This window comes from Stutzerimonas stutzeri (genome assembly GCF_002890915.1).
GTDB classification, from domain to species: Bacteria; Pseudomonadota; Gammaproteobacteria; order Pseudomonadales; family Pseudomonadaceae; genus Stutzerimonas; species Stutzerimonas stutzeri_AF.
The window spans coordinates 226888-281228 of sequence record NZ_POUT01000005.1 but is presented as its reverse complement, the minus strand read 5'-3'; the positions used below and the strand labels follow the sequence as shown (position 1 = coordinate 281228).

At 67.2% G+C, this 54341-nt stretch carries 54 protein-coding genes and 1 other RNA gene (2 of these 55 only partly in view); 30 read left to right on the top strand and 25 right to left on the bottom strand.

The window, feature by feature from the left end:
* The 6 genes from CXK94_RS11670 to CXK94_RS11645 all read right to left on the bottom strand — a co-directional run.
* On the bottom strand, positions 1–1796 hold the 5' portion of the coding sequence (locus CXK94_RS11670) for an AsmA family protein (RefSeq protein ID WP_102894466.1). 433 nt of this gene lie to the left of the window's left edge; only the first 1796 of its 2229 coding nucleotides appear in the window; the start codon lies at positions 1794–1796; the stop codon falls past the left edge of the window.
* A 144-nt stretch (positions 1797–1940) separates the two neighbouring features.
* Entirely contained in the window at positions 1941–2339 is a 399-nt protein-coding gene (locus CXK94_RS11665; protein ID WP_102894465.1) for an acetyl-CoA sensor PanZ family protein, read from the bottom strand.
* A gap of 87 nt (positions 2340–2426) precedes the next feature.
* Positions 2427–3209 carry an ABC transporter ATP-binding protein gene (locus tag CXK94_RS11660; protein WP_102894464.1) on the bottom strand — a complete coding sequence of 261 codons (783 nt, stop codon included), beginning with the start codon at positions 3207–3209 and terminating at the stop codon, positions 2427–2429.
* Positions 3210–3220: 11 nt separating this feature from the next.
* Complete coding sequence (gene ntrB / locus CXK94_RS11655) at positions 3221–4090, bottom strand: nitrate ABC transporter permease (RefSeq protein ID WP_102894463.1); 870 nt, start codon at positions 4088–4090, stop codon at positions 3221–3223.
* 26 nt (positions 4091–4116) lie between these two features.
* Positions 4117–5448 (bottom strand): CmpA/NrtA family ABC transporter substrate-binding protein, encoded by a 1332-nt coding sequence (locus CXK94_RS11650; RefSeq protein WP_102894462.1) that lies wholly within the window; start codon positions 5446–5448, stop codon positions 4117–4119.
* Positions 5449–5804: 356 nt separating this feature from the next.
* Positions 5805–7112 carry a nitrate regulatory protein gene (locus CXK94_RS11645; protein WP_102894474.1) on the bottom strand — a complete coding sequence of 436 codons (1308 nt, stop codon included), beginning with the start codon at positions 7110–7112 and terminating at the stop codon, positions 5805–5807.
* Between the two features lie 129 nt (positions 7113–7241).
* Between CXK94_RS11645 and hisB the strand changes: the two genes are divergently transcribed.
* The 5 genes from hisB (at position 7242) to CXK94_RS11620 (ending at position 11128) form a co-directional block, all read left to right on the top strand.
* Positions 7242–7835, top strand: a complete 594-nt coding sequence (hisB, locus tag CXK94_RS11640; protein WP_037042875.1) for an imidazoleglycerol-phosphate dehydratase HisB — start codon at positions 7242–7244, stop codon at positions 7833–7835.
* Positions 7835–8473, top strand: coding sequence for an imidazole glycerol phosphate synthase subunit HisH (gene hisH / locus CXK94_RS11635; protein ID WP_037042878.1), 639 nt, complete (start codon positions 7835–7837; stop codon positions 8471–8473). Before hisB ends, hisH begins: the two co-directional genes overlap by 1 nt.
* 98 nt (positions 8474–8571) lie before the next feature.
* The gene (gene hisA, locus CXK94_RS11630) at positions 8572–9315 is read left to right on the top strand and encodes a 1-(5-phosphoribosyl)-5-[(5-phosphoribosylamino)methylideneamino]imidazole-4-carboxamide isomerase (RefSeq protein ID WP_102894461.1); all 744 of its coding nucleotides are present in this window, start codon (positions 8572–8574) and stop codon (positions 9313–9315) included.
* Positions 9316–9410: 95 nt separating this feature from the next.
* Complete coding sequence (hisF, locus tag CXK94_RS11625; RefSeq protein ID WP_037042883.1) at positions 9411–10181, top strand: imidazole glycerol phosphate synthase subunit HisF; 771 nt, start codon at positions 9411–9413, stop codon at positions 10179–10181.
* A gap of 197 nt (positions 10182–10378) precedes the next feature.
* A complete protein-coding gene (locus CXK94_RS11620; RefSeq protein ID WP_037042886.1) occupies positions 10379–11128 on the top strand; it encodes a substrate-binding periplasmic protein in 750 nt (249 codons plus the stop codon).
* Between the two features lie 278 nt (positions 11129–11406).
* Here CXK94_RS11620 and CXK94_RS11615 read toward each other — a convergent pair whose 3' ends face one another.
* The 4 genes from CXK94_RS11615 to gpmI all read right to left on the bottom strand — a co-directional run bounded on the left by CXK94_RS11615 (position 11407) and on the right by gpmI (position 16542).
* Positions 11407–12204 (bottom strand): divergent polysaccharide deacetylase family protein, encoded by a 798-nt coding sequence (locus CXK94_RS11615; RefSeq protein ID WP_102894460.1) that lies wholly within the window; start codon positions 12202–12204, stop codon positions 11407–11409.
* Entirely contained in the window at positions 12201–13535 is a 1335-nt protein-coding gene (locus CXK94_RS11610) for a S41 family peptidase (RefSeq protein ID WP_102894459.1), read from the bottom strand. The genes CXK94_RS11615 and CXK94_RS11610 overlap by 4 nt, the downstream gene beginning before the upstream one ends.
* A gap of 69 nt (positions 13536–13604) precedes the next feature.
* Positions 13605–14846 carry a murein hydrolase activator EnvC family protein gene (locus CXK94_RS11605; RefSeq protein ID WP_102894458.1) on the bottom strand — a complete coding sequence of 414 codons (1242 nt, stop codon included), beginning with the start codon at positions 14844–14846 and terminating at the stop codon, positions 13605–13607.
* Between the two features lie 145 nt (positions 14847–14991).
* Positions 14992–16542, bottom strand: coding sequence for a 2,3-bisphosphoglycerate-independent phosphoglycerate mutase (gene gpmI, locus CXK94_RS11600; protein ID WP_102894457.1), 1551 nt, complete (start codon positions 16540–16542; stop codon positions 14992–14994).
* Between the two features lie 137 nt (positions 16543–16679).
* Here gpmI and CXK94_RS11595 point away from each other — a divergent pair, with 137 nt between their 5' ends.
* Genes CXK94_RS11595 through secB form a run of 3 tightly spaced genes read left to right on the top strand, consistent with a single transcriptional unit; the run spans position 16680 to position 17899 of the window.
* Complete coding sequence (locus tag CXK94_RS11595; protein WP_014818641.1) at positions 16680–17093, top strand: rhodanese-like domain-containing protein; 414 nt, start codon at positions 16680–16682, stop codon at positions 17091–17093.
* A 2-nt stretch (positions 17094–17095) separates the two neighbouring features.
* Positions 17096–17350, top strand: a complete 255-nt coding sequence (gene grxC, locus CXK94_RS11590) for a glutaredoxin 3 (protein ID WP_037042899.1) — start codon at positions 17096–17098, stop codon at positions 17348–17350.
* Between the two features lie 57 nt (positions 17351–17407).
* Positions 17408–17899, top strand: coding sequence for a protein-export chaperone SecB (gene secB, locus CXK94_RS11585; protein ID WP_037042901.1), 492 nt, complete (start codon positions 17408–17410; stop codon positions 17897–17899).
* A gap of 57 nt (positions 17900–17956) precedes the next feature.
* Here the strand turns inward: secB and CXK94_RS11580 are convergent, their stop codons facing one another.
* Complete coding sequence (locus tag CXK94_RS11580) at positions 17957–18937, bottom strand: NADPH:quinone oxidoreductase family protein (protein ID WP_102894456.1); 981 nt, start codon at positions 18935–18937, stop codon at positions 17957–17959.
* A 200-nt stretch (positions 18938–19137) separates the two neighbouring features.
* Between CXK94_RS11580 and CXK94_RS11575 the strand changes: the two genes are divergently transcribed.
* Positions 19138–19539, top strand: coding sequence for a flagellar basal body-associated protein FliL (locus CXK94_RS11575; RefSeq protein WP_037042903.1), 402 nt, complete (start codon positions 19138–19140; stop codon positions 19537–19539).
* Between the two features lie 15 nt (positions 19540–19554).
* On the opposite strand, the gene CXK94_RS11570 is transcribed toward CXK94_RS11575, so the two are convergent.
* A complete protein-coding gene (locus CXK94_RS11570) occupies positions 19555–20004 on the bottom strand; it encodes an EVE domain-containing protein (RefSeq protein WP_037042904.1) in 450 nt (149 codons plus the stop codon).
* A 195-nt stretch (positions 20005–20199) separates the two neighbouring features.
* Here CXK94_RS11570 and CXK94_RS22425 point away from each other — a divergent pair, with 195 nt between their 5' ends.
* On the top strand, positions 20200–20352 hold the full coding sequence (locus CXK94_RS22425; RefSeq protein WP_164838466.1) for a hypothetical protein: 153 nt from the start codon (positions 20200–20202) through the stop codon (positions 20350–20352).
* Positions 20353–20378: 26 nt separating this feature from the next.
* Here CXK94_RS22425 and CXK94_RS11565 read toward each other — a convergent pair whose 3' ends face one another.
* The 4 genes from CXK94_RS11565 to CXK94_RS11550 form a co-directional block, all read right to left on the bottom strand.
* Positions 20379–20984 (bottom strand): 5-formyltetrahydrofolate cyclo-ligase, encoded by a 606-nt coding sequence (locus tag CXK94_RS11565; protein WP_037042913.1) that lies wholly within the window; start codon positions 20982–20984, stop codon positions 20379–20381.
* Between the two features lie 6 nt (positions 20985–20990).
* A non-coding RNA gene (ssrS, locus tag CXK94_RS11560) (6S RNA) lies at positions 20991–21169 on the bottom strand.
* Between the two features lie 80 nt (positions 21170–21249).
* On the bottom strand, positions 21250–21564 hold the full coding sequence (locus CXK94_RS11555) for a cell division protein ZapA (RefSeq protein WP_003303305.1): 315 nt from the start codon (positions 21562–21564) through the stop codon (positions 21250–21252).
* Positions 21561–21770: a TIGR02449 family protein gene (locus tag CXK94_RS11550; protein ID WP_037042916.1), complete on the bottom strand. Its 210-nt coding sequence runs from the start codon at positions 21768–21770 to the stop codon at positions 21561–21563. Before CXK94_RS11550 ends, CXK94_RS11555 begins: the two co-directional genes overlap by 4 nt.
* Before the next feature lie 130 nt (positions 21771–21900).
* Between CXK94_RS11550 and CXK94_RS11545 the strand changes: the two genes are divergently transcribed.
* From CXK94_RS11545 to gcvP, 9 genes are all read left to right on the top strand, one after another.
* A complete protein-coding gene (locus tag CXK94_RS11545; RefSeq protein ID WP_037042918.1) occupies positions 21901–22455 on the top strand; it encodes a YecA family protein in 555 nt (184 codons plus the stop codon).
* Positions 22456–22471: 16 nt separating this feature from the next.
* Complete coding sequence (gene pepP / locus CXK94_RS11540) at positions 22472–23806, top strand: Xaa-Pro aminopeptidase (RefSeq protein ID WP_102894455.1); 1335 nt, start codon at positions 22472–22474, stop codon at positions 23804–23806.
* 1 nt (position 23807) lies between these two features.
* On the top strand, positions 23808–24986 hold the full coding sequence (ubiH, locus tag CXK94_RS11535) for a 2-octaprenyl-6-methoxyphenyl hydroxylase (RefSeq protein WP_102894454.1): 1179 nt from the start codon (positions 23808–23810) through the stop codon (positions 24984–24986).
* 66 nt (positions 24987–25052) lie between these two features.
* Positions 25053–26273, top strand: a complete 1221-nt coding sequence (locus tag CXK94_RS11530) for a 2-octaprenyl-3-methyl-6-methoxy-1,4-benzoquinol hydroxylase (protein WP_102894453.1) — start codon at positions 25053–25055, stop codon at positions 26271–26273.
* A gap of 112 nt (positions 26274–26385) precedes the next feature.
* A complete protein-coding gene (locus CXK94_RS11525; protein ID WP_037042924.1) occupies positions 26386–27387 on the top strand; it encodes an extracellular solute-binding protein in 1002 nt (333 codons plus the stop codon).
* Positions 27388–27496: 109 nt separating this feature from the next.
* The gene (locus CXK94_RS11520; protein WP_102894452.1) at positions 27497–29113 is read left to right on the top strand and encodes an ABC transporter permease; all 1617 of its coding nucleotides are present in this window, start codon (positions 27497–27499) and stop codon (positions 29111–29113) included.
* A gap of 156 nt (positions 29114–29269) precedes the next feature.
* A complete protein-coding gene (gcvT, locus tag CXK94_RS11515; protein WP_102894451.1) occupies positions 29270–30352 on the top strand; it encodes a glycine cleavage system aminomethyltransferase GcvT in 1083 nt (360 codons plus the stop codon).
* Between the two features lie 52 nt (positions 30353–30404).
* Entirely contained in the window at positions 30405–30794 is a 390-nt protein-coding gene (gene gcvH / locus CXK94_RS11510; RefSeq protein WP_102894450.1) for a glycine cleavage system protein GcvH, read from the top strand.
* Between the two features lie 58 nt (positions 30795–30852).
* Positions 30853–33729 (top strand): aminomethyl-transferring glycine dehydrogenase, encoded by a 2877-nt coding sequence (gcvP, locus tag CXK94_RS11505; RefSeq protein ID WP_102894449.1) that lies wholly within the window; start codon positions 30853–30855, stop codon positions 33727–33729.
* A 234-nt stretch (positions 33730–33963) separates the two neighbouring features.
* Here gcvP and yihA read toward each other — a convergent pair whose 3' ends face one another.
* Positions 33964–34590, bottom strand: coding sequence for a ribosome biogenesis GTP-binding protein YihA/YsxC (gene yihA / locus CXK94_RS11500; protein ID WP_102894473.1), 627 nt, complete (start codon positions 34588–34590; stop codon positions 33964–33966).
* Between the two features lie 258 nt (positions 34591–34848).
* Between yihA and CXK94_RS11495 the strand changes: the two genes are divergently transcribed.
* The 5 genes from CXK94_RS11495 to CXK94_RS11475 all read left to right on the top strand — a co-directional run bounded on the left by CXK94_RS11495 (position 34849) and on the right by CXK94_RS11475 (position 40005).
* Positions 34849–35481, top strand: a complete 633-nt coding sequence (locus CXK94_RS11495) for a c-type cytochrome (protein ID WP_102894448.1) — start codon at positions 34849–34851, stop codon at positions 35479–35481.
* A 191-nt stretch (positions 35482–35672) separates the two neighbouring features.
* Positions 35673–36302, top strand: a complete 630-nt coding sequence (locus CXK94_RS11490; protein ID WP_037042996.1) for a thiol:disulfide interchange protein DsbA/DsbL — start codon at positions 35673–35675, stop codon at positions 36300–36302.
* A 6-nt stretch (positions 36303–36308) separates the two neighbouring features.
* Positions 36309–37178: an endonuclease/exonuclease/phosphatase family protein gene (locus CXK94_RS11485; RefSeq protein WP_102894447.1), complete on the top strand. Its 870-nt coding sequence runs from the start codon at positions 36309–36311 to the stop codon at positions 37176–37178.
* Entirely contained in the window at positions 37175–39022 is a 1848-nt protein-coding gene (locus tag CXK94_RS11480; RefSeq protein ID WP_102894446.1) for a diguanylate cyclase, read from the top strand. Before CXK94_RS11485 ends, CXK94_RS11480 begins: the two co-directional genes overlap by 4 nt.
* A 200-nt stretch (positions 39023–39222) precedes the next feature.
* Positions 39223–40005: an N-acetylmuramoyl-L-alanine amidase gene (locus tag CXK94_RS11475; protein ID WP_102894445.1), complete on the top strand. Its 783-nt coding sequence runs from the start codon at positions 39223–39225 to the stop codon at positions 40003–40005.
* 208 nt (positions 40006–40213) lie between these two features.
* On the opposite strand, the gene CXK94_RS11470 is transcribed toward CXK94_RS11475, so the two are convergent.
* Positions 40214–42001: a KinB sensor domain-containing domain gene (locus CXK94_RS11470; RefSeq protein WP_102894444.1), complete on the bottom strand. Its 1788-nt coding sequence runs from the start codon at positions 41999–42001 to the stop codon at positions 40214–40216.
* The gene (gene algB, locus CXK94_RS11465) at positions 41998–43344 is read right to left on the bottom strand and encodes a sigma-54-dependent response regulator transcription factor AlgB (protein ID WP_102894443.1); all 1347 of its coding nucleotides are present in this window, start codon (positions 43342–43344) and stop codon (positions 41998–42000) included. Before algB ends, CXK94_RS11470 begins: the two co-directional genes overlap by 4 nt.
* A 321-nt stretch (positions 43345–43665) precedes the next feature.
* On the opposite strand from algB, the gene CXK94_RS11460 reads away from it, so the two are divergent.
* From CXK94_RS11460 to CXK94_RS11445, 4 genes are all read left to right on the top strand, one after another.
* Positions 43666–44097, top strand: a complete 432-nt coding sequence (locus tag CXK94_RS11460; RefSeq protein ID WP_037042991.1) for a ferritin-like domain-containing protein — start codon at positions 43666–43668, stop codon at positions 44095–44097.
* A gap of 173 nt (positions 44098–44270) precedes the next feature.
* Positions 44271–44507, top strand: coding sequence for a hypothetical protein (locus tag CXK94_RS11455; RefSeq protein ID WP_037042989.1), 237 nt, complete (start codon positions 44271–44273; stop codon positions 44505–44507).
* Between the two features lie 109 nt (positions 44508–44616).
* Positions 44617–44787 (top strand): DUF1328 domain-containing protein, encoded by a 171-nt coding sequence (locus CXK94_RS11450; RefSeq protein WP_014854442.1) that lies wholly within the window; start codon positions 44617–44619, stop codon positions 44785–44787.
* 365 nt (positions 44788–45152) lie between these two features.
* A complete protein-coding gene (locus tag CXK94_RS11445) occupies positions 45153–46382 on the top strand; it encodes a nucleoside recognition domain-containing protein (RefSeq protein WP_102894442.1) in 1230 nt (409 codons plus the stop codon).
* A gap of 19 nt (positions 46383–46401) precedes the next feature.
* Here CXK94_RS11445 and CXK94_RS11440 read toward each other — a convergent pair whose 3' ends face one another.
* Genes CXK94_RS11440 through CXK94_RS11420 form a run of 5 tightly spaced genes read right to left on the bottom strand, consistent with a single transcriptional unit; the run spans position 46402 to position 51710 of the window.
* Positions 46402–47424, bottom strand: a complete 1023-nt coding sequence (locus tag CXK94_RS11440; protein WP_102894441.1) for an AbrB family transcriptional regulator — start codon at positions 47422–47424, stop codon at positions 46402–46404.
* A 1-nt stretch (position 47425) separates the two neighbouring features.
* Positions 47426–48940 carry a tripartite tricarboxylate transporter permease gene (locus tag CXK94_RS11435; RefSeq protein WP_102894440.1) on the bottom strand — a complete coding sequence of 505 codons (1515 nt, stop codon included), beginning with the start codon at positions 48938–48940 and terminating at the stop codon, positions 47426–47428.
* A 1-nt stretch (position 48941) separates the two neighbouring features.
* The gene (locus CXK94_RS11430) at positions 48942–49385 is read right to left on the bottom strand and encodes a tripartite tricarboxylate transporter TctB family protein (RefSeq protein ID WP_037042984.1); all 444 of its coding nucleotides are present in this window, start codon (positions 49383–49385) and stop codon (positions 48942–48944) included.
* Positions 49386–49445: 60 nt separating this feature from the next.
* Entirely contained in the window at positions 49446–50420 is a 975-nt protein-coding gene (locus CXK94_RS11425) for a tripartite tricarboxylate transporter substrate binding protein (RefSeq protein ID WP_102894439.1), read from the bottom strand.
* A 27-nt stretch (positions 50421–50447) separates the two neighbouring features.
* Positions 50448–51710 (bottom strand): OprD family porin, encoded by a 1263-nt coding sequence (locus CXK94_RS11420; RefSeq protein WP_102894438.1) that lies wholly within the window; start codon positions 51708–51710, stop codon positions 50448–50450.
* A 181-nt stretch (positions 51711–51891) separates the two neighbouring features.
* On the opposite strand from CXK94_RS11420, the gene CXK94_RS11415 reads away from it, so the two are divergent.
* Complete coding sequence (locus CXK94_RS11415; protein ID WP_102894437.1) at positions 51892–52563, top strand: response regulator; 672 nt, start codon at positions 51892–51894, stop codon at positions 52561–52563.
* Positions 52556–53956 (top strand): sensor histidine kinase, encoded by a 1401-nt coding sequence (locus tag CXK94_RS11410; protein WP_102894436.1) that lies wholly within the window; start codon positions 52556–52558, stop codon positions 53954–53956. Before CXK94_RS11415 ends, CXK94_RS11410 begins: the two co-directional genes overlap by 8 nt.
* Before the next feature lie 11 nt (positions 53957–53967).
* Here CXK94_RS11410 and CXK94_RS11405 read toward each other — a convergent pair whose 3' ends face one another.
* Positions 53968–54341, bottom strand: the 3' end of a protein-coding gene (locus CXK94_RS11405; protein WP_102894435.1) for a methyl-accepting chemotaxis protein. The gene runs 1213 nt beyond the window's last position; only the last 374 of its 1587 coding nucleotides appear in the window; the start codon falls outside the window, past its right edge — the gene reads right to left on this strand; its stop codon occupies positions 53968–53970.

The following is a 54341-nucleotide window of genomic DNA, read 5'->3' as shown; positions in this document are numbered from 1 at the left end:
AGCGGCTTGCGGTTGAGCGTGGCGATGGCGCGGCAGAGCTGCTGCTCGAGGTTGGCGTCGACCAGCACGCCGTTGTCGACGATGAAGCCGACCTTGCCGTTGAGGTTGTCGACCCAGGCCTTCTGGCTGTTGCCCTGGGTGCGCAGGTCGCCGTCCAGGTTGAGCAGGCCCTTGACCACCACTTCCTCGCCCTGGCTCTCCAGCAGGCGTTCGGCCGGCACGCCGGTGAGGCGGTTCTGCACGCTGAGCTGCGCTAGCGCCGGACGTGCGTCGAGGCTGGCGGAGGTATCCAGGCGGCCGCCGTACAGACCGCCACGCAGCTCCTGCAGGCTGAGCAGGCCATCGCGGGCGCGGGCCTTGAGGTTGAAGCCATCGAACGGCAGTTTCATCGCGGTCAGGCTGCCGACGGCGAGGCCGATCTCGGCGTCGAGCGTGCGCAGGCGGTCCAGCGGCAGCACGGGGGCATCGCTCCAGGCCTGCTGGGTCGGGCTGCTCGGCAGCGGCGTGGTGCCGCTGCCAACGGCGCTGGCCTGGGTGCTCTTGACCTCGCTCTTGCGCGCTGCACCGGCGGCTTCGTCCTTGGCCGGCGGCGGCAGGTAGCGGTCGAGGTCGAGGCGGTCGCCCTTGAGGTTGACGCGCAGTGCCTGGCGGGTGAAGTCGCTGACGGCGATCTGCCCGGTAAAGGTGCTGTCGTCGAGCTTCAGCGTCAGTTCTTCCAGCGCCAGGCTGTTCTGCGTGCCGCTCAGGCGGCTGACCAGCTCGGCCTTGCCCAGCGCGTTGCCGTCGGCCATCGCCGGCAGCTCCTGGCCGGCGCTCTGGAGGAATTCGCGCAGGTTGAACTGTGCCACGGTCAGCGCACCGCTGAGCTTGGGTTCGCTGTCGAGGTCGCGTGCCTTCAGTTCGCCGAGGCCGCGCAACTGGTTGGCGGTGAACTTGAGGCTGTTCCACTCGGCGATCTGCGCGGCGAGGTCGACCAGCAGCTGGCCCTGGGCGCTGAAGCTCAGGGTCTTGCCCTGCAGCGGCTCGCCCGAGGCTTCGCCGGACAGGCGCATGTCCTCGAACTGGTAGCGCTTGAGCTGGTTGTCGAAACGCAGCGCGCCCTGCAGTTCGGTACGCGCGCGCATCACCGGCTGGTTGCTGCCGAAGAAGGCGCTGAGCTTGAGCGGGATGGCGCTGCCTTCGCGGATCGCGCCGGTGCTCAGCTCGATGCCTTCGGCGCTGAATTGCTGGCCGCTCTGGGCGTCCTGGTAGGTCACCCGGGCATCGCTGACGGTGAGGCTGTCGATGTCCAGCTTGAGCGGCCGGCCGCGTGATGCCGGCGCCCGTGCGCCTTCGTCGGCCTGCGATTCGGCCGGCGCCTGCGGGGCTTCGGCGGGCTGCCCGGCGGGGCTGGTCGGCTGGCCGACGCCTTCCCAGTTGCCGCGGCCCTGCTCATTGCGGCTCAGGGTCAGGTTGAGGCCGTTGACGGTGATGTCGCTCATCTGCACTTCGCGGTGCAGCAGCGGCATCACCCGCACGGAGAGGCCGAGCATGCGCAGGTCGGCGAACGGCTGGTCCGGCGTCTGCACGCTGGCCAGGGTGGTTTCGTGCAGTTCCAGGCCGAGCCAGGGGAACAGGCTCCAGCCGATGTCGCCGCCGATGTTCAGTTCGAGACCGGCCTTGCTGCGGGCGAGGTCGCGGATCTCGTCCTTGTAGTCGTTGGGATCGAAGAGGTGGGTCAGGGCGAAGCCCGCTGCCACGACGATCAGCAACAGCCCGAGAATGACCAGACCCAGGATTTTGCCGAGCGATTTCATGGACGAATCCTTGTAGATGAGCGATCTGAAAAGTGCCGAGTATAGCCCTGTGCCATTGGCATGTTCGATGGACGGTCGGCTTTGGAGTGGCGGCGTGGGTGCCGGTTCCGCAAGCGCGGCCGCCGGGGCGACGGGCTGGCGGGCTCAGAGCGGGTCGAGCGGCAGGTGCGTGCGCGCGGCCAGGGCACGGGCTTCCAGATGGTCCGGCGGCGCGGCCAGGTGCAACGGCTTGCCGGCCGCGCCCGCCAGGCGCTGGCTTTCCTCCAGCAGGCGGCGGCCGACGCCGCGCTTGCGGGTGAGCTTGCGCACGCACAGGTGCGACAGATGCCAGGTGCCGTCGCCGCGCCGCAGCAGGGCGGCGCCGAGCAGGCGGTCGTTGAAGCGTCCGGCGATCAGGCTGCCATCGGTCAGCGCCGCTTCGATCAGCGCCTCGGCACTGGCATGGGGTTCCAGCAGCCAGGCGGGGGCATCGGCGTAGATCTTCGCCAGGTCGCTGCGATCCTGCGCACTGGGCTGGGTGATGGATTCGACGTAGACGGGCATGGTGACCTTGCGGCGGCTGGGCGGAATGCCGCAAGGATACCCGCGAACATCCGCCGCCGCACGGGGGCGATGGCGGGGCCCGGCCGTTCACTGCAGGCGATGACGCTCGTGGAGGAAGCTCAGCACCGCGCGGCGGTAGTGGTTGTACTTCGGGTCGTCGGCCAGGGCGATGCGCTCGCGCGGGCGCGGCAGTTTCACGTCGAGAATCTCGCCGATGGTCGCCGAGGGGCCATTGGTCATCATCACGATGCGGTCGGAGAGCAGCACCGCTTCGTCGACGTCGTGGGTGATCATCATCATGGTGTTGCCCAGCTCCTTCTGGATCTTCATCACCTCGTCCTGCAGGTGCGCGCGGGTCAGCGCATCCAGCGCGCCGAACGGCTCGTCGAGCAGCAGCACCTTGGGCTTCATCGCCAGCGCGCGGGCGATGCCGACGCGCTGCTTCATGCCGCCGGAGATTTCCTGCGGGTACTTGTTCAGCGCATGGCCCATGTTCACCAGGCCGAGGTTGTGCTCGATCCACTCGCGGCGCTCGGTGCGGTTCATGCTGCGCTTGAACAGCTTGTTCACCGCCACCTCGACGTTCTCGTAGACGGTCAGCCAGGGCAGCAGCGAATGGTTCTGGAACACCATGCTGCGGTCCGGGCCCGGCCCGCGCACTTCCTTGCCGTCGAGAATCACCCCGCCGAGGCTGGGCTCCAGCAGCCCGGCGATGATGTTCAGCACCGTCGACTTGCCACAGCCGGAGTGGCCGATGATGGAGATGAACTCGCCCTTGGCGATGTTCAGGTTGATGTCCTTGAGCACCTGCGAGGCGAGGTTGCCGCGCACGAAACTCTTGTCCAGGTGTTCGATGGAGAGATAGCTCATGGCGTTGCTCCTCAGTTGGCCGGAATGCCGCGAGTGATGCGCTGGCCGACGAAGGCCACCAGGCGATCGAGCACGAAGCCGACCACGCCGATGTAGACGAGCGCGAGGATGATGTCGCTGATGCGCGAGGCGTTCCACGCATCCCAGATGAAGAAGCCGATGCCGACGCCGCCGATGAGCATCTCCGCGGCAATGATCGCCAGCCACGACAGCCCGACGCCGATGCGCAGGCCCGTGAAGATGTAGGGTGCGGCAGCCGGCAGCATGATGGTCTTGAAGTATTCGAAGCCATTGAGCTGCAGCACCTGGGCGACGTTGCGGTAGTCCTGCGGGATGTTGCGGATGCCCACCGCGGTATTGATGATGATCGGCCAGATCGCAGTGATGAAGATGACGAACAGCGCCGAGGGATGGCTGTCCTGGAAGCCCGCCAGCGACAGCGGCAGCCAGGCCAGTGGCGGCACCGTGCGCAGCACCTGGAAGATCGGATCGAGGCCGCGCATGGCCCAGTCCGACTGGCCGATCAGCACGCCGAGGCCGACCCCGGCGACCACCGCCAGCAGATAGCCGACCGCGACCCGCTCGAGGCTGGCCAGCAGTTGCCAGGCCAGGCCCACGTCATTGCCACCGTTGTCGTAGAACGGATCGACGATCAGCTCCCAGGTTTCCGCGATCACCTGCGAAGGCGGTGGCAGCGCGGCATCGGCACCGGAGCAGAGCATCTCCCAGATCACCCCGAGCACCAGCAGGATGACCAGGGATGGCACCAGCTGCTGCACCGCGTAGCGGCCGCTACGCTGCATCAGTGCAGCGGCTCTGGATGGGCGGACAATGGACACCGGCTCGGTGCTGGCGGGCTGCAGTTTGACGTTGGCATTCATGGGCTTTTCCTCGCGGGTTGCGGCTATCAGGCCATGGCCTTGATGGTCAGGCTGTCCAGGTAGGCTTGCGGGTTCTCGGGGTCGAACAGCTTGCCGTCGAAGAACTTCTCCACGCCGCGGGAGGTGGAGGTCGGGATCAGCTCGGCGGGCAGGTTCAGCTCGCCGGCGGCGGCGCGCCAGATGTCCTCGCGGTTGACCTTGGCGATCAGCGCCTGGCTGTCGAAGTCGGCCGGCAGGTAGCCCCAGCGCTTGTTCTCGGTGAGGAACCAGAGGTCGTGGCTCTGGAATGGATAGGAGGCGTGGTCGTCCCAGTAGCGCATCTGCTCGGGATGGTTCTCGATGACCTTGCCGGTGCCGTAGGCGAAGTTGCCCTTCATGCGGTCGACGATGTCCTTGTAGGGCGCGCCGATCCACTTGCGTTGCGAGCAGATCTTCGCCACTTCTTCCTTGTTCTCGGCCCTCTCGCAGAACTGTTGGGCTTCCATGATCGCCATGGTCAGCGCCTTGGCCGCGTTGGGGTTGGCCGCCACGTAGTCGCTGCGCAGGGCGAAGGCCTTCTCCGGATGGTTGTGCCACAGCTCGCCGGTGGTGTTGGCGGTGTAGCCGATCTTCTGGTTGATCAGCTGGGCGTTCCACGGCTCGCAGACGCAGAAGGTGTCCATGCTGCCGACCTTCATGTTGGCGACCATCTGCGCCGGCGGCACGACGATGGTGTTGATGTCGGCGTTCGGGTCGATGCCTCCGGCGGCCAGCCAGTAGCGCATCCACAGGTCATGGGTGCCGCCGGGGAAGGTCATCGCTGCGCTGACCTTCTTGCCGCTGGCCTTCTTCGCTTCCAGCGCGGCCTTGAACGGCGTGCTGTCGAGGCCGATCTTCAGGTCGCGATACTCCTCGCCGACCGAGATGCACTGGCCGGCCAGGTTCAGCCGCGCGAGGATCGACATGGCCACCGGCTGGTTGTTCGGCGTGACGGTGCCGGCACTGATCAGGTAGGGCATGGGCGTGAGGATGTGCGCACCGTCGATGCCATTCTTCGCCGCGCCGAGCACCAGGTTGTCGCGGGTGGTGCCCCAGGAAGACTGCTTGAGCACCTCGACCTCGGTCATCCCGTACTTGGCGAAGAAGCCTTTCTCGGCGGCGACGAACAGCGGTGCGGCGTCGGTGAGGGCGATGAAGCCGAGCTTGGCCCTGGTGGTTTCCACGTCACCGCCGGCGGCCCAGGCGGCCGAGCGCATACCCAGGGACATGCCGCCGAACAGGGCGACGCCGCTGGCGGCGAGGATCGAGTGCTTGAGGAAGTTGCGGCGCGAGGCCAGCAGTGGGCTGTTTTGCGCGTCGTTGCTCGGCTTGTCGGTCATGATCGGTTTCCTTGAGGCGAAAAAAAACGGTGTCACGCCGACCGGCTGAGCCGGCAGGCGTGGACACCGTTGTCCTGATGAGGAGTTGTGGAGACCGGCAGAACCAGTCCTGATCAGGCATTAGCGAAAGCTGTGCCAGGATGCCCCGCCCGCTTCGGGCGATTCGCCGCTGGCCGCCGCCCGGAGCGGTCGAGCCCTGAGGAATCAATGACTTGCCCGCGCACCCGGATGGCCTTGCCGCAACGTCACGACAAGGCAGCGGAATGCTTCGCAAGCCTCGCGCAGGGACGGCGGCGGTAGGTGCGATGCACATCCGCGGGGCAGGCGCTGCGCAATAACGGCTGGCGTGCCTGTTTTCAGTGCTTGCTTCGGGGGCGGCGGGGCGCCGGGCTGCCGGGCTGCGCGCTGTCGAGCGCCAGCAGGCGCTGGGCGACCTCTTCCAGGCGCAGGCCCTGGTTCATCGCCGCCTGGCGCAACCAGGCGTAGGCCTCGCTTTCGGTGAAACCCTGCTGGCGCATCAGCTGCTGCTTGGCGCGCTCCACCAGCCGGCGCTCCTCCAGGGCCTGCCGCGCTTCCTGCAGTTCCTCGTGCAGGCCCTGCAGGCGCAAGGTCTGGGTCTGCAGCAGCTCGAGGATGGAGCGCGTGACCATGGCGGTCATGCCGTCCTGCGGTGGTGCGTCGAGGTCGCTGGCCTGCACGCTGAACAGCTTCGCCTGTTCGGCCGCGGCGTGCATGTCGGCGATGCCGTCGAGCAGCCGGCGGTGGCTGTGCAGGTCGCTGCGAATGCGCTCGATGCTCTGCCGGCAGCACTGCAGCAGGTCCTGTTCGAGGCGCGTCTCGACCTCCTTCATCGCGTCGATGCGGCGGGTGTGCAGCTCGAACCAGAGCTCGCCCAGCTGCGGATCGACCCCGGCATCCTCCCGGGTCCGCCGGGCGACATCGCGTAGGCGGCAGGCCTGGGCATCGATGTCGCTGCCGCGCAGCGCCAGCCAGAGCGCCTGCGCCGCCGGGCTGGCGAAGCGCTCGAAGGTGGCGAAGCAGCGCTGCTGGCCTTCGAGCAACTGCTCCAGGCGTTCGAGCATGTCGTCGCGAAAATAGCCGCTGGCGAACCCGGCGACGCCTAGCGCGCGCTCCTGGCCGGCCAGTTCCTTGCCCTGCATGAAGTTGAACAGCGCCACCAGGCAGCGGGTGATGTCCGGGTCGGCGGCGGTATCGGCGGCCTCGAATACCACGGCCAGCAGCCCGCCGATCAGGCGTACCAGGGTGGCGGTGGCGTCCTGCATGCCGATGGCGTGCTCGCGGATACGCCGACGCAGGGCCGGCAGTTCGTCCAGGCTGTGCAGGGCATAGGCGATGCGGGTGAACAGCCGGGTCCTGTCCGCCGAGCCGACGGCCTCCAGGTCGATGCGTTCGAGGTCCTGGCGCACCTCGCGTTCCAGCGCCTGGGCCTCCAGCGTCAGGCGGTCGAGCTGCTGGCGCTGGTGCGCGGCGTTGCCGCCCAGGTAGATGTTCGAATAGCCGCGTTCCTTCTGCAGCGCGTGCACCAGCTGGCTGATGCGGGTGACCAGCTCGCAGGTGCGCGCCAGGTCTTCCAGGCCCAGCAGTTCGCTGCGCCGGGCCGCCAGCATGAAGCGCAGGGTGGCGGGCATCTTTCGTCCGGGCATGCGCTGCACCTTGGTTGGCAAATGCGAGGGCGCCTGCAAGATGCAGTCCAGCCGTCCGGCGCGTATCCCCGCTGCGGCGTTTGCGCCTATAATGAGCCCCTTTTCGCCCCACGATAAGCGGAGCTGTTGATGTCCGAACGTACGGCTTGCGTAGAGCGCAACACCCTGGAAACCCAGGTCAAGGCCACCATCAATCTGGATGGCACCGGCAAGGCGCGCTTCGCCATCGGCGTGCCCTTCCTCGAGCACATGCTCGACCAGATCGCCCGCCACGGCCTGATCGACCTGGATATCGAGTGCAACGGCGACCTGCACATCGACGACCACCACACCGTCGAGGACGTCGGCATCACCCTCGGCCAGGCCTTCGCCAAGGCCCTGGGCGACAAGAAGGGCATCGTCCGCTACGGCCACTCCTACGTGCCGCTGGACGAGGCGCTGTCGCGTGTGGTGATCGACTTCTCCGGGCGTCCCGGGCTGACCATGAACGTGCCCTACACCCGCGCGGTGGTCGGCAAGTTCGACGTCGACCTGTTCCAGGAATTCTTCCAGGGCTTCGTCAACCACGCGCTGGTGACCCTGCACATCGACAACCTGCGCGGCATCAACACCCACCACCAGATCGAGACGGTGTTCAAGGCCTTCGGCCGCGCGCTGCGCATGGCGGTCGAGCGCGACCCGCGCATGGCCGGGCAGATGCCGTCGACCAAAGGGTGCCTGTGATGCAGACCGTCGCCGTCATCGACTACGGCATGGGCAACCTGCACTCGGTGGCCAAGGCCCTCGAGCACGTCGGCGCCGGCAGGGTGCTGGTGACCAGCGATGCCCAGGTCATCCGCGAGGCCGACCGGGTGGTGTTTCCCGGCGTCGGCGCGATCCGCGACTGCATGGCCGAGATCCGCCGGCTGGGCTTCGACGAGCTGGTCCGCGAGGTCAGCGTCGACCGGCCGTTCCTCGGCATCTGCGTCGGCATGCAGGCGCTGCTGGAGCGCAGCGAGGAGAACGACGGCGTCGACTGCATCGGCCTGTTCCCCGGCCAGGTGCGTTTCTTCGGCAAGGACCTGGTTGAGGACGGCGAGCACCTCAAGGTGCCGCACATGGGCTGGAACGAGGTCAGGCAGGCGGTGGACCATCCGCTCTGGCACGCCATCCCGGACAACGGCCGTTTCTACTTCGTGCACAGCTACTACGTCGAGGCCGGCAACCCGCGCCACGTCGTCGGACGCGGCCACTACGGCAAGGACTTCGCCGCGGCGCTGGCCGACGGTTCGCGCTTCGCCGTGCAGTTCCACCCGGAGAAGAGCCATACCCACGGCCTGCAGTTGCTGCAGAACTTCGCCGCCTGGGATGGGCGCTGGTAAGAAATCCCACGGTGGAAAACGCTGCGCGGTTTTCCACCCTACGCTGAATTCGCCTGTGCCTGCTGCCGTCAGCGGGCCGGGCCAGAGGAAGTCTCAAGATGCTGATCATCCCCGCTATCGATCTCAAGGACGGCGCCTGCGTGCGTCTGCGCCAAGGCCTGATGGACGACGCCACGGTATTCTCCGACGACCCGGTGGCGATGGCCGCCAAATGGGTCCAGGCCGGCTGCCGCCGCCTGCATCTGGTCGACCTCAACGGGGCCTTCGAAGGCCAGCCGGTCAACGGCGAAGTGGTCACCGCCATTGCCAAGCGTTACCCGGACCTGCCGATCCAGATCGGCGGCGGTATCCGCTCGCTGGAGACCATCGAGCACTACGTGCGCGCCGGGGTCAGCTACGTGATCATCGGCACCAAGGCGGTCAAGCAGCCGGAATTCGTCGCCGAGGCCTGCCGCGCCTTCCCCGGCAAGGTGATCGTCGGCCTGGACGCCAAGGACGGCTTCGTCGCCACCGACGGCTGGGCCGAGGTCAGCAGCGTGCAGGCGACCGACCTGGCACGCCGCTTCGAGGCCGACGGCGTCTCGGCGATCGTCTATACCGACATCGCCAAGGACGGCATGATGCAGGGCTGCAACGTCGAGGCCACCGTGGCTCTGGCCAACGCCAGCCGCATCCCGGTGATCGCCTCCGGCGGCATCCACAACATCGGCGACATCCAGAAGCTGCTGGATACCAATAATCCCGGCATCATCGGCGCCATCACCGGCCGCGCGATCTACGAAGGCACGCTGGACGTGGCCGAGGCGCAGGCGCTCTGCGACCTGAAGCTGAAAGAGGAATAAGCCGTAGGGTGGACAACGCTTCGCTTGTCCACCATGCGTCCGGTGACCCGGTGGACAACGCTGCGCGGTTGTCCACCCTACGAGAGAGATCGACCATGGCCCTGGCCAAACGCATCATTCCCTGCCTCGACGTGGACAACGGCCGCGTGGTCAAGGGCGTCCAGTTCGAAAACATCCGCGACGCCGGCGACCCGGTGGAGATCGCCCGTCGCTACGACGAGCAGGGTGCCGACGAGATCACCTTCCTCGACATCACCGCCAGCGTCGACGACCGCGCCACCACGTTGCATACCGTCGAACGCATGGCCAGCCAGGTGTTCATCCCGCTGACGGTGGGTGGGGGCGTGAGGACCGTGCAGGATATCCGCAACCTGCTCAACGCCGGCGCCGACAAGGTCTCGATCAACACCGCCGCGGTGTTCAACCCGGAATTCGTCGGCGAGGCCGCGCAGCGCTTCGGCTCGCAGTGCATCGTCGTCGCCATCGACGCCAAGAAGGTGTCCGCGCCGGGCGAGACGCCGCGCTGGGAAATCTTCACCCACGGCGGGCGCAAGCCCACCGGGCTGGATGCGGTGGCCTGGGCGCAGAAGATGGAGGCGCTCGGCGCTGGCGAGATCCTGCTCACCAGCATGGACCAGGACGGTGTCAAGAGCGGCTACGACCTGGGCGTCACCCGTGCCATCAGCGAGTCGGTGGGCATCCCGGTGATCGCCTCCGGCGGTGTCGGCAACCTGCAGCACCTGGCCGACGGCATCATCGAAGGCAAGGCCGACGCGGTGCTCGCGGCGAGCATCTTCCACTTCGGCGAGTACACCGTGCCCGAGGCCAAGGCCTACCTGGCCGCACGCGGTATCGTGATGCGCTGAGAACCGGTTCACGTTCTGCGGCGTGGCGACCCTGCTACGCCGATAACCGGCAGTAAACTCCATATCCTCACCTGCGCGATCCGCTAGCGCCCGGCTCTCGAGCGCCGGCGCGGCGCGATGCTGATCGGAAGGAATTCGATCGCTACCCATGGACACATCCGCCGGACCCAGCGGATGCGGCTTTACGAGGATCAATCATGTCCAGAATCCCGACCTTCATCTTGGCGGCGGCGCTGCTGCTCGGCGGCGCCCTGGCGCATGCCCAGGCACCGGCGAAGATCGACCTGCTGACGGAGAACTTCCCGCCCTACAACATGGCGCTGGACGGCAAGAACTTCGCCCGTGACGAGAATATCGGCGGCATCGCGGCGGATATCGTGCGCGAGATGTTCGCGCGCGCCGGCGTGGACTACAGCCTGACGCTGCGCTTCCCCTGGGAACGCATCTACGGCATGGCGCTGGAGAATCCGGGCTACGGTGTTTTCGTCACCGCCCGGCTGCCCGAGCGCGAGGCGCTGTTCAAGTGGGTCGGCCCCATCGGCCCGGACGACTGGGTGCTGCTGGCCCGCGGCGACAGCCCTATCAGCCTGACCAGCCTGGAACAGGCCCGCCAGTACAGTATCGGCGCCTACAAGGGCGATGCCATCGCCGAACACCTGGCCGGCCAGGGGCTGCAGCCGGTGCTGGCGCTGCGCGACCAGGAGAACGCGAAGAAGCTGATCGACGGCAGGATCGATCTCTGGGCCACCGGCGATCCCGCCGGGCGCTACCTGGCGCGCCAGGAAGGCGTGACCGGGCTCAAGCGCGTGCTGCGCTTCGACAGCGCCGAGCTCTATCTGGCACTGAACCGGCAGGTCGCCGACGAGACGGTGCACAAGCTGCAGCAGGCGCTGGAGCAGATGCGCGCTGACGGCACGGTCGAGGCGATCAACGCGCGCTACCTGTAGCGCCGCGGGCTGTAGGGGCCGGCGTGCCGGCGATTCGTCTCGACGCCGATGATCGCCGGCAAGGACTCGGCGTTCCCCGGGCTCCTACAGACTGTAGGGTGGATAACGCGCAGCTTATCCACCCTGGTCCCATGCAATGGAGCGGTGACGACCTCGAGCAGGCGTTGCGCCGCGCGTGGAAAACGCTTCGCGGTTTTCCACCCTACGGTACCCGCACGGGAACTGCGCAGTGCGGCCGCTCGCGAGCAAGCCCGCTCCTGCAGGCGCCGCGTCGGGCGCTAGCGGTACATGCCGCCCTTGCCATGGGCGGCCATCGCCCGGTTGCCGCGGGTGGCGATCATCTGGTCGATGCCGATCCATTCGATGCCTTGCTCGGCCAGCCGCGGCAGTTCGCGTTCCAGCAGCGCCAGCGTGCTGTCGTGGGGGTGGCCGATGACGACCACCGAGCCCTGCTTGCGCGCCAGGGCGATGGCCGCGCGCAGGCGTTCGGCCACGGCCGCCGGGCTGGGGTCGTTATCCAGGAAGACGTCCCGCGACAGGCTCGCCAGGGCGACGCGCTGGGCGCTGGCGGCGGCGACCGTGCGCGGGCTGGTGCGGCTGTCGAGGAAGAACAGGTGGCGCCGCTGCAGTTCGCCCATCAGCCAGGCCATGGCCTGCGGCTGTTCGGTCATCGCGCTGCCCATGTGGTTGTTCACCCCGCTGACGTGCGGCACCGCCGCCAGCGCGGCGTCCAGGCGGCGTTCGAGTTCGTCGTGGGCCAGTTGCGGGTGCCAGGCGAAGCGCCCGCCTGCCGGCGCCATGGGCATGTGCAGCATCACCGTCTTGCCGGCGCGGTGGGCCTGTTCGGCGAGCGCGGCGGCGTGGCGGGTATCGGGCAGGATCGCCAGCGCCACCGGTCCCGGCAGCGCCAGCACGCGGCGGTCGCGCGCCGGATTCTGCCCGAGGTCGTCGATGACCAGTGCCAGCCGCGGCATGCGTGCCGGCTGCGCCGTGTCGGGCGGCGCTTCGTTGGCCAGCGCCTGCCCGATCAGCGCACCGCACAGCAGCAGCGGCGCGACCCAGCGGCGCACGCTCATTGCCCGCGGGTGAGGTTCAGCCCCTTGAGCAGATTGAGTGCCTGGCCGAGTTGGTAGTCATCGTCCTGCGGGCGCGGTGAGTCGCTGGCGATCTGGGTGCTGGTGGGGCGATCCGGGCCACCGTTGCCGTTGCCCAGGTGGCCGGCCAGATCGGCTTCGCGAAGGCCCTCGCCGGCCTGTTCGCGGGTCAGCCTGGCGCGCTCCACCTGGATGTCCGGTTCGATGCCCTGGGCCTGGATCGAGCGACCGTTGGGGGTGTAGTAGAGCGCGGTGGTGAGTTTCAGCGCGCGATCGTTGTTCAGTGGCAGCACGGTCTGTACCGAGCCCTTGCCGAAGCTGTCGGTGCCCATCACCACGCCGCGCTTGTGGTCCTGCAGGGCGCCGGCGACGATTTCCGAGGCCGAGGCGCTGCCGCCGTTGATCAGTACCACCAGCGGTACCCCTTCGCTGGCATCGGCCGCATCGGCGCTGAAGCGCAGCTCGGAATTGGCGATGCGGCCCTTGGTGTAGACGATCAGGCCCTTGGTGAGGAAGTGGTCGGAAATCTCCACCGCCGCCTGCAATACGCCGCCGGGATTGTTGCGCAGATCGAGCACCAGGCCGTTGAGCTTCTTGCCGCCGTTGTCCTTCTTCAGCTTGGCCAGGGCCTTGCCGACTTCCTCGCCGGAGTTGACCTGGAACTGGGTGACGCGCAGGTAGCCATAGCCGGGCTCGAGCAGCTGGCTCTTGACGCTGCGCACCTTGATGACCGCACGGGTCAACTTGACGTCGAACGGCTGGCCGCCTTCGCGCACCAGGGTCAGGCTGATGCTGCTGCCGGGCTTGCCGCGCATCTTGGCGACGGCATCCATCATCGACATGCCCTTGGTCGGCTGACCGTCGATCTTGACGATGAGGTCGCCGGCCTCGATGCCGGCCTTGGACGCGGGGGTGTCGTCGATCGGCGACACCACCTTGATGAAGCCGTCCTCGATGCCGACCTCGATACCCAGCCCGCCGAACTCGCCGCTGGTGCTTTCCTGCAGCTCGGCGAAGGCGTCCGGTTCGAGGTAGGCCGAATGCGGGTCGAGATTGCTGAGCATGCCCTTGATGGCGTTTTCCAGCAGGGTCTTGTCATCCACCGGCTCGACGTAGGCGGCCTTGATGCGGTCCAGCACCTCGGCGAAGGTACGCAGCTCTTCGAGCGGCAGGGGGGCCTTGCTGGCAGGTGCGCCCAGTTCGGCCGGTGCCAGTTCCGTCGGGGATTGCTGGGCCCAGGCGGCGCCCTGCATGCCCAGCAGGATGGCCAGGGCGAGCGTGGACGGGTGGGCGAAACGGCGCAGCTGCAACATGTCGAACTCCAGTTGTGAGAGGGCGTGCTTGGCGTGCTTGCGGGCAGCCCGGCGGAGCCGGGGTGGGCATCAGCCTTGCGCGCGGCACCACTGTGCGGGGTCGCTGGGGCGGCCCTGCTGACGAATGGCGAAATACAGTGCGGCGGTTTCCTGGCCGCCGCTGGTGCCTACCGTGGCGATCGGGTCGCCGGCCTTGACGATGTCGCCGGCGTCGCGCAACAGGCTCTGGTTGTGGCCGTACAGGCTCAGGTAGCCGTTGCCGTGGTCGAGAATCACCAGCAGCCCGGCGCCCCGCAGCCAGTCGGCGAATACTACCCGGCCGCCATGCACGGCGCGCACCTGGGTGCCGGCGCTGGCGCCGATCAGCACGCCATCCCACTTGGTTCGAGCGTCGCCGCCGCGCGGAGTGCCGTAGCGGGCGACCAAGCGCCCGTCGACCGGCCAGGGCAGTTTGCCCTTGGCCTGGGCGAAGGGGCCGCCGAAACTGCCGCCGGCGCTGGAAACCATGGGGCCGGACGCCCCTCCTGACGAGGCGTTCTGCCGTTCACGCTCGGCGAGCAGCGCGCGCTGGCGCTCCTGCTCGGCCTCGTGCGCCTGGCGGGCGAGGGTTTCCTCGATGGTCTTGAGTACGCGTTCGAACTGTGCCTGTTCCTGGCGGCGGGCCTGCAGCTTCTGCTCGCGGCTGGAGTGGTCGCTGTCGAGCTTGGCCAGCGCCTGCTGGCGCTCCTTGCGAACCTCGGCGAGCTGGCGACGACGTTCGAGCAGGCCGTCCTTCTGCTCGGCCAGCTTGTGCTGCTGCGTTGCGATATCGTGCTCGACGCTGGCCAGTTGGCCGAGCGTCCGATTGAAACTGTCGACCTGCTCGAAGCGCGCCTTGTTCAGGTAGTCGTAGTAGGTGAGGGTGCGGCTGAACTTTTCCGGATTCTGCTGGTTGAGCAGCAGCTTGAGGTATTCCTGGCGGCCGCTCTGGTAGGCGGCGCGGGCTTGCAGGCCGATCAGTCGCTGCTGTTCGAGACGGGCGCCTTCGAGGGTGGTCTTTTCCTCGTTGAGACGCTCCAGCTCGGCCTCGCTGCGATCGATTTCCTGCTGCAGATCGTCGACCTGTCTTTCCAGCTGGCCCATCTCGCTTTCGGTGGTCTGCAGCTGCTTCTGCACGCTGGACTTTTCCTGCTCGATCTTCTTCAGCAGTTTCTGCAGTTCGGCGATGTCCTGGCGGGCAGCTTCGATCTGCTGGCGCGTAGCAGCGCGCTCGTCCGCCACGGCCGGGCCGAGCAGGCAGAGGAGTGCAAGGGCGAGGAGGGTACGGGACATGGGAGGGCGTCAACCGAGCGTTATGACCGGCGTAGTATGCCTAAAAAGCGAGCAGGAAGCTGTAGGGCGGGTTACAACCCGCCGCCCCGTGTGTGACAGCAACACCGAATTGGCGGGTTTCACCCGCCCTACTGATATTCAGCCTTCAGCCTTTCAGTTCGAGAATCGAGCGGCCGGTCATTTCCGCCGGCACCGGCATGCCCAGCAGCGTCAGCATGGTCGGTGCCACGTCGGCCAGCACGCCGCCTTCGCGGACGTGGACGCTGCGCTTGCCGATATAGATGAAGGGCACCGGTTCGCAGGTATGCGCGGTATGCGCCTGGCCGGTGATGGCGTCTTCCATCTGCTCGACGTTGCCGTGGTCGGCGGTGAGCAGCGCCTCGCCGCCGACCTTGTCCAGCGCCGCGACGATGCGCCCGACGCAACTGTCCAGGCATTCCACCGCCTTCACTGCCGCCTCGAACACGCCGGTATGGCCGACCATGTCGCCGTTGGCGTAGTTGACGATGATCACGTCGTAGCGCTGATGCTCGATGGCGTCGACGATGCGGTCGGTGACTTCCGGCGCGCTCATCTCCGGCTTGAGGTCGTAGGTGGCGACCTGCGGCGAGGGGATCAGGATGCGCTCCTCGCCTGCGAACGGTTCCTCGCGGCCGCCGGAGAAGAAGAAGGTGACGTGGGCGTACTTCTCGGTCTCGGCGATGCGCAGCTGGGTCTTGCCGTTGTTGGCCAGGTATTCGCCAAGCACGTTGGTCAGCGCCTCCGGGGCGAAGGCGGCCGGCGCCGGGATGCTCGCGGCGTACTGGGTGAGCATGACGAAGCCGGCCAGCTGCGGCACGCGGGCGCGCGGGAATTCGCTGAAGCCGGGCTCGACGAAGCAACGGGTCAGTTCGCGCGCGCGGTCGGCGCGGAAGTTCATGAACACCACGGCGTCGCCATCTTCCACGCGCACCGGCTCGCCGATGGTGGTGGCCTTGACGAATTCGTCGCTCTCGCCGCGCTCGTAGGCGGCGATCAGGCCGTCCACGGCGTAGTCGGCGCGGTAGTCGGCCTTGCCGTCGACGATCAGCTCGTAGGCCTGCTGCACGCGGTCCCAGCGGTTGTCGCGGTCCATGGCGAAGTAGCGGCCGATCAGGCTGGCGATACGGCCCGTGCCCAGGCGGGTGAAGGTGGCCTGGAGCAGTTCGATGGAGCTTTGCGCGCTCTTCGGCGGGGTATCGCGGCCGTCGAGGAAGGCGTGCAGGTAGATCTTCTCGGCGCCGCGCTGGGCCGCCAGCTCGGCCATGGCGACCAGGTGGTCCTGGTGGCTGTGCACGCCACCGTCGGAGAGCAGGCCGAGGATGTGCACCGCCTTGCCGGCGCCGACGGCCTTGTCCACCGCGGCGCAGATGGTCGGGTTGGCGAAGAATTCGCCGTCGCGGATCGCCTTGGTCACCCGGGTGAAGTCCTGGTACACCACGCGGCCGGCGCCGAGGTTCATGTGGCCCACCTCGGAGTTGCCCATCTGCCCGTCCGGCAGGCCGACATCCATGCCGCTGCCGGAGATCAGCCCGTGTGGCTGGGTGGCGCGCAGGCGGTCGTAGACCGGCGTGCTGGCGGCATGGATGGCGTTGTATTCGGGATTCTCGCTGTGCCCGAAGCCGTCGAGGATCATCAGTACCAGGGGTTTGGGCACGGCAGTAGGCGCGGCAGGCATGCTTTCGGGCTCCTTGGGGGCGGGGAAAGGGCGGCCAGTCTACTGGCTGGCCGGGCCGAGGTCACGATTCGTCAGGGTTCAGCCGGTAGGAGGGGCTGTGTATACTGGCCCGCATTTTATCGCCCGGGTACCCGTTGATGCTCGCTAACCTGATTGAATTTGTCTCTAACCACTATGTACTCAGCAGCCTGTTCGTGGTGCTGCTGATCCTCCTGTTCATCACCGAGACGCGCAAGGGCGGCAAGAGCCTGAGCAATCGCGAGCTGACGGCGCTGGTCAACAGTGGCGAAGGCGTGGTGTTGGACGTGCGCGTCAAGAAGGAGTTCGATGCGGGGCACATCGTCGATGCGTTGAACATTCCCTACGAGAAGCTGGTCAGCCGCACAGGCGAGCTGGAAAAGCACAAGGCCAAGACCATCATCGTGGTCGACGCCATGGGTCAGCATGCCGGAACGGCCTGCCGTGAATTGCAGAAGGCGGGCTTCACTGCCGCCAAGCTGTCGGGAGGGATTTCCAGCTGGCGCGGCGACAATCTGCCAGTGGTCAAGTAATCATGCCCAAGGTCGTCATCTATACCACCGCCTGGTGTCCGTTCTGCATTCGTGCCAAGGCGCTGCTCGAACGCAAGCAGGTCGCCTATGAGGAAATCCCCGTGGATGGCAAGCCCGCCCTGCGTGCCGAAATGGCCAGCAAGGCCGGGCGCACCTCGGTGCCGCAGATCTGGATCGGCGAGCAGCACGTCGGTGGTTGCGACGATCTGCATGCGCTGGAGCGCGCCGGGCGCCTGGACGCATTGCTGCAGGCCTGACGCTACCGCTTGCGCAACAACTCGAACACGACACGCACAACCAGAAGGTTCTTACCCATGAGCGAACAAGCAAACAACGGCGCCGCGGCGCAAACCGAACAGGGCGCGCAGTTCTCCCTGCAGCGCATCTATGTCCGCGACCTGTCGTTCGAGGCGCCGAAGAGCCCGGAAATCTTCCGCCAGGAATGGAATCCGAGTGTCGCGCTGGACCTGAACACCAAGCAGAAGGCGCTGGAAGGCGACTTCCATGAGGTGGTGCTGACCCTGTCGGTGACCGTCAAGACCGGCGAGGAAGTGGCCTTCATCGCCGAAGTGCAGCAGGCCGGCATTTTCCTGATCAAGGGCCTGGAAGCGGCTGCGATGAGCCACACGCTTGGTGCGTTCTGCCCGAACATCCTCTTCCCGTATGCCCGCGAAGCGTTGGACAACCTGGTTACGCGCGGCTCGTTCCCGGCCCTGATGCTGGCGCCGGTGAACTTCGATGCCCTCTACGCCCAGGAAATGGCGCGCATGCAGAACGCCGGCGAAGCGCCCGCTACCGCTCACTGATCCGCTCGGATCGTGCAGGAGGCGCCAGGCGCTTCCTGCATTCCCCACCGGCGCGTTTCAGCGCACCTGCACCACCAGCTTGCCGACCGCCTTGCGCTGGCCCAGCGTGGCGATGGCCTGGCCGGCTTCTGCCAGCGTGAAGCGTTGCGACACCAGCGGTTTGAGCTTGCCCTCGGCATGCCAGGCGAACAGCTGGCGGAAGTTCGCGGCATTGTCCTGCGGCTGGCGCTGGGCGAAGGCGCCCCAGAACACGCCGATCAGCGCTGCACCCTTGAGCAGCGGCAGGTTGGCCGGCAGCGCCGGGATATCGCCGCCGGCGGCAAAGCCGACCACCAGCATGCGACCGTTCCAGGCGATGCTGCGAAACGCCTCTTCGAACAGCGCACCGCCCACCGGGTCGTAGATCACGTCGACGCCCTGGCCACCGGTGAGTTCCTTCAGGCGCTCGCGCAGGCTGCTTTCGCTGTAGTTGATCAGTTCGTCGGCGCCGGCATTCTTCGCCACCTCCAGCTTCTCGGCAGTCGAGGCGGCGGCGATCACCCGCGCGCCCATGGCCTTGCCGATCTCCACGGCCGCCAGGCCGACACCACCGGAGGCGCCCAGCACCAGCAGGGTTTCCCCGGGCTGCAGATTGGCGCGCTGCTTGAGCGCGTGCATCGAGGTGCCGTAGGTCATGCTGAAGGCCGCGGCGGTGGCGAAATCCATGCTCGGCGGAATCGGCAGCGCGTTGCTGCCGGCCACCGCCACCTGTTCGGCGAAGCTGCCCCAGCCGGTCAGCGCCATGACCCGATCGCCAACCTTGAGGTGGCTGACCTTTTCACCGAGCGCGGCGACCACCCCGGCGGCTTCGCCGCCGGGCGAGAATGGGAACGGCGGTTTGAACTGGTACCTGCCCTCGATCATCAGGGTATCGGGAAAGTTGACCCCGGCGGCATGCACCTCGAGGAGGATCTCGTTCGGCTTGATCGACGGCGAGGCGATCTCTTCGAGGACCAGGTTTTCGGCCGGGCCGAAGGCTTTGCACAGGACGGCTTTCATCGCTTTTCCTTATTCGACTGGCCGGGAGCACGGGCGACCCGGCGAGAGAGGGCTCGACTGTTCTTGGCTCGTCAAGTCTAGAGGGGCGGGGCCGCGAGGCAATCAGCATCGCCGGCTGTAATGGTGGCGTATAAGCGGCGGGCTTGGGCGGGGCGCCGGCACTGGTTATGCTGACGGCGGATTTTCCTTGGAGCAGTCCCGTGAAGCGCATCATCTCCCTGTTTGTCTGTTTCCTCCTGGCGGGCCCGGCCTTTGCGCAGGACTCGGCCGGCGAGGCCGCCAACCAGACGCTCTATTACGCTCTGACCCCGGCGATGGTCGGCAACTACGGTTCCGGCGAGCGGCTCAAGTACTACAAGGCCGATGTCGCCTTGCGGGTCGCCAGCAAGGAGGCGGAGGAGCGGGTCAAACACCATGAGCCGCTGATCCGCAACCAGCTGGTCATGCTCTTCTCGCAGCAGACCGACGAGACCCTGGGCAGTGTCGAGGCCAAGGAGCAGTTGCGCCAGGAGGCTTTGAAGCAGGTGCGCGAGGTGCTGGAGCAGGAGGAGGGCAAGCCGCTGGTGGATGATCTGCTGTTCAACAACCTGATCATCCAGTAATCCGCCTGCACGGGCTCAGCGCAGCGCCAGGATCGCCGCCCATTCGCCCTCGCTCACCGGCATGACCGACAGGCGGCTGCCCTTCTGCACCAGGGCAAGTTGCTGCAATGCCGGCGCGGCCTTCAGGCGGGCCAGCTGGAGCGGCGTGGCGAAGGCTTCGACGAAGCCGACGTCGACGGCGCTCCAGGGATTCTTTTCGGCGCTGGCTTTGGGGTCGTGATAGGGGCTTTCCGGCTGCAGTGCGCTGGGGTCGGGGTAGGCGGCACGGGTGATGCGGCCGATGCCGGCGATACCGGGTTCGGCACAGCTCGAATGGTAGAAGAAGAACAGGTCGCCCTCGTGCATCTCGCGCAGGAAGTTGCGCGCCTGGTAATTGCGTACGCCATCCCAGCGCCCGCTGCCCTGCTTCTTCAGGTCCTGGATGGAAAATTCGTCCGGTTCGGACTTCATTAGCCAATACGGCATGGACTTTGCCTCCTGCCTCGTCGGTTCGATCAGACCATGATGGCAAAAACTCCGACAATCGGCTGCAATACCTGTTTGCGCAGTGCCGAGGCTTAACGGAAAATGCCGCGGCTGTAAGGTGGCCTATCGAGTCTCTAGAACGATAAATCACACCGACTCGACGGAAAGATTCGCCTGTTAGGGGGAGGCGAGCATATGAAACGCAAGCCAGATATTCTTTGGGTTTTGATCTTCATCTTCGGCCTGGGCGTAGTTACCACGGGCTACACGCAGAGCCTCTGGGAGCGCCACGGCGAGACGGCCGGCACGGCTCCGGTGATTCAGGTGCAGCAAACCCAGCAACACTGATCGCATGCCGCAGGGACGCGGCCGATTCATCTCCCGGCGTACCAGCCGCGGTCCGTAACGGTAGCCTGCAAGGGCACATCCCAGCTTTCCAAGGACAACCGGTCGACTTTCTGGCATTCATGCGCTAGGCCCAAAAGTGTCGGTTTGTGACTTTTTTTGCGCCTCGAACGATACGCCAGGCTGCGGTCATAGAAACCGCCGCCCATTCCCAGCCGCCCGCCGCTTTCATCAAAACCCACCAGGGGCATCAGCAGCAGATCCAGCGCCCATGGCGGGCATTGCCGGGCAGCGCAGAAATGCGGCTCGGGGATGCGGAAGCGGTTCGGCCGCAGCCGCTCGCTGGCGGCGATGCGCTGGAACACCATGCGCGTGCGTGGCCAGGGATTGAGTACCGGCAGGTAGGTGGCCTTGCCACGCCGCTGGGCTGCACGCAGCAGCGGACGGGGATCGATCTCGCCATCGTTGGGCAGGTAGAACGCGATGTGCCGGGCGCGACGGAACAGCGGGTGCTGGGCCAGTTGCCGGTAGAGTCGCCGGGCGGCGAGACGTTGCTGGGCGGGACTGAGCCGGCGGCGTACCTGTCGCAGGGTGCGACGTAGCGCCGGACGCGAGAGGCCTTCGGCCAGAATCATTGGAAGTGGCTCCCCAGCATGCCGCTGCCAGCGTAGGCCCTTGAACCCGAGAGTTCAAGGTGGCGACTACAGAGAACCTTCAGGCTTTCCGTCAGGCGGACATGCACACCGGTCCCACATGTAGCCTCCATGGTGTTGCTTATCGGGAGAGGGTCATCGCCGACTGGCGCACATGCCAGGGAGTTGCGCGGATTATATCGCAATACGCCCGTGGCTGTTCTCGTTTCGTCGGGAGTCGCGTTGCCGGGCCGCTTCCAGCCGAGCATCAGTTGCCGGACGGGTTCGGATCGGTGGCCAGGGCGCTGTCGACGCGCTCCAGCAGCATGCGCACGTGCTCGCGCGCGCTGTTGGCTTCGGCGTCCAGGCGATCATGCTTGTGCAGCAGTTCATGGGTGATGTTCAGCGCGGCCATCACCGCCACGCGGTCGGCGCCGATGACCTTGCCGCTGCTGCGGATCTCGCGCATCTTGCGGTCCAGGTAGCGCGCGGCGCCTTCCAGGTTGCTGCGTTCCTCGGGCGGACAGGCGATGCAGTATTCCTTGTCCATGATGTGCACGGTGACGGTGTTCGGTTGGGTCATGAGTCCTGCTCCAGGGCTTTCAGGCGCGAAATCATCGCTTCGACCTTCAACCGGGCCATTTCGTTCTTTTCGATCAGATGAGCGCGTTCCTCGCGCCATGCCTGCTCGTTGGCCAGCAGCAGGCGATTCTGTGCCTTGAGTTGCTCGATGCGCTGAATCAGCTGTTCCAGCTTGGCGGTCAGCACTTTCAGATCGGCGTCTTCCATGGGATTCCTGTTGCGGCATAGGTGAAGACGGAGGCGATGCCCGGGGGACTTCGATGGTCTTGCCGCCGCCGCCGGTGCTAGGATACGAAGCCTTCATTCTAGTCATTGCGCCCGCGTGCGCCTAGCTGCCATGTCGATTCAGAATTCCCCCTATGCTGCCTTCGCCACACTTCTGGCCGGCGCCCCCCAAGCCGTCTCTCCCGCCGAGCTGCATGGCCTGTTGCTCGGGCGCAGTTGCGCCGGTGCCGGGTTCGATGTCGAGCCCTGGCTGACCGATGCCGCCGACCTGCTCGGCGAAGCGCCCCAGGACAGCATCCGCCAGGCGCTGATCGGCCTGCAGGAGATGGTCAAGGGCGAGCTCGCCGGCGACGATATCGCCATCGTCCTGCTGCTGCCCAGCGACGACACCCCGTTGAGCGAGCGTGCCATCGCGCTGGGCCAGTGGTGCCAGGGCTTCCTCGCCGGTTTCGGTCTCACCGCCGGCGACCGCGCGCTCAGCACCGAGGCCGTGGAGGTGCTGCAGGACCTGTCCGCCATCGCGCAGATCCAGGATTCGCTGGAGGAATCCGAGGACGGCGAGAACGACTATATGGAAGTGATGGAATACCTGCGCGTCGCACCGCTGCTGCTGTTCACCGAATGTGCCAAGCCGGTTGCGCCGGTCGCCAAGCCCTCCCTGCACTGAGGAAGTCGTCCCGCTCATGACTCGCATCCCGAAATCGGAATACGCCCGTCGGCGCAAGGCGCTGATGGTGCAGATGGAACCCAACAGCATCGCCATCCTGCCCGCCGCGCCGATGTACATCCGCAACCGCGATGTCGAGCACGTCTACCGCCAGGACAGCGATTTCCAGTACCTCTCCGGCTTCCCCGAGCCGGAGGCGGTGATCGCCCTGATTCCCGGTCGCGAGCATGGCGAATACGTGCTGTTCTGCCGCGAGCGTGATCCGGAGCGCGAGCTGTGGGACGGGCTGCGCGCTGGCCAGGACGGCGCGATCAGGGACTACGGTGCCGACGACGCCTTCCCCATCGGCGATATCGACGACATCCTCCCCGGCCTGATCGAGGGACGCGCGCGCGTCTACTACGCCATCGGCACCAACGAGGGCTTCGATCACCGGCTGATGGAGTGGATCAAGCTGATCCGCTCCAAGGCGCGCCAGGGCGCGCAGCCGCCCAGCGAGTTCGTCGCCCTCGATCACCTGCTGCACGACATGCGCCTGTACAAGTCGGCCAACGAAGTGAAGGTGATGAGGCATGCCGCGGAGATCTCCGCACGTGCGCACATCCGCGCCATGCAGGCCAGCCGCGCCGGGTTGTGCGAGTACCACCTCGAGGCCGAGCTGGACTACGAATTCCGCAAGGGCGGGGCGAAGATGCCGGCCTACGGCTCGATCGTCGCCGCCGGCCGCAACGCCTGCATCCTGCACTACCGCGAGAACGACGCGCCGCTCAAGGACGGCGACCTGGTGCTGATCGACGCCGGCTGCGAGATCGACTGCTACGCCAGTGACATCACCCGCACCTTCCCGGTCAGCGGCCGGTTCTCGCCCGAGCAGAAGGCCATCTACGAGCTGGTGCTGGCGGCCAACGAGGAGGCCTTCAAGCACATCGCCCCCGGCAGGCACTGGAACGAAGCCCACGAGGCCACCGTGCGGGTGATCACCGCCGGGCTGGTGGAGCTGGGCCTGCTGCAGGGCAGCGTCGACGAGCTGATCGCCGCCGAGGCCTACAAGCCCTTCTACATGCACCGCGCCGGCCACTGGCTGGGCATGGACGTGCACGACGTCGGCGACTACAAGGTCGGCGGCGAATGGCGCGTGCTCGAACCGGGCATGGCGATGACCGTCGAGCCGGGCATCTACATCGCGGCGGACAACCCGAACGTGGCGAAGAAATGGCGCGGCATCGGCGTGCGCATCGAAGACGACGTGGTGGTGACCAGAAGCGGTTGCGAGATTCTCACCAACGGTGTGCCCAAGCGCGTCGCCGAGATCGAGGCGCTGATGGGCGCCGCCGGCGAGCAGGTGGCCTGACTTGAACGGCCTGGCAATCATCGGCGGCGGCCTGGTCGGCGCCAGCCTGGCGGTAGCCCTGCAGCAGGGCGCGCGTGAGCGCGGCTGGCGCATCCATCTGATCGAGCCGTTCGAGCCCGGCCACGAATACCAGCCGAGCTACGACGCGCGCTCCACCGCGCTGTCCTACGGTACCCGGCTGATCTACCAGCGCCTCGGCCTGTGGGAGCGGATCGCCGAGCGCGCCGAGCCGATCCTGCGCATCCATGTCTCCGAACGCGGGCGTTTCGGCGCCGCGCGGCTGGATGCAGGCAGCGAAGGGGTCGAGGCACTGGGCTACGTGGTGGAAAACGCCTGGATCGGCCATTGCCTGTGGCAGGCGCTGGATGACGTGGTGGTGGTGCGCCATTGCCCGGCCGAGGTCGATCGGCTCGTGCCCGCTGCCGACGGCTATCGCCTGACCTTCACCGACGGGCAGCAGCTGGACTGCGCCTTGGCCGTACTGGCCGACGGTGGCCGCTCGGGGCTGCGCGAGCAGCTCGGTATCCAGATCCTGCGCCGGCCTTATGGGCAGACAGCGCTGATTGCCAACGTCACGCCGGGCAAGCCGCACGGCGGGCGGGCCTTCGAACGCTTCACCGCGGACGGGCCGATGGCGCTGCTGCCGCTGCAGGACGACCGCTGCGCGCTGGTCTGGAGCCGTGCCCCGGCCGATGCCGCACGGCTGGCGCAGTTGCACGAGGCGCAGTTTCTCGCCGAGCTGCAGGACGCCTTCGGCTATCGGCTCGGCACCCTGCAGCAGGTCGGGGCGCGGCACCTCTATCCGCTGGCGCTGGTCGAGGCCGAGGAGCAGGTGCGTTCAGGCCTGGTGGTGCTCGGCAACGCCGCGCACAGCCTGCATCCGATCGCCGGCCAGGGCTACAACCTGTCGCTGCGCGACGTCGACGCGCTGAGTGCCGCGCTGCTGCGCAGCACTGCCGGGCTCGGCGACCTGGCAACGCTGCAGGACTATGCCCGCCGCCAGCGTCTCGACCAGCGGCTGACCGTCGGTTTTTCCGATCAGCTCACCCGGCTGTTCGGCGACTCCGCGCCGCTGACCGCCGCCGGGCGCAACCTGGGCCTGATCGGCCTCGACCTGGCGCCGCCGGCCAAGCGCTGGTTCGCCCGTCAGGCGATGGGCTTGGGCACGCGCGCCGGCTGATCGGCGCAACCCTCGGGCCCTCTAACTTCGACTCAAGCCGCAGCCGCGGCAGCCGGGAGACATATGATGCAAGCGGATCTGATCATCGTCGGTGCCGGAATGGTCGGCAGCACCCTGGCCCTGGCGCTGGAAGGCTGCGGGCTGAAGATCGTGGTGGTCGATGCCGGCCCGCTCGAGGTGCTTCCGTTCGACGCCCAGGCCGCCTTCGAGCCGCGGGTCAGCGCACTGTCCGCCGCCAGCCAGCGGATTCTCCAGCGCGTCGGCGCCTGGCCGGGGATCGCCGCGCGGCGGGCCAGCCCCTACACCGACATGCGCGTCTGGGACGGCTCGGGTACCGGGCAGATCCATTTCTCGGCCGAGGCGGTGCATGCCGAGGTGCTCGGCCATATCGTCGAGAACCGGGTGGTGCAGGATGCGCTGCTGGAGGCGTTGCAAGCGCGTGGCTCGGTCGAACTGATCGCCGGCGCGCGGCTCGAGCGGCTGCAACGTGGCGACGAAGGCTGGCTGCTGAGCCTGGCCGACGGCCAGCAATTGCGCACGCCGCTGCTGGTCGCCGCCGACGGCGCCCATTCCGCGGTACGGCGCCTGGCCGGCTGCGAGACGCGCGAGTGGGATTACCTGCACCAGGCCATCGTCACCAGCGTGCGCTGCGCCGAGCCGCACCAGCGCACGGCCTGGCAGCGTTTCACCGATGACGGCCCGCTGGCGTTCCTGCCGCTGGAGCGTGACGGCGACCGCCACTGGTGTTCGATCGTTTGGTCGGTCACCGAGGATGAAGCGCATCGGTTGATGGCGCTGGACGACGAGACGTTCCGCGCCGCACTCGGCCGCACCTTCGAACAGCGCCTGGGCACGGTGCTCGAGGTCGACCCGCGGTTGTGCATTCCGCTGCGCCAGCGCCATGCCAAGCGCTACGTGCAGCCCGGCCTGGCGCTGATCGGCGATGCCGCACACACCATCCACCCCCTGGCGGGGCAGGGCGTCAACCTCGGCCTGCTGGATGCGGCGGTGCTCGCCGAAGTGCTCGAAGCGGCGCTGGCGCGTGGTGAATCGCCGGCCGACCTGCGCGTGCTGAGCCGTTTCGAGCGTCGCCGCATGCCGCACAACCTGGCGATGATGGCGGCGATGGAAGGCTTCGAGCGGCTGTTCCAGGCCGATCCGCTGCCGCTGCGCTGGCTGCGTAACGCCGGGCTGAAAGCCGTGGAGTCGCTGCCCGAGGCGAAAGCCCTGTTCGTGCGCCAGGCGCTGGGCCTGAGCGGCGACCTACCGGAGTTGGCGCGGGCCTGATGGCGAAGCGATGGTTACCAGGCATTACGTGCACACATTGTCGCATTGAGAAGCGAAATAACATTCACTATTATTTGGCCTCTATTCGAATTCATAAAAAAGAGGCTGTTCCATGCAGGCAAGCAAAGGTTTACTCGCCGCTCTGGCGCTCACCGCGCTGTCGAGCGCTGTCCAGGCTGCCGATGAAGTAGTGGTCTATTCCTCGCGGATCGACGAGCTGATCAAGCCCGTCTTCGACGCCTACACCCAGAAAACCGGTGTCGCGGTGAAGTTCATCACCGACAAGGAAGCCCCGCTGATGGCCCGCATCAAGGCCGAAGGCGAGAACACGCCGGCCGACCTGCTGCTGACCGTCGACGGCGGCAACCTCTGGCAGGCCGAGCAGATGGGCATCCTGCAGCCGCTCGACTCGCAAGTAGTGAAGGACAACATCCCGTCGCAATACCGTTCCTCCAGCGACGCCTGGACCGGCCTGTCGCTGCGCGCGCGGACCATCGTCTACTCGCCGGAGCGGGTCAAGGACGGCGAACTGAGCACCTACGAAGCGTTGGCCGACAAGAACTGGGAAGGCCGCCTGTGCCTGCGCACCAGCAAGAAGGTCTACAACCAGTCGCTGACCGCCACCCTGATCGAAACCCACGGTGTCGAGAAGACCGAGCAGATCCTCAAGGGCTGGGTGAACAACCTCGCCACCGACGTGTTCGCCGACGATACCGCCCTGGTCCAGGCCATCGATGCCGGCCAGTGCGACGTCGGCATCGTCAATACCTACTACTTCGGCCGCCTGCATGAACAGAACCCGCAGCTCAAGGCCAAGCTGTTCTGGCCGAACCAGAACGATCGCGGCGTGCACGTCAACCTGTCCGGCATCGGCCTGACCAAGCACGCCCCGCATCCTGAGGCGGCGCGCAAGCTGGTGGAGTGGATGAGCAGCGCCGAGGCGCAGAACATCTTCGCCGACATCAACATGGAGTTCCCGGCCAACCCTAGCGTCAAGCCTTCCGCCGAAGTGGCGGCCTGGGGCGACTTCAAGGCCGACACCATTCCGGTGGAAGTGGCCGGCAAGCGCCAGGCCGAAGCCATCAAGCTGATGGATCGGGTCGGCTGGAACTGATGTCGCTCCAGCGGTGACGTGAGGCGCCAGCCGCCACGTTCGCCGCTGCGGTTATACTCGACGCCCCGGCCTCGTCCGGGGCGTCGTCTTTTATGCTGTCGAGGCTTGAGTGTCCCATCCCATCGAGCGCCGCTGGTACCCCATCTCCTTCGCCGTCGCGGCCCTGGTACTGCTGCCGCTGAGCATTCTGCTGGCCAGCTGGAGCGTCGTCGATACCGAGATCTGGGCGCACCTGTGGGATACCCAGATGCCGCGGCTGCTCGGCAATACCCTGACCCTGGTGCTCGGTGTCGGCACCGGCGTGGTGGTGCTCGGCGTCAGCCTCGCCTGGCTGACCGCCCTGTGCGAGTTCCCCGGGCGCAGCTGGCTGGATTGGGCACTGATGCTGCCCTTCGCGATTCCCGCCTACGTGCTGGCGTTCGTCTTCATCGGCCTGCTGGATTTTTCCGGCCCGGTGCAGAGCCTGGCGCGCGAGTGGTTCGGCAGCGGCATCCGCTTTCCGCGGGTACGCTCCACCGGCGGCGTCGTCGCGGTGCTGGTGCTGGTGTTCTATCCCTACGTCTACCTGCTCGCGCGTTCGGCGTTCCTCGCCCAGGGCAAGGGCCTGATGGAAGCCGCGCGGGTGCTCGGCCAGTCGCCCTGGCAGGCCTTCTGGCGGGTCGCGCTGCCAATGGCGCGGCCGGCCATCGGTGCCGGCCTGGCGCTGGCGCTGATGGAGACGCTGGCGGACTTCGGCGCGGTTTCGGTATTCAACTACGACACCTTCACCACCGCCATCTACAAGACCTGGTACGGCTTCTTCAGCCTGACCAGCGCCACCCAGCTGGCCAGCCTGCTGCTGCTGGCGGTGATGCTGGTGCTCTACGGCGAGCGGCGTGCCCGCGGCGCGGCGCGCCCGGCGAACGATCGGCCGCGCTCCGCGGCGTTGTATCGCCTGACGGGGGCCAAGGCCTTCGCCGCCAGCGCCTGGTGCGGGCTGGTGTTCCTCTGCGCCTTCGTCATCCCGGTGCTGCAGTTGCTGGCCTGGCTCTGGCAGCGCGGGCGCTTCGATCTCGACGAGCGTTATGCCGGGCTGATCCTGCATACCCTCTACCTCGGCGGCATGGCCGCGCTGATCACTGTGACGGTGGCGCTGCTGCTGGCCTTCGCCCGCCGCCAGGCACCGGTGCGCTCGATCCGCAGCGCGGTGAGCCTGGCCAATCTCGGCTACGCTCTGCCCGGTTCGGTGCTGGCGGTGTCGATCATGCTGGCCTTCAGTTATCTGGATCGGCATATGGTGATCCCGCTTTCCAGCTGGCTCGGCGGCGCCGGCAAGCCGATCCTGCTCGGCAGCCTCGGCGCCTTGCTGCTGGCCTACCTGATTCGCTTCATGGCGGTAGCCTTCGGTCCGCTGGAAAGCAGCCTGGCGCGGGTCCGTCCGTCGCTGCCGCAGGCGTCGCGCAGCCTGGGTGTCGGCGGGCCGGCGCTGTTCGTGCGCGTCTATCTGCCGCTGCTGCTGCCGGGCACCCTGAGCGCCGTCTTGCTGGTGTTCGTCGATGTGCTCAAGGAGATGCCGGCCACGCTGCTGATGCGTCCCTTCGGTTGGGACACCCTGGCGGTGCGCATTTTCGAGATGACCAGCGAGGGCGAATGGGCGCGCGCCTCGCTGCCGGCGCTGACGCTGGTGCTGGTGGGATTGCTGCCGGTGATCCTGCTGATCCGGCGTTCGGCCAGGCGGGTGGGATAGCGGCGCACTGGCGCTTCCGCTTGCCGGATGTGCCGTGACCTGCCGCCACCTTGGGGCTACAATGCGCGCCATTCGAAAGTCGCCGGTCCGTGTCCGGGCCGGTTTTTACAGGCTTTTCCAATGCCGATTCGGCGACCTGCCCGGAAGGAGACACCCATGGGTCAGCGTACTCCCCTCTACGATCAGCACCTTGCGCTCGGCGCCAAAATGGTCGATTTCGGTGGCTGGGACATGCCACTGCACTACGGCTCCCAGGTTGAGGAGCATCATCAGGTGCGGCGTGACTGTGGAGTGTTCGACGTCTCGCACATGACCGTGGTCGATGTGTCCGGCGATGGCGCCCAGGCCTATCTGCAGCATCTGCTGGCCAACGACGTGGCGCGTCTGAAGAGCGCCGGCCGGGCGCTCTACAGCGCCATGCTCAACGCGCGTGGCGGCGTGGTCGACGACCTGATCGTCTATCTCAGCGACTGGGGCTACCGCCTGGTGGTCAATGCCAGCACCCGCGACAAGGACCTGGCCTGGATGCAGGCGCAGGCGTCCGCTTTCGCCGTCGAAGTCCGCGAGCGCCCGGAACTGGCCATGCTGGCCATCCAGGGGCCGCAGGCGCGGGCGCGCACCGCCGAGCTGGTCAGCCAGGCCCGCGCCGCGCTGATCCACGAACTCAAGCCGTTCCAGGGGCTGGCCGAAGGCGACTGGTTCATCGGCCGCACCGGTTACACCGGCGAGGACGGGCTGGAGATCATCCTGCCGGCCGAACAGGCACCGGACTTCCTCAGCGAACTGGTCGGCGCCGGCATCCCGCCGATCGGCCTCGGCGCGCGCGACACCCTGCGCCTGGAGGCCGGGCTGAACCTCTATGGCCAGGACATGACCGAGGACGTCTCGCCGCTGGCGGCCAACATGGGCTGGACCATTGCCTGGGAGCCGGCCGAGCGCGACTTCGTCGGCCGCGCGGCGCTGGAGCAGCAGCGTGCCCAGGGCGATCTGCCCAAGCTGGTCGGGCTGGTGCTAGAGGAGCGCGGCGTGCTGCGCGCCCATCAGGTGGTGCGCGTCAATGGCGTTGGCGATGGCGAAATCACCAGCGGCAGTTTTTCGCCTACGCTTGGCAAATCCATCGCGCTGGCGCGCGTGCCGGCCGGCACCGGCGAGCGCGCGGAAGTGGAAATCCGTGGCAAGTGGTACCCGGTACGTGTGGTGCAGCCGACCTTCGTGCGTCACGGCAAGGTACTGGTGTAAATTCGACCGACCGTTTTGCGCGACTGCTGTCAACAGCCTTGAGGACACAACAATGAGCGATATCCCCAGCGATCTGCGTTACGCCGCCAGCCACGAGTGGGCCCGTCTCGAAGCGGACGGCAGCGTCACCGTCGGCATCTCCGATCACGCCCAGGAAGCGCTGGGGGACGTGGTCTACGTCGAACTGCCGGAAGTCGGCCGCCAGCTCGGCGCCGGCCAGGAAGCCGGCGTGGTGGAATCGGTGAAGGCCGCGTCCGACATCTACGCGCCGGTGTCCGGCGAGGTGGTCGCGATCAACGAAGCGCTCGCCGACTCGCCCGAACTGGTCAACAGCGACCCCTACGGCAGCTGGTTCTTCCGCCTGCAGCCGAGCGATCCGGCGCAGCTGGACAAGCTGCTCGACGCCACTGGCTACCAGGCCGCCTGCGACGCCGAAGCCTAAGCATCATCTTCGAAAGCCCCGCTCCGCCGGGGCTTTTGTTTTTTCGAGAGTAGCTGCCATGCCGCATATGCCGAGTCTTTCCCAACTCCAGCAATCCGATGCCTTCCTGCGCCGCCATCTCGGCCCGGACGCGGGCGAACAGCAGGCCATGCTCGACGCGCTGGGCCTGGCCAGTCGCGAACAACTGATCGAGCAGACCGTGCCGCCGGCGATTCGCCTGCAGGGCGAGCTGGCGCTGCCGCCGGCATTGGACGAACAGGCCGCGCTGGCCAAACTGCGTGGCTATGCCGAGCAGAACCAGCTGTGGACCAGCCTGATCGGCATGGGCTACCACGGTACCGTCACCCCGCCGGTGATCCTGCGCAACGTGCTGGAGAACCCGGGCTGGTACACCGCCTACACGCCCTACCAGCCGGAAATCGCCCAGGGCCGCCTGGAAGCGCTGCTCAACTACCAGCAGATGATCATCGACCTCACCGGTCTCGACCTGGCCAACGCCTCGCTGCTCGATGAGGCCACCGCCGCGGCCGAAGCCATGACCCTGGCCCGGCGCATGGCCAAGAGCAAGAGCAACCGTTTCTTCGTCGAGGAGAACTGCCACCCGCAGACGCTCTCGGTGGTGCGCACCCGCGCCGAGGCGTTCGGCTTCGAACTGGTGGTCGGTACGCTCGACGAGCTGGCCGGCCAGGAAGTGTTCGGCGCGCTGCTGCAATACCCCGATACCCATGGCGAGATCCGCGACCTGCGCCCGGCCATCGAGCAACTGCACGCGCAGCAGGCGCTGGCCTGCGTCGCCGCCGACCTGCTCAGCCTGCTGCTGCTGACGCCGCCCGGTGAACTCGGCGCCGACGTGGTGCTCGGCTCGACCCAGCGCTTCGGCGTGCCGATGGGCTACGGCGGCCCGCACGCGGCCTATTTCGCCAGCCGCGACGAGTTCAAGCGCGGCATGCCGGGACGCATCATCGGCGTGTCCAAGGACGCCCGCGGCAACACCGCGCTGCGCATGGCGCTGCAGACCCGCGAACAGCACATCCGCCGCGAGAAGGCCAACTCCAACATCTGTACCGCGCAGGTGCTGCTGGCCAACATCGCCGGTTTCTACGCCGTCTACCACGGCCCGCAGGGCCTCAAGCGCATCGCCCAGCGGGTGCACCGGCTGACCGCCATCCTCGCCGCTGGCCTGGAGCGCAAGGGCATCGTCCGCCTCAACCGGCATTTCTTCGACACCCTGACCCTCGAGGTCGGTGGCGCGCAGACGGCGATCATCGAAAGCGCCGAGGCGGCGCGGATCAACCTGCGCATCCTCGGCCGCGGCCGGCTCGGCGTCAGCCTCGACGAGACCTGCGACGAGCGCACCGTCGAGCAGCTCTTGGCGATCTTCCTCGGCGCCGACCACGGCCTGGAGATCGCCGCGCTGGATGCCGGCGAGTTGCCGGACGGCATTCCCCAGGACCTGCGGCGCGGCAGCGGCTACCTCGAGCATCCGGTGTTCAACGCGCACCACAGCGAAACCGAGATGCTGCGCTACCTCAAGCAGCTGGAGAACAAGGACCTGGCGCTCAACCAGGCGATGATCCCGCTCGGCTCCTGCACCATGAAGCTCAACGCCACCAGCGAGATGATCCCGATCACCTGGGCCGAGTTCGCCGACCTGCACCCCTTCGCCCCGCAGACCCAGGCCCAGGGCTACCGGCTGATGATCGACGAGCTGGAAGCCTGGCTGTGTGCGATCACCGGCTTCGACGCCATCAGCATGCAGCCTAACTCCGGCGCCCAGGGCGAATACGCCGGGCTGCTGGCGATCCGCAACTACCACCAGAGCCGCGGCGAGGCCCAGCGCGACATCTGCCTGATCCCGTCCTCGGCCCACGGCACCAACCCGGCCTCGGCGCAGATGGCGAGCATGCGTGTGGTCATCGTCGACTGCGACAAGGCTGGCAATGTCGATCTGGAAGACCTCCAGCGCAAGGCCGCCGAAGCCGGCGACCGGCTGTCCTGCCTGATGATCACCTATCCCTCGACCCACGGCGTCTACGAGGAGAACGTGCGCGAGATCTGCGCGGCGATCCACGCCCACGGCGGCCAGGTCTACATGGACGGCGCCAACCTCAACGCCCAGGTCGGCCTGGCGCGGCCGGCGGACATCGGCGCCGACGTCTCGCACATGAACCTGCACAAGACCTTCTGCATCCCGCACGGTGGTGGCGGCCCGGGCATGGGCCCGATCGGCGTCAAGGCGCACCTGGCGCCCTTCGTCGCCAACCACCCGGTGATCGAGCTGGACGGGCCGCAGGCCGGCAACGGCGCGGTCAGCGCGGCGCCCTGGGGCAGCGCCAGCATCCTGCCGATCAGCTGGATGTACATCGCCATGATGGGGCCGCAGCTGCGCGAGGCCACCGAGGTCGCGATCCTCGCCGCCAACTACCTGGCCAACCGCCTTGGTGGCGCCTTCCCGGTGCTCTACAGCGGGCGCAACGGCCGCGTGGCGCATGAATGCATCATCGACCTGCGCCCGCTCAAGGCGGCCAGCGGCATCAGTGAGGAAGACGTCGCCAAGCGCCTGATGGACTACGGCTTCCATGCGCCGACCATGTCCTTCCCGGTGCCCGGCACGCTGATGATCGAGCCCACCGAGAGCGAATCGAAGGCCGAGCTGGACCGCTTCGTCGAAGCGATGCTGAGCATCCGCGCGGAGATCGCCAAGGTGCAGGACGGCGAATGGCCGGCGGACAATAACCCGCTGGTGCATGCGCCGCATACCCTGGCCGACGTGACCGGCGAGTGGGCGCGCCCGTACAGCATCGCCGAGGCGGTGACGCCCAGCACCCATGCGCGGATGCACAAGTACTGGCCGGCAGTGAATCGCGTGGACAACGTCTACGGCGACCGCAACCTGTTCTGCGCCTGCGTGCCGGTGGAGGCGTATCGGGAGTGAGGCCGGGCCGAGGCCTGAAAGCAGTGCGGCATGCTGATTTCAGGCTTCAGGCCGGCCTGCATCGCCGCGAGGGCGCGCCTCCCACCGGGTTCGGTGTGCACCGCCCGTTTCCGTGGGAGGCCCGACCTCGGGGCGATGCTTTTCAAGCTTCAAGCCGCGCAGGGTGGATGTCGCTTTTTACATCCACCTTTACCTCCGTCTGGCGGATCGGTGAAGCGTGATCCACCCTACCATCTATTCCGCTTCGAGCATCCCCAGCAGCTCGGCGAGCTTGAGCTGCGCTTCCTCGACACCCTGGCGCTTGGGCGCGGAGAACAGCTGCACGCTGACGTTGTCGCCCCAGTGCTGGCGGATTTCGCGCTGGATGCCCAGCAGGGCGGTCTTGGCGGCGCCGAAGGCGAGCTTGTCGGCCTTGGTCAAGAGGATGTGCAGCGGCATCTGGCTGGCGCTGGACCAGTCCAGCATCATCCGGTCGAACTCGGTCAATGGATGGCGGATGTCCATCATCAGGAATACCCCGGCCAGGCTCTCGCGGCTGCCCAGGTAGGCTTCCAGGTGGCGCTGCCAGTGCTGCTTGAGTGGGATCGGCACCTTGGCATAGCCGTAGCCGGGCAGGTCGACCAGGCGGCGCTCGTCGTCCAGGCGGAAGAAGTTGAGCAGTTGGGTGCGCCCCGGCGTCTTCGAGGTGCGTGCCAGGTTGGCATGGGTCAGGGTATTCAGCGCACTGGACTTGCCCGCATTGGACCGCCCGGCGAAGGCGACTTCCAGACCCTCGTCGGCCGGGCACTGATCGACCTTGGCGGCACTGGTCATGAAGGAGGCCTGTTGGCAGAGGCCGAGAATCGGGTTTTTCGGGAGCATGATGGTTCCGATGTAATGCGCGGGGGTGCGGCAATGGTTCATTTCCGTTTCAAGAACGGAAGTATATAATGCCGCAGATTTTATGTGCGCTTTGGCCTGATCTCTGGCTTCGCACGGCATTCCACGCGGTCCCGCGGGTAGCGATGCCATGCGGGACCGATGTCCAGCATGCCACTATAACGAGCGTCGCCACGGCCAGCCGGCTGTGCGTGACCCGATGAATTCCTTACAAACCCTTAGCCGTAGTTGGATTAGCTGATGAACAAAGTACTCGTGAGTCTGCTGTTGACCCTTGGCATCACCGGTATGGCCCACGCGGCTGGAAACGCCGAAGCTGGTCAGGGCAAAGTTGCTGTGTGTGGCGCCTGCCACGGTACCGATGGCAACAGCCCGGCACCGAACTTCCCGAAACTCGCTGGCCAGGGCGAGCGTTATCTGTTCAAGCAACTGCAAGACATCAAGGCCGGCAGCACGCCGGGCGCCGCGGAAGGCGTCGGCCGCAAGGTGCTGGAAATGACCGGCATGCTCGACCCGCTGAGCGACCAGGACCTCGAGGACATCGCAGCCTACTTCGCCAGCCAGAAGATCGCCGTGGGCTTCGCCGATCCGGCACTGGTGGGCCAGGGCGAGAAACTGTTCCGCGGCGGCAAGCTGGACCAGGGCATGCCCGCCTGTACCGGTTGTCATGCGCCCAACGGTGCCGGCAACGACCTGGCCGGGTTCCCGCAGCTGGGCGGCCAGCATGCCGCTTATACCGCCAAGCAGCTGACCGCTTTCCGTGAAGGTGACCGCACCAACGACGGCGATGCCATGATCATGCGCAGCATTGCCGCCAAGCTGAGCAACAAGGACATCGAAGCGCTGTCCAGCTACATCCAGGGCCTGCACTGACCGCACGGGTCACTGACCAGCCAGCCTGAGCAAAGGGCGTCGGGGCCGTGAGCCGCGACGCCCTTTTTGTTTTACGCCTCGCTACAATTACCCCTTCCACCCGGTGGGCGGACCGCGGAAAAACGCTGGCGAGTCCCGGCGTTTTGCTGCAGCCTGTTGCGCCATCGGTCCGTCGTTAACAGGAGTATTTCATGCGCAATTTCCTACTCACTGCCGTTCTGGCTGCTGTGAGCCTGTTCGGCCTGGTGGCCCAGGCAGCAGAGTTCCAGGCTGGCAAGGAATATGTCGAGCTGAGCAGCCCGGTCCCGGTCGCCGATGCAGGCAAGGTCGAGGTGGTGGAGCTGTTCTGGTACGGCTGCCCGCATTGCTATCAGTTCGAGCCGGTCATCAATCCATGGGTCGCGCAGCTGCCCGAGGACGTGGACTTCAAGCGCATCCCGGCGATGTTCGGCGGCCTGTGGAACGCCCATGGCCAGCTGTTCATCACCCTGGAGGCGATGGGCGTCGAGCAACAGGTGCATGACGCGGTATTCGCAGCCTACCACCAGGAGCGCAAGAAGCTCGCCACGCCCGAGGAGATGGCCGATTTCCTCGCCGGGCAGGGCGTCGACAAGCAGGCGTTCCTCAAGGCCTACAACTCTTTCGGCGTACGCAGCCGGGTGGAGCAGGCCAAGAAGCTCGGCATGGCCTACCAGATCACTGGCGTGCCGGTGATGATCGTCAACGGCAAGTACCGTTTCGATCTCGGCTCGGCTGGCGGCCCCGAGCGTACGCTGGAGGTCGCCGACTTCCTCATCGAAAAAGAACGCGCAGCACGGTAAGCGCCGATGCTGCGCCGCTGGAGCGCGCCGCGCCTCGCCGGGCCCGGCAAGGCGCGGATCAATTCGCACTGTCTGGCCAGCAGCGGGCTGCCGGCCGATGGTCGCCTGCGACTGCTCAGCTTCAACATCCAGGTCGGCATCAGTACCGAGCGCTACCACCACTACCTGACCCGTAGCTGGCAGCACTTGCTGCCGCATCCCGGCCGTGCCGGCAATCTGCAGCGCATCGGCGAGCTGCTCGGCAACTACGATCTGGTCGCGTTGCAGGAGGCCGATGGCGGCAGCCTGCGCTCCGGCTATGTCAATCAGGTCGAGCACCTGGCCCAGCTGGGCGCCTTTCCCTACTGGTATCAGCAGCTCAACCGCAACCTCGGGCGTTTCGCCCAGCACAGTAACGGCGTGCTCAGCCGCCTCGAGCCCCAGAGCCTGGAGGACCACCCACTGCCCGGGCCTTCCGGGCGCGGCGCCATTCTGCTGCGTTTCGGCGAGGGGGCGGATGCCCTGGTGGTGGTGATGATGCACCTGGCGCTGGGCGGCGGAGCGCGGGCGCGCCAGCTGGCCTATATCCGCGAGCTGATCGCCGGCTACCGCCATCAGGTGTTGATGGGCGACATGAACACCCATGCCAACGACCTGCTGGAGAACTCTCCGCTGCGTGACCTCGGCCTGCTGGCGCCACAGGTCGAGGCGACCTTTCCCAGCTGGCGGCCGCAGCGCTGCCTGGACCATATCCTGCTGAGCCCGAGCCTGACCCTGGAGCGCGTCGACGTGCTGGCGCAGCCGATTTCCGATCACCTGCCGGTGGCGGTGGAAATCCGTCTGCCCGATTCGCTGCAGGGCGATACCCTGCCGGTTCAGGCGAGCGAGCCGATATGAGCGACGAAGCCCAGCGCTGGCGGGAAAAATACCTGCAGCTCGTCGAGCAGCAGGAACAGCTGGAGGCCCGCTGGGAGCAGCGCGTCGACCTGCTGCGGCGCAGCCTGGTACGCAGCAGCATCGCCGTCGAGGGTGCCGATGCGGCGGTCGAACGCTGCCTGCAGCAGATGCGGGGAGTCCTGCGCGACGGCGATCTGGATGAGGGCCTGAGCAAGCTGGTACCGCGCCTGGAAAAGGCCGTGCTGGACTCCGAGCGGCACCGCCAGGAGCGGGCGGTGCAGCTCACCGAGGCGCTGCACCGGCTGGCCGCCCAGCTGCAGGCGCTGCCGTTGCCGGCCGAACTGCGCAAGCCCCTCAAGCGTTTCGCCAGGCAACTCGATCAACGTGCGGCGCAACTGCGCGAGATCCCGGCGCTGTTGAGCGAGCTGAGTGTATTGCAGGAACAGGCGCTGAGCCTGCAGGATGATCCGGCCATGCCGCGGGGCGGTTTTCTGCGGCGCCTGTTCGGCGGGGGGGGCGAACCGCTGGCGGAGCCCGCCACCGTGGCGCAGGGCGGTGTGGAAGACGGCGAATGTGCCGTCGCCACCGCACCATCGGCAACCGTTCGGCTGCAGCCGGCGCTGGATGATGACGAGGTCGATCCCGCCGTCGTGGCCGACGCCCTGCCGCTGCCGGAACGACTGCTCGTCGAGCAGCCGGCGCAGGACGAGCCGACAGCCGAGGACGAGGCGCCGCAGGAAACCGTGGCTGACACGGTCGCCGATGCCGAGCATGCCCTGCCGGTATCGCCGGAGCCCGCCTATAGCGTGGTAGCCGAACGGGTCGAAGCCTCGCTCAGCGGGCTGCTCGACGGCCTGCATCTGCCCGAACAGCACCAGCCACGACTGCAGACGCTGCGCGAGCGCATCCAGCGTGGCCTGAACTGGTACGAGCTGGTACCGGTGCTGGACGACCTCGCCATGCTGGTGATCGCGGTCAGCGACCTGGGCCAGCGTGAATTCGAGAACTACCTGCAGACCCTGAACGAACGCCTGGCGGCCATGCAGGACAACCTGCATGCCGCCCACCAGGGCCATACCCAGAACAGCGATGCCGCGCGGGCGCTGGATGCCGAGCTGCGCGAGCAGGTCGGCGGGCTGCAGACCAGCATGCGCCAGGCGACCGACCTGGCGAGCCTCAAGCAGGTGGTGGAGGCGCGCCTGGACGGGCTGCTGAATACGGTGGATACCTACCAGCGCCAGCGCAGCGAGCACGAAGACAAGCTCGGCGAGCGCCTGCAGCAGCTGGTCGGCCGTATCGGCAGCCTAGAGCAGGCCGCGCGTGGCCTGCGCGGGAACCTGGAAATGCAGCGGCAGAAGGCGCTGCAGGATGCCCTGACCGGATTGCCCAACCGCGCCGCCTGGAACGAACGGCTCGACCTCGAGTTCGCGCGCTGGCAGCGCTACGGCGGCGAGCTGCTGCTGGCGGTGCTGGATGTCGACCATTTCAAGCGGGTCAACGACGGCTACGGCCATCTGGCCGGCGACCGGGTGCTGAAGATCATCGGCGGCGAACTGCGCAAGCGGCTGCGCAAGACCGATTTCATCGCCCGCTTCGGGGGCGAGGAATTCGTGATGCTGCTGCCCGGGACGTCATCCGCTGCTGGGCAGCAGTTGCTCGAGGCGCTGCGCCAGGCGATCGCGGCCTGCCCGTTCCACTTCAAGGGCGAACGCATCCAGGTCACCCTGTCGGCTGGGTTCAGCGCCTTCGTCGACGGCGATACGCCGGAGCGTGTCTTCGAGCGCGCCGACCAGGCGCTCTATCGGGCCAAGGACGCCGGGCGCAATCGTATCGAGATGGCCTGACCGGTTCGCCGTCCGCCGGAACCGTGGTTGCCGCTACGGTGCCGAACAGCCTCCGTCGCGGCGGCGCCGAAACGTCGCCTGAAGGCGGGACCCGCCGGGTATAATCTCCGCCCCGTCCGCAGGTCGCGCCGGGCGCCAGTCGAATCCGGCAGCGCAGCGCGGTTCATCTGCGTCATTGCGCTGTCGACACAGAGGTCCCGATGAAAGCCGTAACCATCGCCCTGATGCTCCTGTTGCTGGCCGGCTGCGCCGCCGGTCCGCGGATCGACACCCGCTATACCTCCGCCGGCCAGGACAGCCGCGCCCAGTTCATCGTGCTGCATTACACCTCGAGCGACCTGCCGCGCTCGCTGGAGCTGCTCCTCGGGCGGGACGTCAGCAGCCACTATCTGATCGGCGACTCGCCGGCGACCATCTACCGCCTGGTGGACGAAGACCGCCGTGCCTGGCATGCCGGCGAGAGCCAGTGGAACGGGCGGACCTGGCTGAACGCCAGCTCCATCGGCATCGAGCTGGTCAACCGTGGCTATGTCGAAAGCGCCGACGGACGGCGGCTCTGGTATCCCTATTCCGAGCAGCAGATCGATGCGCTGGTGGTGCTGCTCAAGGACATCATGGCGCGCCATGGGCTCAAGCCCGGGGCGATCGTCGGGCACAGCGATATCGCCCCGCAGCGCAAGGTCGACCCCGGTCCGCTGTTTCCCTGGAAGCGCCTGGCCGATGCCGGTCTGGTGCCCTGGCCGGATGCCGCCGCGGTGGCGGCACAGCGGGCGCACTATGCCGCCAGCGGCCTGCCGGCGATCGACTGGTTCCAGCAGGCGCTGGCGCTGCAGGGCTACCAGGTGCCGCGCCATGGGCAGCTGGACCTGGAAACGCGCAACGTGATCGCCGCGTTCCAGATGAAGTACCGGCCGGCGCGCTTCGACGGCGAGCCGGATGCCGAGACCGCCGCGCTGCTGCAGGTGCTCAACGACGGTCGCTAGGCAACTACGCGGTTCGCAGGGTGCCACGTAGGCTGGGTTGAGGAGCGTAGCGACGAAGCCCAACATGACACACCGACGTCCAGCCATATGTGGCTGCGAGAAGACAATGGCGCAGCCGGTGTGTTGCCCGATGCACCGTATGTTGGGCTTCGCAGGCCAACCCAACCTGCCATCATTACGAGCCGTGGGGTTGGCGGGGGCTCGCCGATCAGATCGGCAGTGCGACGTAGAAGATGGTGCCGTGGCCGATGCGCGAATGCACACCGATGCGCCCGCCATGCAGCTGGGCGATCTCCTTGCACAGGGCCAGGCCCAGGCCGGCGCCACCGCGGCGGCGGCCGATCTGCACGAATGGCTCGAAGATGCGCGCCTGCTGGCTGTAGGGAATGCCCTCGCCGTTGTCCTCGACGCTGAGGATCATCCGCTCGCCATGGTGGCGCGCCAGCAGGCGCACTTCGCCGCCCTTGGGCGTATGCCGCAGCGCGTTGCTCAGCAGGTTGTCCAGCACCCGCTCCATCTGCTGGCGATCGAGCAGCAGGCTCGGCAGGGGCTGCTGCAGTTCCAGCTGCAATTGCACGTCCTGCCCGGCCGCGGCGACCTCGAAGCGCTGGCGGGCTTCCTCGAGCAGCTCGGGGATGTCGCACTGCTCCAGTTCCAGCTTCTGCTGGCCGCTCTGGTAGCGCGAGAAATTCAGCAGGTCGTTGATCAGCCGGACCAGCCGCTGCATCTCCTCGTGGACGGTGTCGAACAGATCGGACTCGCGACTGCCCGGCGGGTAGTGCATGCGCTCGCGTAGCAGACTGAAGGCCATCTGCATGCCGGTGACCGGAGTGCGCAGCTCGTGGGAGGCGCGCAGCACGAACTCATTGCGCACGCGCTCGAAGGTGCGCTGGTCGGTGACGTCGTGCAGCACCATCACGGCGCCGCTGATGCTGCCGTCGTGATGATTGACCGGGCTGATGCGCCAGGCCAGCAGGCGGCGTTCGCCGTCGGCTTCGATGACCAGGTCCTGCGGCGGGCCGGACAGCGGCTTGTCATTCAGCACCTGGCGCGCGGCGTCGTCCAGCTCCGGAGAGCCGAGCGCCTCACCCAGGGTCGCGCCCAGGTGTTCGGTTTCCCAGGCCAGTTGCCGTTGCGCCACCGGGTTGGCATGTTCCAGCCGGCCCTGGCGGTCGATGATCAACAGGCCGTCGTCGATGCTGTCGAGCAGTGCCTGCAGGCGCTGCTGGCCGTTGACCAGCGCCTCCACGTTGGTCTGCTTGAACTGGTGCAAGGCTTGCGCCATCAGGCCGAAACGGCGGCTCAGAGAGGAAAGCTCGGCGATCGGCGGGCGCGGCAGCTCGATGTTGAAGTCGCCGCGACCGATCTGGTCCGCCGCTGCCGACAGCCGTTCGATCGGTTCGCCGAAGCGCCGGGCGAAGCTGTGCGCGGTGATGAAGCCGATCAGCAACACGGCGATGGCGGTGAGCCCGAGCAGGCCGGCCAGGAGCGCCGCGCGGTCGCGGCTGCGCAGCTCGGTGTCGCGGATCCTGTCATAGGAACTGCGTTGCATGTCCGCCATCAGGCCGCGCACCTGATTGAAGGCCTGGCTCAGCGCGTTGTCCTCCAGCAGCGTCCAGCTCTGGTGGCGCGAGGCGTCCAGCTCATCGAGGAAGTTGGCGTAGGCGCTGGCGATGGCCTGGAATGCCTGGCGGTCGCCCTCGTCGGTGGCCTCGGCGATGCCGCGTTCGAGGGCCTGCTCGAACGACTGCCGCACCGAGGCCAGCGCCTCGTCGTTGCGTTGCTGGCCGGCCAGGATGATCAGGTGGTTGCCCAGCGCCTGGCGCAACTGCTGGTTGATCTCGATGATGCCGAAGTTGTTGCGGATCAGTTGTTCCTGGCTCTTGGCCATCTGCATCACGCTGACCAGCGCCAGCACCAGGCCGAGCAGGGCCACCGTCATCAACGCCGAGAACCCGAGGAACAGACGGGTTCTCAGCTTCATCTGGAGTTTCATAGGCCGTACTGCTTGCGCTTTCGGTAGAGGGTCGAGGCGTCGATGCCGAGAATGCGTGCGGCCTGCTCGAGGGTGTCGCTGGTGCTCAGCACGCCGGCGATATGTGCTTTCTCCAGCGCCTCCAGGCTCAGCGGTTCGCCGATCCGGGGCGCATTGCCGACGGCCTGTTCGCCGAGGCCGAGATGGCTGACCTCGATCATCTGCTGTGGGCAGATGATGCTGGCGCGCTCCACCACGTTCCGCAGTTCGCGCACGTTGCCCGGCCAGCGGTAGGCCTTCAGCGCGGCGATCGCGGCATCGCTGAAGCCGCGTGCCGGGCGCCCGTAGTTCTTCACGAAGGAGGCCAGGAAGCGCTCGGCCAGCGTCAGCACGTCCTCGGGGCGCTCGCGCATCGGCGGCAGGTTGAGGGTGATGACGTTGAGGCGGTAGAGCAGATCCTCGCGGAACTTGCCCTCGCGCACCATCTCCTCGAGGTTGAGGTTGGTCGCGGCGAGGATGCGTACGTCGGCGCGGCGGGTCACCGGATCGCCGACGCGTTCGTATTCCTTGTCCTGGATGAAGCGCAGCAGCTTGGGTTGCAGGGCCAGCGGGAAGTCGCCGATCTCGTCGAGGAACAGTGTGCCGCCGTCGGCCTGGTTGACCCGGCCGAGGGTGCTTTCGGTGGCGCCGGTGAAGGCGCCGCGATTATGGCCGAACAGCTCGCTTTCCATCAGGTCGGCCGATAGCGACGGACAGTTGATGGTGACGAAGGCCTTCTTCGAACGCCGGCTCCAGGTGTGGATGGCGCGCGCCAGTTCGCCCTTGCCGGTGCCGGATTCGCCGAGGATGAGGATGTTGGCGTCGGTATCGGCCACCTGGCGGGCGGTCTCGAGTACCGCCATCATCGCCGGGCTGTGCGAGCCGATGGCATCGCTGCGCTGCTGCATCTCGCCTTCCAGCGCCTCCAGGCGCGCGGCCATCTGCCGGACTTCCAGCTGCTTGGCGGCGGACAGGCGCAACTGCTCGGGGCTGCACGGCTTGAGCAGGTAGTCGGCGGCGCCGGCTTGCATGGCGTCCACCGCGGTATCCACCGCCGAATGCGCGGTGACGATCACCACGCGCATCCAGGGCGCCAGCATGCGCATCTGCTGCAGGACGTCGAGGCCGTTGTCCTCGCCCAGGCGCAGGTCGAGAAAGCACAGGTCGAACACTTGGCGTTGCAGGATCGCTTCGGCCTGTGCTGCGCTGGCGGCGGTCATCACCGTGTAGCCGCGATCTTCCAGGCAATAGCGGAATGTGCGCAGGATCGCCGCTTCGTCATCCACCAGAAGGATGCGTCCGCCGTTGTCTGTCGTTTGTTCCATGGATGCTCCCATCAGATAAGGCGAAACAGTTGTGTCGGCAAAACCTTATTGCTTTATGGCGCCGCCAGGCGTCGGCAGGGGGTGCCCGCTGCGCTCTTGGTGCGTGCTTTAGTCTATGAAAAGTCTTGCAAGTTGCACGGTGCGGGAAAGCCTTTCCTGCATGCTGCATACCGGCGGGCGTGACTGCCGTACGCAAGTGCCTGATTTTGCGCAGCGTGCGCGACGGGGCGGCTGGCATGCGGCTTGCGACCCAATGGCTATACGCGCCCCATCGCCGCAGGCGATTCGGGCACCAGTCGCAACCCGTTGTGAGGAGGTCCCATGAACCAAGCCATGAATCAGCTCAACGAGCTCATCGAGGTCACCCGCGATGGCCAGCGTTTCTACCAGCATGCCGCCGAGCAAGTAAAGGATGTCGAGTTGCAGCACCTGTTCCGCGACATGGCCCAGGCCAAGACGCAGGTGATCCAGGCGCTGGCGGTCAAGGTCGCGGCGAGCCACGAGCAACCATCGCAGGGCGGCACGCTGTTCGGGCACATGCGCGAGCTGTATGCCGATACCCGCGCGCATGTCGGCAACCACGATACCGCCTATGTCGATCAGCTGGAGCAGACCGAAGAACGCATCCTCCATGCCTTCGAGGACGCCTTGGAGGATGCCGAGCCCGACGTCCGCGCACTGCTGGCCATCGAATTGCCGCGGCTCAGGACCTGCCACGAGCGCATGCGCAAGGTGAAGCAGAGCCGGCATTGAGTCTCGTGCAAAACGCCCGAAGCGAAAGGGCGGCTCGTGCAAATTAAGTGGAGAGATGATCCGATAAATAGCGTAACTAATTGAAATTAAAGGATAAAAATAAGGATCGTGTCTGGCACGAGGCCTGCAACCACTCCAGCAACGAAGTTCGCCATGCTTAGAAGGAGTTGAGGATGAATCGCCAAGCCCGCTTTTCATTGGCCAGCAAGGGTTTCCTCTCGGCAGCGGTGGTCATGCTGATCATGGGTGCCGAGCGGCCGATGTCGCAACCGCTCAGCCAGGCGCAGCAGCATTCCGCGGAACGAATCCGCATGTATGACGCTCAACCAGTAGAGCTCATGCGGACCGGCCAGCAGCCGCAGGCAAGCGACTACCGCCAGGTGCGGTCTGAGCAGCGCTGGGTGTTCTGAGCAACGAAGGGGACGTACGAGCGAACCAGCACGGATGCGTAACCAATCGATACCGGTCGGCGCGACCCGATCCGTTGAGAACCGTTCCTGAACCGAGAGGAGTCACACCATGCTGAGTTGGGCCATTACCTTCCTGATCATTGCCATCATCGCCGCGGTACTGGGCTTCGGTGGTATCGCAGGCACTGCTACAGGCATCGCCAAGATCCTGTTCGTGGTCTTCCTGGTGCTGTTCGTGGCATCGCTGATCTTCGGCCGGGGCCGTGGACCGCGCATCTGATGCGATCGATAGCCGCCCGTGAAGGGCGGCTGCACTGCGAGGAGCTTCAAGGGCACGGGATGCCAGATTGCCGGATCGTGTTCGCGCCTTGCCGAAGGCGATCCCGAGTCGCGCAGCGTTTTTCGCAGATCGCTCGCGCGCTCAGCCTCCCCGCAACGGGGTGAACCAGGGGGTCGGGTCGCTTTGCCTGGCGAAGTGACCTAGGGGTACAGGGAGTACCTCCGTCAACGGACCGGGTTCGGCAGCGCTGCTGCCGGAGGTGGACACCGCTGCCATCTCCGGCGAGCAGCGTCGATGGTTCGCCCTGCCTACGCAAACGCTACCTGCACCGCTATCATCCCGGTCAGTTTCGACGGGAGAACGACATGCTCAACGGCCTCTGGCTGGGCTTTTTTCTGGTGGCCGCGGTGGCCGCGCTGGGGCGTTGGCTGATCGGTGGCGATCCCGCGGTGTTCGCCGCGCTGGTGGAAAGCCTGTTCGCCATGGCCAAGCTGGCCGTGGAAGTGATGATCGTGCTGTTCGGCACGCTGACGCTGTGGCTGGGCTTCCTGCGGATCGCCGAAAAGGCCGGGCTGATCGAATGGCTGGCGCGCCTGCTCGGCCCGCTGTTCCGCCGCCTGATGCCCGAGGTGCCCGCCGGCCACCCGGCGCTGGGGCTGATCACCCTCAACTTCGCCGCCAATGGCCTGGGCCTGGACAATGCCGCCACCCCCATCGGCCTGAAGGCCATGCGCGCCTTGCAGGAACTCAACCCGCTGCCGGCGGTGGCGAGCAACGCGCAGATTCTCTTTCTGGTGCTCAACACTTCCTCGCTGACGCTGCTGCCGGTGTCGATCTTCATGTACCGCGTGCAGCAGGGCGCCGACGACCCGACGCTGGTATTCCTGCCGATCCTGCTGGCCACCAGCGCCTCGTCGCTGGCCGGATTGCTGGCGGTCGCGCTGGTCCAGCGCCTGCGCCTGTGGGACCCGGTGGTGCTGGCCTATTTCGTGCCCGGCGCGCTGCTGCTGGGGGGCTTCATGGCGTTGCTGGCAGGGTTGTCGGCCACCGCGCTGGCCTCGCTGTCGTCGCTGCTGGGCAACCTGACCCTGTTCGGCCTGATCATCGCCTTCCTGCTGGTGGGCGCCTTGCGCAAGGTGCCGGTGTACGAGGCCTTCGTCGAAGGCGCGAAGGAAGGCTTCGACGTGGCGAGGAACCTGCTGCCCTATCTGATCGCCATGCTCTGTGCCATCGGCGCCCTGCGTGCCTCCGGCGCGCTGGACTTCGGTCTGCAAGGTATCCGCTGGCTGGTCGAGGGGCTGGGCTGGGACACCCGTTTCGTCGAGGCCTTGCCCACGGCGCTGGTCAAGCCGTTCTCCGGCAGCGCGGCCCGGGCGATGCTGATCGAGACCATGCAGAGCCACGGCGTGGACAGCTTCCCGGCACTGGTCGCGGCGACGGTGCAGGGCAGCACCGAGACGACCTTCTATGTGCTGGCGGTGTACTTCGGTGCGGTGGGCATCCAGCGCGCGCGGCATGCGGTGGGCTGCGCGCTGCTGGCGGACCTGGCCGGTATCGTTGCGGCGGTCGGGGTGTGCTACTGGTTCTTCGGCTGAAGACCCGCCGGGCGCGTGCTCAGGGCATCTTTCGCTGCCAGAGCCGGAACAGCGGCTCGGCGAGGAACATCACCAGGAACAGGCGAAGCACCTGCAAGGCGGTGACCAGCGCCACCGAGAGCTGCAGCGCATCGGCCGTCAGGCACAGCTCGGTGATGCCGCCGGGCATCATGCCGAGCATCAGCGACACTGCATCCAGCGCCGTCACGCCGCCCAGGCCCTTGGCCAGCGCGGCGGCGACCAGCATCGCCAGCAGGGTGAAAAGCAGGATGCGCAGCAGGAACGCTGGTGCACTGCGGAAGAACGGCCGGTCGAAGTGGCAGGCCAGCGAACAGCCGATCAGCCACTGGCCCAGCGCCCCGGCCCCGGCCGGCAGGCCGATGTGCAGATCGAAGATCACGCTGGCCGCCGCGCAGACGGTCAGCGGGCCGAGCATCCATGGATTGGGTTGGCCGAGTTTGCCCCACAGCAGCGCCAGCAGCACGCCGGCGGGCAGCAGCACGGCCAGCCAGAACCCGTTCACCGCCGCGGGTGGCGGCGGCGCTACCGGCGGCAGGCCCCAGGTGAACAGCGCCGGGACGATCAGCACCACCAGCAGCAGGCGCAGGCTGTGTGCGGCGGCAACCCGGGCCGGTTCGGCATCGTGGCGGCTGGCCAGGTTGACCATCTCGCTGGCGCCGCCCGGCATGCTGGCGAAGAACGCCGTGGCGCGGTCGCTGCCGCTGCGCAGCAGGATGACGATGCCGATCAGGCTCAGCAGCAGGGTGCCGAAGGCCCCGGCGAGGATCACGCCGAAATGGGCGAGCACCTGCTGCATCACCTCGCTGGTGAAGTGCAGGCCGATGGCGCTGGCGACGAGCCACTGGCCGGCCTGCCGGGCATGGGGCACCTCCGTCACCAGCCAGCCGCTGCAGCGTGCCGCGATCACCGCCAGCAGCGAGCCGATCATCCACGGCAGCGGCCAGTGGACCAGGCTCGCCAGCCAGCCGCCGAGCGCGCCGAGCAGCGGTGTCGCCCACCAGCCGGGCAGCCGGCGGCGCATCTCAGGCCTGTGCCTCGAACATGCCGCCGCGGCGGCGCTTGAGCCACCAGCGAATCCCCGGCATGGCCAGCATCAGTGCCGCCAGGGCCCATAGCGCGAGGGTGATCGGGCTGCCCCAGAGGATGCCCAGCTCGCCGTTGGAGATCGACAGCGCGCGGCGCAGGTTGTCTTCCATCATCTCACCGAGGACGAAACCGAGGATCAGTGCCGACAGCGGGAAATCGAGCTTGCGCAGCAGGTAGCCGAACACGCCGAGGCCGACCATCAGCACCAGGTCGAACACCGTGCTATGCACCGAGTACACCCCCACCAGGCTGATCGCGGTGATGGTGGGCACCAGCACCCAGTTGGGCACGCTGAGCATGCGTGAGAATAGGCCAACCAGCGGAATGTTCATCACCAGCAGGATCACGTTGCCGATGAACAGCGAGGCGATCAGGCCCCAGACCACGTCCGGCTGCTGTTCGAACAGCAGCGGGCCGGGGGTGATGTTGTACAGCGTCAGCGCGCCGATCATCACCGCGGTGGTGCCCGAACCCGGCACGCCGAGGGTCAGCATGGGGATCAGCGAACCGCAGGCCGAGGCGTTGTTGGCGGCTTCCGGTGCCGCCAGGCCGCGCAGGTCGCCATCGCCGAAGCGGCCCTTGTCGCCGGCCATGCGCTTCTCGCTTATGTAGGTCATGGCGCTGGCGATGGTCGCCCCGGCGCCCGGCAGGGTGCCGATGACGAAGCCGGCCACGGCACTGCGCACCATGGTCCAGAAGGTCAGGCAGAACTCATTCAGGTTGAACAGCAGCCGACCGCTGGCCTTGACCGCCTGCTGCCCGCTGTGGGTCTTCTCCAGCATCAGCAGGATCTCGCTGACGCTGAAGAAGCCAATCACCACGATGACGAACTGGATGCCGTCGGACAGGCTGACGCTGCCGAAGGTGAAGCGGTAGACGCCGGTGGTCGAGTCGACACCGACGGTGGCCAGGGCCAGGCCCATCAGCGCGGCCATCAGGGTCTTCACCGGCTTGTCGCCGACCATGCCGCCGAGGCAGGCGATGGCGAAGATCATCAGCACGAAGTATTCCGCCGGGCCGAAAGCCACCGCCCACTTGGCCAGCAGCGGGGCGAACAGCACCACGCCGCAGGTGGCGATGATGCTGCCGATGAACGAGCTCACTGCCGACAGCGACAGGGCGATACCGGCCTTGCCCTGGCGCGCCAGCGGGTAGCCGTCGAGGGTGGTCATCACCGCCGCGGCATCGCCCGGCACGTTGAGCAGGATCGCCGAGATACGGCCGCCGTATTCGCAGCCCAGGTACACCGCGGCGAGCAGGATCAGCGCGGTCTCCGGCGGCAGGCCGAGGGCGAAGGCCAGCGGCAGCAGCAGCGCTACGCCGTTGATCGGGCCGAGGCCCGGCAGCAGGCCGACCACGGTGCCGACGAAGGCGCCGAACAGCGCCACCAGCAGGTTGGTCGGCCGGGTGGCGACATCGAAGCCCTGCAGCAAGAAATTCAACGTTTCCATTTCAGTTCTCCAGTACGCGCAGCAGGCCCAGCGGCAGCGGCACGTCCAGCAGGTAATCGAACAGTCCGTAGAGCAGCACGCCGAGCAGCACGCCGCTGATCACGCAGGGCCACAGCCGGCCGTTGAACAGCAGGCCGAGGGCGAAGCCGGCCAGGGCGGTGGTGATGACGAAACCGAGGATTTCGAACAGCAGGGCATAGGCCAGCAGCACCAGCACGCACAGCACGGCCCGGAGGGCCATGGTCCAGTCGAACGCGGGCGTCGGCTCGCCGTGCGGCTTGCACAGCAGCCACGCCGCGCCGCAGCCCATCAGCAACAGCAGCAGCAGCGGGTAGGCGCGCGGGCCGACCGGGTCGTAGGCGAAGGGTGCCTCGAAACCCCAGGCGAGCAGGGCGAGGCCGGCGCAGGCGAGCAGCCACGCCGCGGCGAAGACACGTACGTACATGACGGGATACCTCAGGATGCGACGGCCCGGCCCCAGTGAGGGCCCGGGCCGGGTTCTCGGTTACTTGACCAGGCCGAACTCGCCGGCCAGCGCCTTGTAGTCCTGCACCTGCTTCTCGACGAAGGCCTTGAGCTCATCGCCGGTCATCGACAGCGGGAACAGGTCGCGCTGCTCGCGCAGCTTGGCGAAGTCCTCGTCGGCCAGCAGGCTGTCGAACTGGCTCTTCCACCAGTTGAAGTCCTCGTCGGAGACTTCCGGCCCCATGTAGAAGCCGCGGATCACCGGCCAGCTGATGTCGTAGCCCTGCTCCTTGGCGGTGGGGATGTCGGCCAGCTTGCCCGGCAGGCGCTCGTCGGAGAGCACGGCGAGGATACGGATCTTGCCGGCGTCGAGCTGCGGGGTGACTTCGCCGAGGCCGCTGGAGGTGACCTGCACATGGCCGCCGAGCATGGCGGTGAGCGTCTCGCCGCCGCCCTCGAAGGCGACATAGCGCAGCTTCTGCGGATCGACCCCGGCGGCGCGGGCGATCAGTGCGGTCTGCATCCAGTCCTGCCCACCGATGGTGGCGCCGGCACCGAACACCACGCTGCCCGGGTCCTTCTTCACCGCGGCGATGAGATCGTCGAGGTCCTGGTAGGGCGCATCGGCACGCACCGAGATGGCGCCGTAGTCGGTGCCGACCGCGGCCAGCCAGCGCACCGCGGTTTCGTCGTAGCGACCGAACTTGCCCTGCGCGAGGTTGAGCAGCGAACCGCTGGAGAAGGCGGTGATGGTACCGGCCTCCGCGGCGCGCTGGGCGACCACGGCGTTGTAGGCCACCGCACCGACGCCGCCGGGCATGTAGGTGACGCGCATCGGCGCCTTGAGCAGGCCGCCGTCCTTCAGGCCGCTCTGGGCCAGCTTGCAGGTCAGGTCGAAACCGCCGCCGGGCTTGGCCGGGGCGATGCACTCGGGGCGCTTGGGCTCGGCCAGCAGCTGGCTGGAGAGCAGCAGGCAGGACGACAGCAGGGCGATACGGCTGAGTGTGGTTTTCATCGGGTGTTCCTCGCGTTCTTGTTCTGTTTACCAGATCGGCAGGCTGTAGCTGACGATCAGACGGTTCTCGTCGGCGTCACGGGCGAAGTCGGAGCGGAACATCGCGTTGCGCCAGCGCACCGCCACGTTCTTCAGCGGGCCGCTCTGCACCACGTACTTCAGCTCGATGTCGCGTTCCCATTCGCTGCCGTTGCTGCCGCCCGCGTATTCGGCGTTGTCGCCGGAGATGTAACGGGTCAGGAAGGTCAGCCCGGGGATGCCCATGGCGGCGAAGTTGTAGTCGTAACGGGCCTGCCAGGAGCGCTCGTCGGCGTTGGCGAAGTCGTTGATCTGCACGAAGTTGACCAGGAACGGATCGCTGCCATCGATATAGGCATAGCCGGTATCGCCGCGCATCTGCTGGTAGCCGAGGCTGACCTTGTGCCCGCCGAGGCTGTAGCCGAGCATGCCGTTCCAGGCCTGGTTGTCGATCTTGCCGGCGTTGGCCGCGCCGCTGTCGTCGCTGAACATCACGCGCAGGTCGGCGCTCAGCGCGGAGTTGTCGCTCAGCGGCTTGACCGCCAGCAGGCCGAAGAAATGCTGGTGGTACACGTCATCCAGCTCGCCGTAGTAGTAGCGGCCGGTGAGGTTCTTGTTGAAGGCGTATTCGGCCCCGGCGAAGGTCAGGTGATCGGCCTCGGCGGCACTGGCGAAACGGCTGTTCTTGTTGTTCAGATGCAGGTCCTGGGAGTTGGTCGAAGCGCGGTCGATGACCTTGTCCAGGCGCCCGCCGATCAGCGTCAGCCCTTCGATATCCTTGGAGGTGGCGGTGCCGCCTTCGAACACCTGCGGCAGCGTGCGGCTGTCGCTGGCCTTGACCACCGGCAGCTCCGGGATGTGCGAGCCATAGCGCAGCTCGGTCTCGGCGATCTTCGCCTTGGCGGTCAGGCCCAGGCGGCTGAACTCGTCCGGGGTGCCGCCATCGTCCTGCACCGGCAAGAGGTCGGTGCCGGCGCGACCACCGCCGGCGTCCAGCTTGACGCCGAGCATGCCCAGTGCATCCAGGCCGACGCCGACGGTGCCTTCGGTGAAGCCGGACTGCACGTCGAGGATGAAACCCTGGGTCCACTCTTCGCGCTTGGACTGGGCGGTGCCTTCGCGGAAATCGCGGTTCAGGTAGATATTGTGGGTCTGCAGGGTTGCACTGCTGTCTTCGATGAACGCGGCCTGGGCGAGCGGCGCCAACGAGGCGGCGGCAACGGCGAGCGCGAGACGAGCAGGAGCGGGTGAGCGTCTGACGGCAGTCAGCATCGGGGTATCTCCACTATTGTTTTTGTTGTGACGGCGCATGCGCCGCGCGGGGTGGATCGAGCCACCTGTAAGCGATCCTATGGGGTCAAGCTTTCGCCAGCCTTTCAGTGTCGAAAGCCTGCGGCGACGCTTGCCGTCTGCCGCTACACTGGCGCCCCGTCGCAATGGCAGAGGACAGGCAATGCGGATTCTTCTGGTCGAGGATCACCCCCAGCTGGCCGAGAGCGTGGCGCAGGCGCTGCGTGACGCCGGCTGGACCGTGGACCTGCTGCACGACGGCATCGCCGCCGACCTGGCGCTGGCCAGCGAGGACTACGCGCTGGCGATTCTCGACGTCGGCCTGCCGCGGCTGGATGGCTTTCAGGTGCTGGCGCGCCTGCGCGAGCGCGGCAAGACACTGCCGGTGCTGATGCTCACCGCGCGCGGCGAGGTCAGCGATCGCGTGCACGGCCTCAACCTTGGGGCCGACGACTACCTGGCCAAGCCGTTCGAGCTGTCCGAGCTGGAGGCGCGGGTCAAGGCGCTGCTGCGGCGCAGCGTCGGCGGCGGCGAGCGCCAGCAGCGCTGCGGCGTACTGATCTACGACCTGGACGCGCGGCGCTTCAGCCTGGCCGACGAGCCGCTGGCGCTGACCTCCCGGGAACAGGGCGTGCTCGAGGCACTGATCGCCCGTCCCGGCCGGGTGATGAGCAAGGATCAGCTGGCCGCCCAGGTGTTCGGCCTGGACGAGGACGCCAGCGCCGACGCCATCGAGATCTACATCCACCGCCTGCGCAAGAAGCTCGAGGGCCAGCCGGTGCGCATCGTCACCTTCCGCGGCCTGGGCTACCTGCTCGAGGCGCTCGATGGCTGAGCCGCCAATTGCCGGCAGCCTGCGTGCCCGGCTGCTGCGCCGGCTGGCGATCCTGCTGGCGCTGCTGCTCTTGTTCAGCGGCTGGAGCGCCTACTGGAACGGCCGCGCCGCTGCCGACACCGCCTACGACCGCACCCTGCTGGCCTCGGCCCGGGCCATCGCCGACGGCCTGGTGGCCAATGACGGCAAGCTGCGCGCCAACGTGCCCTACGTGGCGCTCGACACCTTCGCCTATGACAGCGCCGGGCGCATCTACTACCAGGTGCTGGATACCGAGGGGCGGCTGATCAGCGGCTACGAAAACCTGCCGGCGCCTGCCGCCGACACCCCGCGCACTGACGATTACCCGGCCCTGGCGCGCTTCTACGATGGCGAATTCCAGGGTCAGGGCGTGCGCCTGGTGAGCCTGCTGCAGCCGGTCAGCGAACCGGCGCTCAACGGCATCGCCGAGATCCGCGTGGCCGAAACCCTCGGCGCCCGTGAACGCATGGCGCGCAGCCTGCTCACCGATACCCTGTGGCGGGTCGGGCTGATGGCCGTCGCCGCGCTGCTGCTGGTATGGCTGGCGGTGAGTGCCGCGCTGCGGCCGCTGGGCCGGCTCAGCGAGGCGGTGCAGGAGCGCGCACCGGACGATCTGCGGCCGCTGCCACTGGTCAGCGTGCAGCGTGAGCTGCGCCCGCTGGTGGTCGCGCTCAACGGCTTCACCGAGCGCCTGCGCGGCCAGTTCGAACGCCAGGCACGCTTCATCGCCGACGCCTCCCACGAGCTGCGCACGCCGCTGGCGGCACTCAAGGCGCGCATCGAGCTGGGCCTGCGCGACGCCGATCCTCCCGCCTGGCGCAGCACGCTGGAGGACGCCGGGCAGAGCACCGACAAGGTCATCCACCTGGCCAATCAGCTGCTTTCCCTGGCGCGCATCGAGAGCGGCGCGCAGGCCATCGCCGAAGGCGGCGCGCAGCGCCTGGACCTCTCGCAGCTGGCCCGCGAGCTGGGCCTGGCCATGGCCGCGCTGGCGCACCAGCGCGGCGTCGCCCTGGCGCTGGAAGCCGAGCGGCCGGTGTGGGTCAGCGGCGAGCCGACGCTGCTCAGCGAACTGCTCAGCAACCTCGTGGACAATGCCCTGGCGCATACCGCCGCGGGCGGCAACGTGGTGCTGCGGGTGCTCGACGGCGGCGTGCTCGAGGTCGAGGATGACGGCCCGGGCATCCCGCTGGAGGAGCGCGACAGGGTCTTCGCGCGGTTCTACCGGCGCGACCATCGCGGCCAGGGCGCGGGGCTCGGCCTGGCCATCGTCGGCGAGATCAGCCGCGCCCACCGCGCCGCCATCGAGCTTGCGCAGGGCCCGCTCGGCGGGTTGCTGGTGCGGGTGCGCTTTGTGCCGAGCGAGGTCTGAGGGCCGCCCGCTCAGGCCCGGCGGCGTCCCCAGAACTGCTGGACCAGCTCCTGCATGCCATCTGCCAGGCGGGCCATGCCCGAGGCGCTTTCCTGACTCTGCAGGCCGGTTGCCACGTGCTGGTCGGAGCCGCCGCGGATGCTTGCGATGCTCTGGTTGATCTCTTCGCTGACGGCGCTCTGCTGTTCCACCGCGGCGGCGATCTGGCTGCTCATCGCGCTGATTTCGTTGACCCGGCTGTTGATGCCATGCAGCGACTGCTCGGCCTCGCCGGCATGGCCGACGCTGTGCTGCGCCTGGTCGCGGCTGCGCTGCATGACCTGCACCGCCTCCCGCGCGCCGGCCTGCAGCGTGCCGATCATGCTCTGGATATCGGCGGTGGCCG

What these genes read in the sequence shown, in the direction of transcription:
- CXK94_RS11665 (WP_102894465.1), bottom strand. Translation starts at nt 2,339, where the DNA reads ATGCCCGTCTACGTCGAATCCATCACCCAGCCCAGTGCGCAGGATCGC.
- CXK94_RS11660 (WP_102894464.1), bottom strand. Translation starts at nt 3,209, where the DNA reads ATGAGCTATCTCTCCATCGAACACCTGGACAAGAGTTTCGTGCGCGGC.
- ntrB (WP_102894463.1), bottom strand. Translation starts at nt 4,090, where the DNA reads ATGAATGCCAACGTCAAACTGCAGCCCGCCAGCACCGAGCCGGTGTCC.
- CXK94_RS11650 (WP_102894462.1), bottom strand. Translation starts at nt 5,448, where the DNA reads ATGACCGACAAGCCGAGCAACGACGCGCAAAACAGCCCACTGCTGGCC.
- CXK94_RS11645 (WP_102894474.1), bottom strand. Translation starts at nt 7,112, where the DNA reads ATGCCCGGACGAAAGATGCCCGCCACCCTGCGCTTCATGCTGGCGGCC.
- hisB (WP_037042875.1), top strand. Translation starts at nt 7,242, where the DNA reads ATGTCCGAACGTACGGCTTGCGTAGAGCGCAACACCCTGGAAACCCAG.
- hisH (WP_037042878.1), top strand. Translation starts at nt 7,835, where the DNA reads ATGCAGACCGTCGCCGTCATCGACTACGGCATGGGCAACCTGCACTCG.
- hisA (WP_102894461.1), top strand. Translation starts at nt 8,572, where the DNA reads ATGCTGATCATCCCCGCTATCGATCTCAAGGACGGCGCCTGCGTGCGT.
- hisF (WP_037042883.1), top strand. Translation starts at nt 9,411, where the DNA reads ATGGCCCTGGCCAAACGCATCATTCCCTGCCTCGACGTGGACAACGGC.
- CXK94_RS11620 (WP_037042886.1), top strand. Translation starts at nt 10,379, where the DNA reads ATGTCCAGAATCCCGACCTTCATCTTGGCGGCGGCGCTGCTGCTCGGC.
- CXK94_RS11615 (WP_102894460.1), bottom strand. Translation starts at nt 12,204, where the DNA reads ATGAGCGTGCGCCGCTGGGTCGCGCCGCTGCTGCTGTGCGGTGCGCTG.
- CXK94_RS11610 (WP_102894459.1), bottom strand. Translation starts at nt 13,535, where the DNA reads ATGTTGCAGCTGCGCCGTTTCGCCCACCCGTCCACGCTCGCCCTGGCC.
- CXK94_RS11605 (WP_102894458.1), bottom strand. Translation starts at nt 14,846, where the DNA reads ATGTCCCGTACCCTCCTCGCCCTTGCACTCCTCTGCCTGCTCGGCCCG.
- gpmI (WP_102894457.1), bottom strand. Translation starts at nt 16,542, where the DNA reads ATGCCTGCCGCGCCTACTGCCGTGCCCAAACCCCTGGTACTGATGATC.
- CXK94_RS11595 (WP_014818641.1), top strand. Translation starts at nt 16,680, where the DNA reads ATGCTCGCTAACCTGATTGAATTTGTCTCTAACCACTATGTACTCAGC.
- grxC (WP_037042899.1), top strand. Translation starts at nt 17,096, where the DNA reads ATGCCCAAGGTCGTCATCTATACCACCGCCTGGTGTCCGTTCTGCATT.
- secB (WP_037042901.1), top strand. Translation starts at nt 17,408, where the DNA reads ATGAGCGAACAAGCAAACAACGGCGCCGCGGCGCAAACCGAACAGGGC.
- CXK94_RS11580 (WP_102894456.1), bottom strand. Translation starts at nt 18,937, where the DNA reads ATGAAAGCCGTCCTGTGCAAAGCCTTCGGCCCGGCCGAAAACCTGGTC.
- CXK94_RS11570 (WP_037042904.1), bottom strand. Translation starts at nt 20,004, where the DNA reads ATGCCGTATTGGCTAATGAAGTCCGAACCGGACGAATTTTCCATCCAG.
- CXK94_RS22425 (WP_164838466.1), top strand. Translation starts at nt 20,200, where the DNA reads ATGAAACGCAAGCCAGATATTCTTTGGGTTTTGATCTTCATCTTCGGC.
- CXK94_RS11565 (WP_037042913.1), bottom strand. Translation starts at nt 20,984, where the DNA reads ATGATTCTGGCCGAAGGCCTCTCGCGTCCGGCGCTACGTCGCACCCTG.
- CXK94_RS11555 (WP_003303305.1), bottom strand. Translation starts at nt 21,564, where the DNA reads ATGACCCAACCGAACACCGTCACCGTGCACATCATGGACAAGGAATAC.
- CXK94_RS11550 (WP_037042916.1), bottom strand. Translation starts at nt 21,770, where the DNA reads ATGGAAGACGCCGATCTGAAAGTGCTGACCGCCAAGCTGGAACAGCTG.
- CXK94_RS11545 (WP_037042918.1), top strand. Translation starts at nt 21,901, where the DNA reads ATGTCGATTCAGAATTCCCCCTATGCTGCCTTCGCCACACTTCTGGCC.
- pepP (WP_102894455.1), top strand. Translation starts at nt 22,472, where the DNA reads ATGACTCGCATCCCGAAATCGGAATACGCCCGTCGGCGCAAGGCGCTG.
- CXK94_RS11530 (WP_102894453.1), top strand. Translation starts at nt 25,053, where the DNA reads ATGCAAGCGGATCTGATCATCGTCGGTGCCGGAATGGTCGGCAGCACC.
- CXK94_RS11525 (WP_037042924.1), top strand. Translation starts at nt 26,386, where the DNA reads ATGCAGGCAAGCAAAGGTTTACTCGCCGCTCTGGCGCTCACCGCGCTG.
- gcvT (WP_102894451.1), top strand. Translation starts at nt 29,270, where the DNA reads ATGGGTCAGCGTACTCCCCTCTACGATCAGCACCTTGCGCTCGGCGCC.
- gcvH (WP_102894450.1), top strand. Translation starts at nt 30,405, where the DNA reads ATGAGCGATATCCCCAGCGATCTGCGTTACGCCGCCAGCCACGAGTGG.
- gcvP (WP_102894449.1), top strand. Translation starts at nt 30,853, where the DNA reads ATGCCGCATATGCCGAGTCTTTCCCAACTCCAGCAATCCGATGCCTTC.
- yihA (WP_102894473.1), bottom strand. Translation starts at nt 34,590, where the DNA reads ATGCTCCCGAAAAACCCGATTCTCGGCCTCTGCCAACAGGCCTCCTTC.
- CXK94_RS11495 (WP_102894448.1), top strand. Translation starts at nt 34,849, where the DNA reads ATGAACAAAGTACTCGTGAGTCTGCTGTTGACCCTTGGCATCACCGGT.
- CXK94_RS11490 (WP_037042996.1), top strand. Translation starts at nt 35,673, where the DNA reads ATGCGCAATTTCCTACTCACTGCCGTTCTGGCTGCTGTGAGCCTGTTC.
- CXK94_RS11485 (WP_102894447.1), top strand. Translation starts at nt 36,309, where the DNA reads ATGCTGCGCCGCTGGAGCGCGCCGCGCCTCGCCGGGCCCGGCAAGGCG.
- CXK94_RS11480 (WP_102894446.1), top strand. Translation starts at nt 37,175, where the DNA reads ATGAGCGACGAAGCCCAGCGCTGGCGGGAAAAATACCTGCAGCTCGTC.
- CXK94_RS11475 (WP_102894445.1), top strand. Translation starts at nt 39,223, where the DNA reads ATGAAAGCCGTAACCATCGCCCTGATGCTCCTGTTGCTGGCCGGCTGC.
- CXK94_RS11470 (WP_102894444.1), bottom strand. Translation starts at nt 42,001, where the DNA reads ATGAAACTCCAGATGAAGCTGAGAACCCGTCTGTTCCTCGGGTTCTCG.
- algB (WP_102894443.1), bottom strand. Translation starts at nt 43,344, where the DNA reads ATGGAACAAACGACAGACAACGGCGGACGCATCCTTCTGGTGGATGAC.
- CXK94_RS11460 (WP_037042991.1), top strand. Translation starts at nt 43,666, where the DNA reads ATGAACCAAGCCATGAATCAGCTCAACGAGCTCATCGAGGTCACCCGC.
- CXK94_RS11455 (WP_037042989.1), top strand. Translation starts at nt 44,271, where the DNA reads ATGAATCGCCAAGCCCGCTTTTCATTGGCCAGCAAGGGTTTCCTCTCG.
- CXK94_RS11450 (WP_014854442.1), top strand. Translation starts at nt 44,617, where the DNA reads ATGCTGAGTTGGGCCATTACCTTCCTGATCATTGCCATCATCGCCGCG.
- CXK94_RS11445 (WP_102894442.1), top strand. Translation starts at nt 45,153, where the DNA reads ATGCTCAACGGCCTCTGGCTGGGCTTTTTTCTGGTGGCCGCGGTGGCC.
- CXK94_RS11440 (WP_102894441.1), bottom strand. Translation starts at nt 47,424, where the DNA reads ATGCGCCGCCGGCTGCCCGGCTGGTGGGCGACACCGCTGCTCGGCGCG.
- CXK94_RS11435 (WP_102894440.1), bottom strand. Translation starts at nt 48,940, where the DNA reads ATGGAAACGTTGAATTTCTTGCTGCAGGGCTTCGATGTCGCCACCCGG.
- CXK94_RS11430 (WP_037042984.1), bottom strand. Translation starts at nt 49,385, where the DNA reads ATGTACGTACGTGTCTTCGCCGCGGCGTGGCTGCTCGCCTGCGCCGGC.
- CXK94_RS11425 (WP_102894439.1), bottom strand. Translation starts at nt 50,420, where the DNA reads ATGAAAACCACACTCAGCCGTATCGCCCTGCTGTCGTCCTGCCTGCTG.
- CXK94_RS11420 (WP_102894438.1), bottom strand. Translation starts at nt 51,710, where the DNA reads ATGCTGACTGCCGTCAGACGCTCACCCGCTCCTGCTCGTCTCGCGCTC.
- CXK94_RS11415 (WP_102894437.1), top strand. Translation starts at nt 51,892, where the DNA reads ATGCGGATTCTTCTGGTCGAGGATCACCCCCAGCTGGCCGAGAGCGTG.
- CXK94_RS11410 (WP_102894436.1), top strand. Translation starts at nt 52,556, where the DNA reads ATGGCTGAGCCGCCAATTGCCGGCAGCCTGCGTGCCCGGCTGCTGCGC.